48 protein-coding genes and 1 riboswitch (1 of these 49 running past the window's edge) are annotated in these 57,671 nt (G+C 48.3%); of the genes, 35 read left to right on the plus strand and 13 right to left on the minus strand.

Annotated elements, in window-relative coordinates; all coding sequences use genetic code 11:
- Positions 1-56 precede the first annotated feature (56 nt).
- From BM184_RS15695 to BM184_RS05195, 3 genes are all read left to right on the plus strand, one after another.
- Complete coding sequence (locus BM184_RS15695; protein ID WP_409373508.1) at positions 57-146, plus strand: IS3 family transposase; 90 nt, start codon at positions 57-59, stop codon at positions 144-146.
- Between the two features lie 398 nt (positions 147-544).
- Complete coding sequence (rpiA, locus tag BM184_RS05190) at positions 545-1,222, plus strand: ribose-5-phosphate isomerase RpiA (RefSeq protein ID WP_086942457.1); 678 nt, start codon at positions 545-547, stop codon at positions 1,220-1,222.
- A 79-nt stretch (positions 1,223-1,301) separates the two neighbouring features.
- Positions 1,302-2,603 (plus strand): pyrimidine-nucleoside phosphorylase, encoded by a 1,302-nt coding sequence (locus BM184_RS05195; protein WP_086942458.1) that lies wholly within the window; start codon positions 1,302-1,304, stop codon positions 2,601-2,603.
- A 55-nt stretch (positions 2,604-2,658) separates the two neighbouring features.
- Here BM184_RS05195 and BM184_RS05200 read toward each other — a convergent pair whose 3' ends face one another.
- Both BM184_RS05200 and BM184_RS15500 read right to left on the minus strand, forming a co-directional pair.
- Positions 2,659-3,363, minus strand: a complete 705-nt coding sequence (locus tag BM184_RS05200; protein ID WP_086942459.1) for an MgtC/SapB family protein — start codon at positions 3,361-3,363, stop codon at positions 2,659-2,661.
- A 431-nt stretch (positions 3,364-3,794) separates the two neighbouring features.
- A complete protein-coding gene (locus BM184_RS15500; RefSeq protein ID WP_093365060.1) occupies positions 3,795-5,237 on the minus strand; it encodes a DDE-type integrase/transposase/recombinase in 1,443 nt (480 codons plus the stop codon).
- Between the two features lie 182 nt (positions 5,238-5,419).
- On the opposite strand from BM184_RS15500, the gene BM184_RS05215 reads away from it, so the two are divergent.
- The 3 genes from BM184_RS05215 to trpX all read left to right on the plus strand — a co-directional run bounded on the left by BM184_RS05215 (position 5,420) and on the right by trpX (position 7,845).
- Positions 5,420-6,124, plus strand: coding sequence for an AzlC family ABC transporter permease (locus tag BM184_RS05215; protein ID WP_086942461.1), 705 nt, complete (start codon positions 5,420-5,422; stop codon positions 6,122-6,124).
- Positions 6,117-6,440, plus strand: a complete 324-nt coding sequence (locus BM184_RS05220) for an AzlD domain-containing protein (protein ID WP_086942462.1) — start codon at positions 6,117-6,119, stop codon at positions 6,438-6,440. The genes BM184_RS05215 and BM184_RS05220 overlap by 8 nt, the downstream gene beginning before the upstream one ends.
- A gap of 379 nt (positions 6,441-6,819) precedes the next feature.
- A complete protein-coding gene (gene trpX / locus BM184_RS05225; RefSeq protein ID WP_177208548.1) occupies positions 6,820-7,845 on the plus strand; it encodes a tryptophan ABC transporter substrate-binding protein in 1,026 nt (341 codons plus the stop codon).
- 257 nt (positions 7,846-8,102) lie between these two features.
- On the opposite strand, the gene fni is transcribed toward trpX, so the two are convergent.
- From fni to mvk, 4 genes are read right to left on the minus strand one after another with little or no spacing between them, the layout of a single operon-like run.
- Complete coding sequence (fni, locus tag BM184_RS05230) at positions 8,103-9,167, minus strand: type 2 isopentenyl-diphosphate Delta-isomerase (protein WP_086942464.1); 1,065 nt, start codon at positions 9,165-9,167, stop codon at positions 8,103-8,105.
- A complete protein-coding gene (locus BM184_RS05235) occupies positions 9,164-10,279 on the minus strand; it encodes a phosphomevalonate kinase (RefSeq protein WP_086942465.1) in 1,116 nt (371 codons plus the stop codon). The genes fni and BM184_RS05235 overlap by 4 nt, the downstream gene beginning before the upstream one ends.
- A gap of 24 nt (positions 10,280-10,303) precedes the next feature.
- On the minus strand, positions 10,304-11,311 hold the full coding sequence (mvaD, locus tag BM184_RS05240) for a diphosphomevalonate decarboxylase (protein WP_086942466.1): 1,008 nt from the start codon (positions 11,309-11,311) through the stop codon (positions 10,304-10,306).
- Positions 11,304-12,257 carry a mevalonate kinase gene (gene mvk, locus BM184_RS05245; protein ID WP_086942467.1) on the minus strand — a complete coding sequence of 318 codons (954 nt, stop codon included), beginning with the start codon at positions 12,255-12,257 and terminating at the stop codon, positions 11,304-11,306. The genes mvaD and mvk overlap by 8 nt, the downstream gene beginning before the upstream one ends.
- Before the next feature lie 395 nt (positions 12,258-12,652).
- Between mvk and coaA the strand changes: the two genes are divergently transcribed.
- From coaA to BM184_RS05340, 19 genes are all read left to right on the plus strand, one after another.
- Complete coding sequence (coaA, locus tag BM184_RS05250; protein WP_086942468.1) at positions 12,653-13,576, plus strand: type I pantothenate kinase; 924 nt, start codon at positions 12,653-12,655, stop codon at positions 13,574-13,576.
- Positions 13,577-13,597: 21 nt separating this feature from the next.
- Positions 13,598-15,151 carry a glutamine-hydrolyzing GMP synthase gene (gene guaA / locus BM184_RS05255; RefSeq protein WP_086942469.1) on the plus strand — a complete coding sequence of 518 codons (1,554 nt, stop codon included), beginning with the start codon at positions 13,598-13,600 and terminating at the stop codon, positions 15,149-15,151.
- Positions 15,152-15,477: 326 nt separating this feature from the next.
- On the plus strand, positions 15,478-16,227 hold the full coding sequence (locus BM184_RS05260; protein WP_086942714.1) for a metal ABC transporter ATP-binding protein: 750 nt from the start codon (positions 15,478-15,480) through the stop codon (positions 16,225-16,227).
- Positions 16,217-17,065, plus strand: coding sequence for a metal ABC transporter permease (locus BM184_RS05265; RefSeq protein ID WP_086942470.1), 849 nt, complete (start codon positions 16,217-16,219; stop codon positions 17,063-17,065). The genes BM184_RS05260 and BM184_RS05265 overlap by 11 nt, the downstream gene beginning before the upstream one ends.
- Positions 17,059-18,009: a metal ABC transporter substrate-binding protein gene (locus tag BM184_RS05270; protein WP_375152983.1), complete on the plus strand. Its 951-nt coding sequence runs from the start codon at positions 17,059-17,061 to the stop codon at positions 18,007-18,009. The genes BM184_RS05265 and BM184_RS05270 overlap by 7 nt, the downstream gene beginning before the upstream one ends.
- A 129-nt stretch (positions 18,010-18,138) precedes the next feature.
- A complete protein-coding gene (locus BM184_RS05275) occupies positions 18,139-19,080 on the plus strand; it encodes an alpha/beta hydrolase (protein ID WP_086942471.1) in 942 nt (313 codons plus the stop codon).
- Between the two features lie 161 nt (positions 19,081-19,241).
- Complete coding sequence (locus BM184_RS05280) at positions 19,242-19,562, plus strand: PadR family transcriptional regulator (RefSeq protein WP_086942472.1); 321 nt, start codon at positions 19,242-19,244, stop codon at positions 19,560-19,562.
- Positions 19,546-20,055 (plus strand): DUF2812 domain-containing protein, encoded by a 510-nt coding sequence (locus tag BM184_RS05285; RefSeq protein ID WP_177208550.1) that lies wholly within the window; start codon positions 19,546-19,548, stop codon positions 20,053-20,055. The genes BM184_RS05280 and BM184_RS05285 overlap by 17 nt, the downstream gene beginning before the upstream one ends.
- A gap of 159 nt (positions 20,056-20,214) precedes the next feature.
- Positions 20,215-21,768 (plus strand): sodium/proline symporter, encoded by a 1,554-nt coding sequence (locus tag BM184_RS05290; protein WP_086942474.1) that lies wholly within the window; start codon positions 20,215-20,217, stop codon positions 21,766-21,768.
- A 302-nt stretch (positions 21,769-22,070) separates the two neighbouring features.
- Positions 22,071-23,186, plus strand: a complete 1,116-nt coding sequence (locus BM184_RS05295; RefSeq protein ID WP_177208551.1) for an FUSC family protein — start codon at positions 22,071-22,073, stop codon at positions 23,184-23,186.
- 180 nt (positions 23,187-23,366) lie between these two features.
- A riboswitch (SAM riboswitch) is annotated at positions 23,367-23,502 on the plus strand.
- 86 nt (positions 23,503-23,588) lie between these two features.
- Complete coding sequence (locus BM184_RS05300) at positions 23,589-25,130, plus strand: aminotransferase class I/II-fold pyridoxal phosphate-dependent enzyme (RefSeq protein WP_218150982.1); 1,542 nt, start codon at positions 23,589-23,591, stop codon at positions 25,128-25,130.
- A gap of 48 nt (positions 25,131-25,178) precedes the next feature.
- Entirely contained in the window at positions 25,179-26,036 is an 858-nt protein-coding gene (gene speB, locus BM184_RS05305; RefSeq protein ID WP_177208552.1) for an agmatinase, read from the plus strand.
- A 341-nt stretch (positions 26,037-26,377) separates the two neighbouring features.
- Positions 26,378-30,955 carry a glutamate synthase large subunit gene (gene gltB / locus BM184_RS05310; RefSeq protein WP_086942476.1) on the plus strand — a complete coding sequence of 1,526 codons (4,578 nt, stop codon included), beginning with the start codon at positions 26,378-26,380 and terminating at the stop codon, positions 30,953-30,955.
- 14 nt (positions 30,956-30,969) lie between these two features.
- Positions 30,970-32,451, plus strand: a complete 1,482-nt coding sequence (locus BM184_RS05315) for a glutamate synthase subunit beta (protein WP_086942477.1) — start codon at positions 30,970-30,972, stop codon at positions 32,449-32,451.
- Between the two features lie 427 nt (positions 32,452-32,878).
- On the plus strand, positions 32,879-34,456 hold the full coding sequence (locus BM184_RS05320) for a hypothetical protein (RefSeq protein WP_086942478.1): 1,578 nt from the start codon (positions 32,879-32,881) through the stop codon (positions 34,454-34,456).
- A gap of 162 nt (positions 34,457-34,618) precedes the next feature.
- Positions 34,619-35,587 (plus strand): tocopherol cyclase family protein, encoded by a 969-nt coding sequence (locus BM184_RS05325; RefSeq protein ID WP_086942479.1) that lies wholly within the window; start codon positions 34,619-34,621, stop codon positions 35,585-35,587.
- A gap of 34 nt (positions 35,588-35,621) precedes the next feature.
- Positions 35,622-36,062 carry a VOC family protein gene (locus BM184_RS05330; protein ID WP_086942480.1) on the plus strand — a complete coding sequence of 147 codons (441 nt, stop codon included), beginning with the start codon at positions 35,622-35,624 and terminating at the stop codon, positions 36,060-36,062.
- Between the two features lie 51 nt (positions 36,063-36,113).
- Positions 36,114-36,521, plus strand: coding sequence for a secondary thiamine-phosphate synthase enzyme YjbQ (locus tag BM184_RS05335; protein WP_086942481.1), 408 nt, complete (start codon positions 36,114-36,116; stop codon positions 36,519-36,521).
- Positions 36,522-36,607: 86 nt separating this feature from the next.
- Positions 36,608-37,219, plus strand: a complete 612-nt coding sequence (locus BM184_RS05340; RefSeq protein WP_086942482.1) for an NUDIX hydrolase — start codon at positions 36,608-36,610, stop codon at positions 37,217-37,219.
- Positions 37,220-37,425: 206 nt separating this feature from the next.
- Here BM184_RS05340 and BM184_RS05345 read toward each other — a convergent pair whose 3' ends face one another.
- Together BM184_RS05345 and BM184_RS05350 are read right to left on the minus strand one after the other, a co-directional pair.
- Positions 37,426-37,863 (minus strand): acyl-CoA thioesterase, encoded by a 438-nt coding sequence (locus BM184_RS05345; RefSeq protein ID WP_245830644.1) that lies wholly within the window; start codon positions 37,861-37,863, stop codon positions 37,426-37,428.
- A 345-nt stretch (positions 37,864-38,208) separates the two neighbouring features.
- Positions 38,209-41,640 carry a pyruvate carboxylase gene (locus BM184_RS05350; RefSeq protein WP_086942483.1) on the minus strand — a complete coding sequence of 1,144 codons (3,432 nt, stop codon included), beginning with the start codon at positions 41,638-41,640 and terminating at the stop codon, positions 38,209-38,211.
- 453 nt (positions 41,641-42,093) lie between these two features.
- Between BM184_RS05350 and gcvT the strand changes: the two genes are divergently transcribed.
- From gcvT to gcvPB, 4 genes are all read left to right on the plus strand, one after another.
- The gene (gene gcvT, locus BM184_RS05355) at positions 42,094-43,212 is read left to right on the plus strand and encodes a glycine cleavage system aminomethyltransferase GcvT (RefSeq protein WP_245830646.1); all 1,119 of its coding nucleotides are present in this window, start codon (positions 42,094-42,096) and stop codon (positions 43,210-43,212) included.
- A 106-nt stretch (positions 43,213-43,318) separates the two neighbouring features.
- Positions 43,319-43,714: a glycine cleavage system protein GcvH gene (gene gcvH / locus BM184_RS05360; RefSeq protein WP_086942484.1), complete on the plus strand. Its 396-nt coding sequence runs from the start codon at positions 43,319-43,321 to the stop codon at positions 43,712-43,714.
- Position 43,715: 1 nt separating this feature from the next.
- Complete coding sequence (gene gcvPA / locus BM184_RS05365) at positions 43,716-45,071, plus strand: aminomethyl-transferring glycine dehydrogenase subunit GcvPA (protein WP_086942485.1); 1,356 nt, start codon at positions 43,716-43,718, stop codon at positions 45,069-45,071.
- Positions 45,064-46,512 carry an aminomethyl-transferring glycine dehydrogenase subunit GcvPB gene (gene gcvPB, locus BM184_RS05370; protein WP_086942486.1) on the plus strand — a complete coding sequence of 483 codons (1,449 nt, stop codon included), beginning with the start codon at positions 45,064-45,066 and terminating at the stop codon, positions 46,510-46,512. Before gcvPA ends, gcvPB begins: the two co-directional genes overlap by 8 nt.
- Before the next feature lie 78 nt (positions 46,513-46,590).
- Here gcvPB and BM184_RS05375 read toward each other — a convergent pair whose 3' ends face one another.
- Complete coding sequence (locus BM184_RS05375) at positions 46,591-46,920, minus strand: iron-sulfur cluster biosynthesis family protein (protein WP_086942487.1); 330 nt, start codon at positions 46,918-46,920, stop codon at positions 46,591-46,593.
- A 148-nt stretch (positions 46,921-47,068) separates the two neighbouring features.
- Positions 47,069-47,665, minus strand: coding sequence for a DedA family protein (locus BM184_RS05380; protein ID WP_218150984.1), 597 nt, complete (start codon positions 47,663-47,665; stop codon positions 47,069-47,071).
- A 252-nt stretch (positions 47,666-47,917) separates the two neighbouring features.
- On the opposite strand from BM184_RS05380, the gene BM184_RS05385 reads away from it, so the two are divergent.
- From BM184_RS05385 to gorA, 4 genes are all read left to right on the plus strand, one after another.
- Positions 47,918-48,493, plus strand: a complete 576-nt coding sequence (locus tag BM184_RS05385; RefSeq protein ID WP_245830648.1) for a chromate transporter — start codon at positions 47,918-47,920, stop codon at positions 48,491-48,493.
- The gene (locus tag BM184_RS05390) at positions 48,490-49,053 is read left to right on the plus strand and encodes a chromate transporter (protein WP_086942489.1); all 564 of its coding nucleotides are present in this window, start codon (positions 48,490-48,492) and stop codon (positions 49,051-49,053) included. The genes BM184_RS05385 and BM184_RS05390 overlap by 4 nt, the downstream gene beginning before the upstream one ends.
- A gap of 75 nt (positions 49,054-49,128) precedes the next feature.
- A complete protein-coding gene (locus BM184_RS05395) occupies positions 49,129-49,701 on the plus strand; it encodes a dihydrolipoamide dehydrogenase (RefSeq protein ID WP_245830650.1) in 573 nt (190 codons plus the stop codon).
- 33 nt (positions 49,702-49,734) lie between these two features.
- Positions 49,735-51,084, plus strand: coding sequence for a glutathione-disulfide reductase (gene gorA / locus BM184_RS05400; RefSeq protein WP_086942491.1), 1,350 nt, complete (start codon positions 49,735-49,737; stop codon positions 51,082-51,084).
- Positions 51,085-51,173: 89 nt separating this feature from the next.
- Here the strand turns inward: gorA and BM184_RS05405 are convergent, their stop codons facing one another.
- Complete coding sequence (locus BM184_RS05405; protein ID WP_177208553.1) at positions 51,174-51,662, minus strand: SRPBCC family protein; 489 nt, start codon at positions 51,660-51,662, stop codon at positions 51,174-51,176.
- Between the two features lie 208 nt (positions 51,663-51,870).
- On the opposite strand from BM184_RS05405, the gene BM184_RS05410 reads away from it, so the two are divergent.
- Positions 51,871-52,056, plus strand: coding sequence for a hypothetical protein (locus tag BM184_RS05410; RefSeq protein WP_086942493.1), 186 nt, complete (start codon positions 51,871-51,873; stop codon positions 52,054-52,056).
- A gap of 136 nt (positions 52,057-52,192) precedes the next feature.
- Here BM184_RS05410 and BM184_RS05415 read toward each other — a convergent pair whose 3' ends face one another.
- Positions 52,193-54,865: a cation-translocating P-type ATPase gene (locus BM184_RS05415; protein ID WP_086942494.1), complete on the minus strand. Its 2,673-nt coding sequence runs from the start codon at positions 54,863-54,865 to the stop codon at positions 52,193-52,195.
- A gap of 315 nt (positions 54,866-55,180) precedes the next feature.
- The gene (locus tag BM184_RS05420) at positions 55,181-56,644 is read right to left on the minus strand and encodes an NCS2 family permease (protein WP_086942495.1); all 1,464 of its coding nucleotides are present in this window, start codon (positions 56,642-56,644) and stop codon (positions 55,181-55,183) included.
- A gap of 338 nt (positions 56,645-56,982) precedes the next feature.
- Here BM184_RS05420 and BM184_RS05425 point away from each other — a divergent pair, with 338 nt between their 5' ends.
- A protein-coding gene (locus BM184_RS05425; protein ID WP_086942496.1) for a metallophosphoesterase family protein crosses the window boundary here: on the plus strand, positions 56,983-57,671 show its 5' portion. The gene runs 22 nt beyond the window's last position; only the first 689 of its 711 coding nucleotides appear in the window; its start codon is at positions 56,983-56,985; its stop codon lies off the right edge, out of view.

A 57,671-nucleotide genomic window follows, 5' to 3' on the forward strand; every position in this document is an offset into this window, starting at 1 on the left:
ATTACCGTCGTAAATTTACTAGTCGTTCTTCTTTGATTGATATGATTCACAACTATATGGAATATTACAATAATAGACGCATTCAAAGGAAGCTGCATATCATGACTCCAATGGAGTTTCATGATCAGTATTTCGAGGCAGCCTAATGAACCCTCACGTTTTATGAGTGAAGCGTTTTGTGCTTCGCTCATAAAACGTGTGGGCCGCCAAGCGTAAGCGCGGCAGGGTTAAAAACGAAAAAAACTGCCCCCACATTACGGGGAGCAGTCTGTAAAACTGTTTAAATATTTTACTGTCCTATTGACGGGTGGCATACCAATGACAGAAGGCCGACATGCTTTTAAGCAGATTCTAATGGCACGGGCACGAATAGTGAGAAAGCAAATTACGTGAACAATCTGTGCGCGACTTTCTGATTCATCCATAAAATGAAATTTCCATGTGGTATTGCAAAAGCTCTCTCATTATCGGCATTCCAGCATAGTAACGCTTCCTTTTCATATGATATAATGACTTCATCATCCTGAAAGGAACGCGTGAGAAAATGGAACTAAAAGAACTGGTTGGATTAAAAGCTGCAGAATACATCAAAGACGGTATGACAGTAGGTCTGGGAACAGGCTCGACTGCTTATTATTTTGTGAAGGAAATCGGTAGACGTGTGAACGAGGAAGGATTGAAGATCACTGGGGTGACGACTTCGATCCAAACAAAGGAATTGGCTGAATCGTTAGGGATTCCGTTGAAGAGCGTGGATGAAGTGAGTTGCATCGACATCACAGTGGACGGAGCCGACGAAATCAGCGAAGATTTCCAAGGGATCAAGGGCGGCGGCGGCGCTTTGCTGTTCGAAAAAATCGTTGCCGACAATTCCAAGAAAGTCATCTGGATCGTTGATGAAAGCAAAATGGTGAAACATCTGGGAGCCTTCCCGCTGCCAGTGGAAGTCGTCTGCTACGGGTCGATCCAACTGTTCAATAAATTCAATGAAAAAGGCTACAATCCGGAATTCCGCAAGACAGCAACCGGGGACTATTATTTGACTGATGAGAAGAATAACATCATCGATCTCCACTTGGGTGAAATTTTGGATCCGAAGGCGCTGGCCGAGGAATTGATCCATCTGACCGGAGTCGTGGAACATGGTTTGTTCCTGGATTGTGTGGATATCGTTTTGGTCGGGACAAAAGACGGCGTGAAAGTCATCGAAGCGAAAAGATAAGTTGCAACTTAAGGACACAAAAACGTTTTGCGTTGTGCTTGATAGGTGAAAAAGTCGGATTCAAATGGAGGAACAACCTATGAGAATGGTAGATTTAATTATCAAGAAACAAGAAGGCAAAGCATTGACGAAAGAAGAAATCCGTTTTATCATCGATGGCTACACGGACGGGTCGATCCCCGATTATCAGATGAGCGCGTGGGCGATGGCCGTCTTTTTTCAGGATATGACTGATGAGGAACGGATGGAATTGACGATGGCTATGGCTGAATCCGGCGATCAGATCGACCTTTCCGCCATCGAAGGCATCAAAGTCGACAAGCATTCAACGGGCGGCGTCGGCGACACGACGACGCTGGTTTTGGCTCCATTGGTTGCCAGCTGCGGCGTGCCGGTAGCGAAAATGAGCGGACGGGGATTGGGGCATACAGGCGGCACGCTGGATAAGCTGGAATCGATCCCCGGCTTCCATGTCGAGATCGATGAAGCGACATTCGCGTCCATCGTGAACGACAATAAAGTCGCCGTCATCGGACAATCCGGCAATCTCTGCCCTGCGGACAAGAAATTGTATGCGCTGCGGGATGTGACCGGAACCGTGAACTCGTTGCCGCTGATCGCCAGCTCGATCATGTGCAAAAAAATCGCAGCCGGTGCGGATGCAATCGTGCTCGATGTGAAAATTGGCGCAGGTGCCTTCATGAAGACGGAAGAAGACGCGAGGGCACTTGCCCATGCGATGGTCAAAATCGGCAATCTGGCCGGCCGAAAAACGATGGCGATCATTTCCGACATGAGCCAGCCTTTGGGTGTGGCGGTCGGCAATGCTCTGGAAGTTGAAGTGGCGATCGAAACGTTGAAGGGCAACGGGCCGAAAGACCTGGAGGCGCTCTGCATCGAATTGGGAAGCCAGATGGTCTATCTGGGCGGAAAAGCGGCTGATTTGGCTGAAGCCCGTGCACTTGTGACGGAGAACCTCCGTAACGGCAAAGCATTGGATAAATTCAAAGTTTTCGTTGCTTCCCAAGGCGGAAATCCGGCAGTCGTAGATGATTATTCATTGATGCCGCACGCCTCGCGCCAACAGGATGTTTTGGCTGATGCATCGGGCTACGTCACGGAAATTGTTGCGGATGATATCGGCGTCGCTGCTATGCTGCTGGGGGCAGGGCGCGCCACGAAAGAAAGCACAATCGATTTGGCTGCCGGACTGAAGATCCTGAAAAAAGTTGGAGACCCGGTCCAAAAAGGCGAAGCAATCGTCAGGATGTTCGCCAACAAAGCAGATTTCGGTCAGGCCGAAAAGCTGATCCAGGAAGCCTACTCCATAGGTGAAGAAAGAAAAGAAATTACGCTGATACACGGCGTCATCACAGATTGAACACAAAAACATCCGAGCCGCACACGATAAAATGTGTGCAGTTCGGATGTTTTTCTCATTGGTCGAAGGTTACGTTTGTGATGTCCTTGCTCATGTTCAGCAGGTCGTTCACCAGATCCTTTTTCTTGTAGTAATGCGGCAAATCGATCCCATAGATGACGATGTAGTTCGGGTGCTCGGTCTCCGGATTCTCGATCAGAAACTTCATGTCCGAAGTCTCGATATTATTTTCGGAAAGGAACAATTCGATCGCTTTTTTCAAATCCTGATGCCGGTAATGGATTTCCACATGCAGACCGCCTATGGAAGTCCTGAGTTTTTTGATGATATGCAGAACGACATAAAGGATCAGACAGCCGATGAAAGATAGGAAATAATAGCCCATCCCGACGGCAATCCCGAGACCGGCGACCGTCCAAATCGTTGCCGCCGAAGTCAGGCCGGTGACCGTATCCCGTTTGGTGATGAGGATTGTGCCGGCTCCCAAAAATCCGATCCCGCTGACGATCTGGGCGATGATGCGCGTGAAGTCGACCGTGATGCTGGATGCGATATCCGGATTGGCGATTGCCAAGTTCAGACTGTAATAAGCGATTTCGACCTGGATCAAGGTGATGAGGCAGGCTGAAACAGAAACGATGATGTTCGTCCGCAGACCTGCCGCTTGGCGATTTTCTTCGCGTTCATAGCCGATGACGCCACCGACAAATACCGCCGCAAGCAAGCGCATCGTTATTTCCAATGTGCTGATGGAGTACACAGCATTTCCCCCTTTCAAAATAGAGCATTTCTTCTATTCTAATGCACCGGCCGTGTTCTGTAAAAGGAAATGACGATTTTCTGAAAATATGCAGAATCACGCCGATTCTTCCGTCAGCGTATGATAAAATGGAAGATATTATGATTTTTTGATGGTAGTGCCAAAAATTCTATGGAACTGCCCCAAATAACGAGGTGATGTGAAAAACCAAGCCCTGCTATTCAAAGTTAGGTGAAACAAACGCTCTTGACAACCGAGCCAATGGTTTCTTCCTTTGCCGTCAAGGGCGACGGTATACAAAAGGAGCAGCACAAAGTCGCCCTTGGCTTAGAAAATTTTAAACCATTGGCCTTTCGGATTGTCAAGAGTACGCTCCGCCGTTTGTTTAGTTTATTGGTTCTCTCTTTTTTAGAGGGCTCTGGTGCCAAAAGTTAAGGGGTTTGGTCCATCAGCCAATCTTGGGATAAAGAGATTAATTTTGTCCATTTACCTGGCATATTGGGAAGCTTATCCAGCTCAGGAATCAGCACAGGGACCTTCTTTTCTAAGGCGGAGTGCGGTCTCAAAAAGTTGAAATAGACACAAAATAAGGTCACGAAAGAGACTGATCCCTGGTGGGATCCGAACCCGGTGGTCGCTCTGTAATTGCCTTTGAAAGTCCGGTTCAACCGTTCGATGATTTGTTTTAATGGGCGGTATTCCGCTGAAACCGGGTCGTTGTTGGTAAGCCCGATTACTTGTTTTACATCAAACGGAACGCCGTGTTGGGCATAATAGTGTTGGGCCAAAAGGTAAATGGGATTGCCATCGACTATGAAAGTTAGATCCTCAGGCACAGTGCCCATCTTTTTGAATACTTCGCGCAATGCGTAAATGGCGGATTCTGTATCCCGATTTGGAGAAACATAACTCGATAAAATGATTTTCTTTACGGCATCAAAGAAGAAAAATAAGTAATTCCACCGACCGCTTACTCGAATGTAGGTCTCGTCTCCACAAAATTGGTCTGATAACTCGTAAGGATAGTTCTCCAAGAACGGCTTCAGAACAACGGAAGCGCTGGATGCGTAATTGAGAATGGTTTGACCTGTAATTTTAACATTATGTACGTCGTACATAAGTGCCGCTGTTTTCCTGGCGGAAAGACCATAATTCACATGATAAGTAAGTATCAACCCCAACGTGTAAGGGGAACAATGGATATTGGCCAGCTTGACTTTCGGTTGAATGATCGAGTCCTTCGAGATGGGCTCAAAAACAATGTTGAATTGGCGGAATAGATAATGCATCTTAAATTGGTGCGGTTGCTTTTCGAATAAGTCTTTTTCTTCGGCTGTTAGTCCCTGTAGTCTTCTCAAATAATAAGGACAATCCGCTCTTTTACATTTATAGACATCAAATCCGTTGCGGTCCTTCACTTTTTCTAACGGATGCGTACAATGCGGGCATTTTAAAATGGCTTCTTTGGAGAAATGATTTTTAGGGCTGAATAAAGCATCGCAAACTTTACAGTTGCATTGGCCTTTGGGGCCATTATTGGCGTAGAGGTAGTCCGAGGGAGCGTTGCAGCGTGGGCAGGTTGTATTGAGGTCTAGGTTGATTTTAACGCCATTGCGGCGTTGAATAGGCTGGAGAACCTTCCCAGTTTTTTCGAAATGAGTTTGAAGAAGCAGATGATAGTCCAACTTTTCAACTTTTTCGATCAAAGGCAGTTCATCGACTTTGAGTTTCTGGTAATTTAAATTATCCGGAGCAATTAACTGAGGCATACGGGAATTTTGCGTCAACAGGATTACTAGCTTCATTAACGCAAGAATAATCATTCGTTGACGCTTGATAATATCAACTAAATAGGTTAATAATAAAGGTAGCAACTTGTCATCTTCCTTTCTTTTGGGGAAATAGTGCGGTGTCGTTACCATCACTATTAACCAAAAATTGGGGGGTGGCAAGTTGTTTTTGTCGTTAACCCCGTTAAATCAACGAAAAAATACAAAATTGAACGTCTGGCAGAGCTAAACTTTGACAGTACGTTTTTGATTAAAGGAGGGACAATATGTCGAAAAAAGAATGGCTGGCTGGGATGAAAGCCATCTATCCGGTTTGTTTCGGTTACATTCCGATGGGGTTGGCCTGCGGGGTCCTGCTGCAGCAAGCCGGTTATCATTGGTTAGCAGTCATGCTGATGAGCCTGATCATCTACGGGGGTGCTTCGCAGTTCATGATCGCTTCGATGACTGTGGCGGGGGCAGGCCTTCTGGAAATGGTGATCATGATTTTTTTCATCAATCTTAGGCATCTCTTGATGAGTTCCAGCCTGGCCCACAGAATCCGCGAGAAGAGCACGGCTTTCAGCATATTCTTTGCGCAGACGATCACCGATGAATCTTTCGCCGTCAACACACTGTATTTCAAAACCGAGGGCATGTGGAATCCGACGAAAGCGATGGCCGCAAATGTGACGGCCTATTCAACCTGGATTTTGAGCACGGGAATCGGGGCGATGGCCGGAAAGAGCATCGCTTTGTCGCCGGTTGTGATGAATTACATCCTCATTGCGATGTTCATCTTCCTGCTCATTTCCCAAATCGAGAACCGCATCGTGTTCTGGACGGCGGTATTTTCCGGCATCACGGCGGTCCTATTAATGAACTTGCTGCACCATAACATCGCCATCGTCCTGACGTCGATTCTGGCCTCCGGATTTGGGCTGTACCTGCAGAATAAGAAAGACGACAAGGAGGGGATTTTGCGTGGATGATAAAGCATTGTGGCTCATTTTGGGCGGTGGATTGGTGACTTTTTTGCCCAGATGGCTCCCGATCGTTGCTTTGAAGAATGCGCGGATTCCGATCTGGTTCCAGAAATGGATGAGCTTCCTGCCGGTATCGATTTTTGCAGCCTTGATCGCTTCGGATATTTTTTTCTGGGAGGGAACTGTTTCCCTGAATGCATTGGAGAATGCCAAACTGTTGCCGTCGCTTGTGACAGCAGTGGTAGCCTATTATTCAAAAAATATGATTCTCTCTGTCATCGTCGGCATCTTGGGCATCAGCCTGATGGTGTGGGCACTCTGATTTTTCTTGTTTATTTTTAATGTATTAGCCATCAATTTCTCATTATTATGTTGACATGCTTTTGTTTGTTGATTATGATGAATGCATAAAAGAAGAGGAGGCAGTCGCGATGCAAACAATCACACGTGTAACAGCAACGAACAGAAAAAGCTGGCAAAGCCGCATAGTGTAGGTTGATCGTGTGACAGGACTGTCCATAGATGCAACCTCAGATTCAGTCTGGATTAGCGTCTATGCGGATTTTTCCTTCTTTTTTCTTATTCAGGAAACCATCACCGCAAAGACTTTTAGGGTCTCTGCGGTGTTTTTGTATCCAAAAACGCTTTTTATCCGGAATGTGATGTGCAGAAAAATCAAATATAAAAATGGAGGAATAGTGATGATGAAAAATGGGATGAAAAACATGTTGCGATTGAGCTCGGTAGTAGCGATCGGGTTGTTGGCTGCTTGCGGAAACACAGCGTCGGAAAGTGACTCTTCAGCAGCGACGACGGAAAGCGAACAGAAACAGGTCTACATCGGTATCCTGCAGCTGACGACGCATCCGGCCTTGGATCAGATCACGGAAGGCATCCTGGATGAGTTGGCGGCGGCCGGCTATGTCGACGGCGAGAATGCCACCATCGATTTCCAGAATGCGCAGGGGGATCAGGCGAACATGAAATCGATCGCGGAAAGCTTCGTCAGCCATGACGCGGACATCATGATCGGCGTTGCGACGCCTGCCGCGCAAGCGTTGAAGAATGCTTCTGATGAAATTCCGGTGATCCTTGGAGCGGTCCAGGATCCAGTCGGCGCCGGTTTGGTCGAATCCTTGGAAGCTCCCGGCAGCAATGCAACGGGGCTGTCGAACCGGACACCATCAAACGAACAGATGGCATTGATCAAGCAATTCCTGCCGGATGCCACAACGATCGGCGTCATGTACACGACTGCCGAAGACAATGCGATCATCTCAGGCCAACGCGCCGAGCAGGCGGCAGCAGATCTCGGATTTGAAGTCGTGACGAAAACGATCACCACCACGAACGATATCGCCCAAGCAGCGGAAAGTCTTGCCAAAGAAGTGGACGCGATCTATGTACCGAATGACAATGTCATCGCGAGCGGAATGGCAACCTTGGTGGATGCGGCCGATGCGTTCGGCATCCCGGTTTTCCCGGCTGCTGACACGATGGTGAAAGACGGCGGCGTTGCCACCTTCGCGCCTAGCCAATACGGCATGGGTACGCAGATCGGCCAAATCGCGGTCGACATCCTGAAGGGCGCTGATCCGGCGACTTATCCGGTCCAACTGGTCAAAGAGAATTCCGTTTACATCAACCAAGCCAAAGTGGACGAACTGGGCTTGATGATTCCGGAAGAAGTCAAAGCCGATGCGGTGTTTGTGGAATTGGCTGAATAATAACTGTTTAGGGAAGAGGCTCATCCAATTGCGGATGGGCCTCTTTTTTTGGTTTGCGATTGGTAGGGGGTTGCTGAGGTTATCGGATACAGAACAAAGCGGATATGTCGGTCGAACGGATCAAGTGTTGCTGCGAACAGCCGACAACAATCCCGCCTTCATATGATCATAACTTGCCACACCACCAAACAAAAACGCGCCAGCGACCGGTATCATTCTACCGTTCGCTGGCGCGTGCTGTTTCTGTTCATGTCAGGTTACTTCGTTGAACGATTGGCGTACTGTCGGAAATCAATCCCGCGCATCTCGCACCAATCAAGGATATCCCGTTGGAAGAAGAGATCCGTCTGAGCAAGCTCGGCAACCGATTTTTTGCCAAGCATCGCCATTACCGTCGTGATCTGTTCCTTCCAAGCTTCGACCGTTTCCGCAGTCTTTTCAGGACCATCGCTGATGACCATGTGCAGGAATTGGCCGGAAAGGCCGACAGCCTTCGCGCCCAGGCTCAAAGCCTTGACGATGTCCAACGGTGTTTTGATGCCGCCGGATGCAAGGAACTCCGCTTTGCCGCGGTGAACATCGGCTTCCAACAGCGAGATCAAAGTCGATTGGCCCCAGTTTTCCAGGTCATCGTAGGCAATTGCCGTCCGCCTTGCGTTTTCGATCGCCGCAAAGTTCGTGCCGCCTTTGCCGGAGACATCGATCGTCCGGACACCGACGTCAATCAGCTGCCCGATCGTTTCCCGGCTCATGCCGAAGCCTACTTCCTTCACGATGACAGGAATACCGACATGCGTAGTGATTTCCTCGATCTGGCGCAGCCACATCGTGAAATCGCGGTCGCCTTCGGGCATGATCATTTCCTGGGGCGCGTTGATGTGGATCTGCAAAGCATCGGCCTCGAGAATATCCACGGCGCGCTTGGCATTCTCGAGCGAATGGTGCGCTCCGATATTCGCGAATATCTTTCCGTTCGGGTTCACCTTGCGGATGACCGAAAAGCTGTCGCTCACGCTGGGATCCTTCAACGCCGCGCTGACGGAACCGGAAGCCATTGCCAAGCCGGTCATTTTCGCGACCATCGCCAGATCGGCATTGATCTGCTTCGTCCGTTCGCTGCCGCCGGTCATACCGTTGATATAGAAGGGCGCAGCCAAGCTCATCCCGGCAAGCTCCGTCTGCAGGGAAATATCCGCCAATTTCAGATTGGGCAAAGAGTGATGAACAAAGCGCATCTTCCCGAAATCGGACAGATCGGCTGGCTGATATTGCTTTTCGGCCAGATCGACATGTTGGTCTTTTCTGTTTGAATCTAGCGTCATTCGGATGCTCCTTTCCATTCGATGGTGTTGGCAGTGCGCACGTAGCTGAAGACGTGCAGCGGCAAGTTCATGATCCCGACTTTTTCCCATTCCGAAATCAAGGGGATGATGCCCGATTGCCTGTCGATGATGACGATGCCGCAGTCTCCACCACCGGCACCGGATGATTTTGCCGCACCCAGGTTCTTTTCGGCTAAGTCGCATAATTGCGTCAATGGGGGTGTCTCGATGACGACTCCGGTATGCGCAGTCAATTGCTGCAACAGCAAGCGGTTTTCCCGGATGCCTGCCTGAATCGCCTGCAGATCGCCTTTTTCGAAGGCAACGATCATAGCGTTCACGCACGTTTTGCTGGCTTCCAGAAAAGTTTTGTAAAAGTCATCGATGCCTCCGCGGACATCATTGACGCGATCGACGAGATGGGTGGTCGAAGCCGGCGAGCCGGTCCAGCCGATCACCAACCGCAGATTGGTTGGGGGTGTCAATGGCCGGATCATCAATTGCGGCCAGGCTGATTCCAACAGTTCGGTAAGCGTCAGCTCGTTTGCCTTCTGGATTACCCATTCCCTGTCGAAACAGGAATAAGCAATCCAGCCGCCGTATGTGCTTGCGGCAATGTCGCCGAAGGAACCGTTGCTTTTGACGGACAGATGCGCCAAAGCGGCCAGCTTGTAGACCAATTCGAATTCCGGATCGATCGCATAAAATTTCAACAAAGCTTTGATGGTCGCGACCGTCACCGCGCCGCTCGATCCCAGCCCGTATTTTTTCCCGCTGGCATTGTCCAACTCGCTCTTTACGGACAGATGGAAATAGGATAACGGTATCCCGGATTCTTTGATGTAGCGTTCCGTAACCTTGACCGCCTCGGTGATGTAGAGGAAAGGATTTTCGCGTTGGTCGATGACCAGCTGATCCTCTTCGCGGGTCCAAGGTATCGGCAAACCGCCATACTGCGCCGAGCGGATCGTACCGGTCGTATCGGCTTCTTCCAAAGACACTGTGATGAACTGATCCAAGGCGACCAAAATCGACGGATGGCCCGGTGTCACTACCGCATACTCTCCGGCAATGAACAATTTACCCGGAGCACTTGCTTCTGTTACAGTCATGCGTTCAACCCTCTCTATTCCTGATTAATCGTTCCAATTGTAGACAGCGCGTTCGGCTGCAGTCAATTCCCGGATGCCTTTTCCGGGCTTGGTGATGATCAATTTATCCTCTGTGAAATGTTCCAACAACGCTTCCTTTATCGTTTCGGCTTGTGAAAGACGGCAAAGCACCTTCACGTTCGGACCGGCATCCATCGTTACGTAGCAGGGGATGCCTTGTTTGCGCAAAGCCTGTGCGGTCTTGATGGCGACGATGCTGTCCGGCTCCCAATAGGAAAAAGGCGGTTCCGCCCCCAACATCGTTCCGTGCATCTTCATGCCGTTCGCTTCGGTGATCTCGCCCAAGCGGATGAAATCCTTCGTGGCGATGGCTGCTTTGATGTCCAGGATATCTTTTTTCGCCGATTCGACCCAAGCCGGATAGAAGGGCGAAGTCTCAACCGTGCGTTTCATGCCGATGCGGCTGGAGACTTCCTTCGCTTTCTGGTTGACGGCAACGATGACCATGCCGATATCCCAGTTGGCATCGTCGACCGGTACTGCGAAGGAATCGTCGGAACAAGTCCCCATATCCCATTCCACAAAACCGCCGTAGATGCTGCGCGTTGCACTGCCGCTGCCGCGTCTGGCGAAAGTCGACAATCGCTGAGGATCCAAATCAAGACCCAAAGCCAAGTTGGCTGCTCCTGCCAAAGCAGCGAAGGCCGAGGCTGAGGATGCCAAGCCGGCTGCGGTAGGGACATGATTGATGCTTTCAACGCGGGCACGCAGGGCTGTCTTTTTTTCTTCGCGGAACAGATCAATAAATTTGGAGATTTTTTGCGTCTCTTTTTCGCCTTGCTTCTCGCCATTCAAATAGAAAGAATCCTGCGAAAAGGCTTCATCGAAGACGACCATCGTATCTGTGTAGAGTTTGTCCAAGGTCATGGAAAGACTGCTGTTCATTGGAAGAAAATAGGTTTCGTCCCGCTTCCCCCAATATTTGATCAACGCGATGTTGGTATGCGCTCGGACACAAGCTTGATTAGGCATCTTCAGTTCCTCCCATTAGATAGATCCAAGTCCGGATTGCACCGGCTTGGCGTATAGCTTCTTCTATTTTTTCCGCTTCGGAGCGGGTACCGGCCAAAGCGATCATACACCCGCCGCGGCCGCCGCCCGTCAATTTAGCGCCCAGCGCTCCTGCAGACCGGGCCGCTGATATGAGTCTGTCCAGATCGGGACTGGATACATCCAAAAAAGACAATACTTCATGGGCTTGGTTCATCAATAGCCCCAATTGTTGCGGATCATTTGCCTCGATCGCGGATTTTGCTGTTTGAGCGAAACTGCCCAAACGGATGATGGCGTCCCGGTACGGTTGCGGACTTTCCCCATTCAATTTCGCAGCGATGCTTGCTACTGCTTCCTTTGTCTGCCCGGTCACCCCTGTATCCCCTACAATCATGTAGGCCTTCAGGTTCAGCGGGAAAGCTTCGAAAGGCTGGCCTTTGATATAAAAGAGCGGTGCGTCGCCGCTTGCCGTGGCGGCATCGAGACCGCTTGGATTCCCGTGTGCGACCATTTCCGATATGTTGACGAGCCGGAGCAAGGTGGCTTGGTCCAACGGTTTGCCGAAGTAGGCGAAAAGGGCGCGGGTCAAAGCCACAGAAACGGCTGCACTGGAGCCCATGCCTCTTTCGGCCGGGATGGTGCTCGCGAGCGAAATCGCCAGGTTTTCGTCCGAAACCTGCAGTTCGGCTAAGGCTGACTGGATGGCGGTCCGCATGCTTTCCAGGATTTCAGGCATTTCTGCAGCGATGCCGTTATAATATGAACAATCAATGGTCAAAGGACCTTCCGCTTCGCATACGGTCGCGGTCATTTCGACTGCCGGGAAGGGCAGTGCGATGGATGGCTCTCCATGGACGACGGCATGTTCACCCATCAGGATGATTTTGCCGTGTGATTTGCCGGTTGAGCAACGTGTTTTTGTCATATAGTATCGTCCTTTACTGGTTCTGAATCAAGCGGGAAAACTCTTACTATCGCTGATTCTTGCGCGTCTTCTATTATGCTTGCTGTACATGGATTTTGCAAATCGGCATGATTTATTGAAAGCTTTCCGATTTGTGAAGGTGCCGCTTATGAAATTCCGACAAATTCAGCACATATTTTTCGCTATTTTCTTTCATCATTTTCATTGTATCGGAGCAAAAATACAAAGTAAATCAATTCTTTGGGATTTTACGGAAACTTAAAAAGCTATCCCACCGCAGAATGCAAAGATTAGGTTTCAATTAAAATTAAATGTTCGTATTTGATGGGGGTTAAATTTTCAGAAAAGTGTGATACAATTACCAAAAGTTTGATTATTTCCAGAAGGGAAAAGCTATGATAGAAGATAGAAATTACTACGAAATCCATCGTGAAGAATGGCAAACTTTTCATCAAGATTCCATTCCGGCAATCACGGAAGAAGAACTGAAGGAATTGACATCATTGAATGATAGGCTTTCATTGGAAGATGTTAAGGATGTCTATGTGCCATTGGTGCATATGTTCGATATTTACTTGCAGCAGTACCGAAATCTTCAACGGGATAAAAGCAGATTTCTTGGCAGACCCTATGAGCCGTCTCCGCTCATCATCGGCGTAACGGGTAGTGTCGCGGTCGGGAAAAGTACGACAGCACGTGTCCTGCAGAATCTTTTGAAACGGGCCTATCCTACAAAAGCAGTCGAATTGGTGACGACGGATGGTTTCCTGTATCCGAACCGGATATTGAGGGAACGCAACATCATGGACCGCAAAGGATTCCCGGAAAGCTACGATATGGAGAATTTGGTGCAATTCCTGTTGGACGTGAAGACAGGCAAGCCAAATGTCCGGTTTCCGGTCTATTCCCACCGTATCTACGATATTGTCCCTGGCGATTATGAAGAAGTGAATCATCCGGATATCCTGATTGTTGAAGGGATCAACGTGTTGCAGTTGCCAAGCAAACAACAGATTTACGTCAGCGACTTCTTTGATTTTTCCATCTATGTGGATGCAGAGGAAGAGATGATCGAAAAATGGTACATCGAACGTTTCGAAATGCTCATGGACCTGGCGATCGATCAACCGGACAATTATTACTACAACTACGCAATCGGCAAACGCGAGGACGCCATCGAGATGGCCAGAGGCGTCTGGAAAAGGGTCAACCTCAAGAACCTTCGGGAGTATATCTATCCCACGATCACACGAGCAAATTTAGTGATTCACAAAACGACCAATCACTTTATTGATGAATTGTACATAAAAAAATATTAAGGAAATTGGAGAGATTATTAGATGATAGAGCAATTTACCGAGTTGGAAAAAATCGTCGTACTGGATTTCGGCAGTCAATACAACCAATTGATTACACGACGCATCCGCGAATTCGGCGTATTCTCAGAGTTGGTTTCACACCGCACAACTGCTGAAGATATCAAAGCGATGGGGAACGTCAAAGGAGTCATTTTCTCCGGCGGCCCGAACAGCGTCTATGAAGACGATGCTTTCAAAGTCGATCCGGCCATTTTCGCTATGGGTATCCCTGTATTGGGAATCTGCTACGGCATGCAATTGATGACTGACCACTTCGGCGGAAAAGTCATTCCTGCTGAAGAAAGAGAATACGGACGTTCCGACATCCAAATCCTTGATTTGGATACGCCAATGTTCAAAGGCCTTTCCGACATCGAGACTGTTTGGATGAGCCATGGCGACAAAATCACTGAAATCCCTGCTGGCTTTAAAGTGACTGCGACAAACGACAACTGTCCGGTTGCAGCCTTCGCCAATACAGCAGAAAAATTCTACGGCGTCCAATTCCACCCGGAAGTGCAGCATTCTGTACACGGTAACGAAATGCTGAAGAACTTCGCCTTCGAAGTCTGCGGCTGCTCAGGCAACTGGTCGATCGCCAACTTCATCGAAATCGAAACCAAAAAAATCAGAGAAACTGTCGGCGACAAAAAAGTCTTATTGGGACTGTCCGGCGGGGTCGATTCAAGCGTAGTCGGCGTGTTGCTGCACAAAGCAATCGGTTCGCAATTGACTTGTATTTTTGTTGACCACGGCCTGTTGCGCAAAGGCGAAGGCGATCAAGTTATGGAAAGCCTGGTAGGCAAATTCGGCTTGAACATCATCCGCGTTGATGCGAAAAAACGTTTCATGGACAAACTGGCTGGCGTCAGCGATCCGGAACAAAAACGTAAAATCATCGGCAACGAGTTCGTTTACGTATTCGACGATGAAGCTACGAAATTACAAGGCATCGACTTCTTGGCGCAAGGAACGCTTTACACAGACGTGATCGAAAGTGGAACAGAGACTGCCCAAACAATCAAATCCCACCACAACGTAGGCGGACTGCCTGAAGATATGCAATTCAAATTGATCGAGCCATTGAACACGTTGTTCAAAGATGAAGTCCGCGAATTGGGAACACAACTTGGCATGCCTGACAGCATCGTTTGGCGCCAACCGTTCCCAGGCCCTGGTTTGGGTATCCGCGTCATCGGCGAAATCACCGAAGAAAAATTGGAGATCGTCCGCGACTCAGACTATATCCTGCGTGAAGAGATCGCAAATGCCGGTTTGGAACGCGACGTATGGCAATACTTCACTGTCCTTCCAGGATTCCGCAGCGTTGGCGTAATGGGCGATGGCCGTACGTATGATTACACAATCGGTATCCGCGCCGTGACATCCATCGATGGCATGACCTCCGACTGGGCACGCATCCCTTACGAAGTATTGGACAAGATTTCCCGCCGCATCGTAAATGAAGTGAAGCACGTCAACCGCATAGTGTACGACATTACGAGCAAGCCACCATCGACAATCGAGTGGGAGTAAGAATTGAAAACATAACCCTGTAAATATCGAATGAACAGGATTTATGGTGTTTTATAAGAGAAAATCATCTTTTTAAGTTGTTGTATGAATGGATTTCATTCATATATATGACCTAAAAAGGTGATTTTTTTTGCATTCAGCAGGAAGCAACTGCAGAACAAGGTATACAAAAATCCATAATACTTGCTCGTTTACATTAAATAAGTTAAACTTAAATAAAAAATTAGGCATACCTAACGATATGTTTAATTCAACCTTATGAGATACCGGTCACTCAACATAAATTCAGAGACAGGAAAATAAGAACGAGAAGGGATCGACACATGATGGAAAATTTAATAATCCAGAATATGAACATAGCCTATCAAGGGCAGTCTGCAATCAAAAATGCAACGCTTGCGTTTGAGCCGAACAAATTAACAGGGATCGTAGGACCAAATGGAGCCGGTAAATCAACTTTATTGAAAGGGATTATGGGCTTGACGCCGTTAAATACTGGAGCAGTAAGTCTTTACGGCAAACCACTGAAGGAAATGATAAACAAGGTAGCCTATGTCGAACAGAGACAAGAAATCGACCTCTCATTTCCGATAGATGTTTTCGGAACCGTATTATTTGGCACCTACGCCAAATTAGGTTTTTTCCAGAGACCGAAGCAAAAGGAAAAGGATTTGGCGTTGAACGCATTAGAAAAAGTCGGTATGGCAACGTTTAAAGATCGGCATATCAGTGAATTGTCCGGTGGACAGCTCCAACGTGTGTTCATTGCACGAGCATTGGCGCAGGAAGCTGAATGGTTGCTGCTTGACGAACCTTTTGCCGGAATCGATGCTTCCAGCGAGAAAATCATCATTGAGCTGTTGAAACAACTCCGCGATGAAGGCAAATCGATCGTGATTGTGCATCACGATCTGCATAAAGTGCAGTCCTATTTTGATAATATTGTCCTCATCAATATAGAAGTGGTTGCCTTTGGTACGGTATCCGAGGTATTTACTGCCACTAATATGGGAAGGGCCTATGGGGAAGCGATATCCGAAATGATCAGTCTAGGGGGTGGAACAAATGTTAAATGATTTTATACAAGGACTCTTGGATTTCCAATTCCTGCAGAACGCTTTGATCACTTCCGTTATGGTCGGGATATCTGCCGGAATAATCGGTTCCTTCATCATCTTACGGGGGATGTCTTTGATGGGGGATGCCATCTCGCATGCAGTATTACCAGGAGTGGCCATTTCTTATATGCTGGGGAGCAGCTATATCATCGGCGCTACGGTTTTTGGGATGGCGTCGGCCGCTCTCATTGGTTTTGTCACGAAACACAGTCGTTTGAAAAACGATACGGCAATCGGAATCGTCTTCAGCGCATTTTTTGCTCTAGGGATCATCTTGATTTCCTTCGCCAGAAGTTCCACGGATTTGTATCATATCCTTTTCGGGAATGTGCTCGCTGTCCGGGATTCAGACATGTTGTTGACAGCCGCTGTGCTTATTATCGTCTTGATTTCAGTGCCGCTTTTTTATAAACAACTCAAACTGACTTCTTTTGCGCCGACTATTGCAAAATCATATGGTTGGAACGTCAGTGCAATCAACTACGGGTTAATGTTTTTGCTGACACTAGTTGCTGTAACTTCGCTGCAAACAGTCGGGACGATTTTAGTGATCGCAATGCTGATCACACCGGCTGCGACAGCCTACCAACTGACCGATAAACTGATTGTTATGATTGTCCTGTCGACAGCATTTGGAACTCTCAGTTCTATCGTTGGACTTTACTTCAGCTACAGTTACAACTTGCCGTCTGGGGCGACGATTGTCATGGCAGCAGCTGTATTTTTCATTGTGGCATTTATTTTTGCACCGAGGAAGGGCTTTGTTGGTCAATTAAGAAAGGAGAATTCATTATGATGAAGAATAAATTATTGCTGCTTGCGGCAGTGCTATTTGTAGGTGTTTTGGGAGGATGCGGAAATTCTCCGGAAGACGATAAAGGAAGTACGGATGCAACAGACACAACTGAAACCAAGCTTAAAGTGGTTTCCACAAATTCCATTATCGGCGATATGGTAGAAAAAATTGGAGGGAATCTGATCGATGCACACAGTATCGTGCCTGTCGGGACCGATCCGCACGAATACGAACCCTTGCCGGAAGACATTCGAAAAGCCAGCGAAGCTGATGTCGTGTTTTACAACGGCTTGAATTTGGAAACCGGCAATGGCTGGTTTGATAAATTGATGGAAACAGCTGGCAAAGAGGAAAATGAAGACTACTTTGCCGTCAGCAAAGATGTCGAACCAATCAATCTGACAGGAAACAGCTCACAGCAAGATCCGCATGCCTGGCTAGATATTTCTAACGGCATTCTTTACATCACCGAAATCATTCGCGTCATGAGCGAAAAAGATCCTGAAAATAAGGAAGCATATGAAAAAAATGCGGATGCTTACATTGCCGAATTGACGGAACTGGACAGCGAAGCAAAAAAAGAATTTGCTGATATTCCAGAGGAAAAGAAGCTGTTGGTGACCAGCGAAGGAGCTTTCAAGTATTTCTCAAAAGCATATGAATTACAAGCCGCCTATATTTGGGAAATCAATACCGAAGGGCAAGGTACGCCTGACCAGATGAAGCAAATCATTGAAAAAGTCCGCAATTCAGAAGTTCGGGTTCTCTTTGTGGAGACGAGTGTCGATCACAGAAGCATGGAACGATTATCAAATGAGGTGGATCTTCCCGTTTACAGCAATCTGTTTACGGATTCCATCGCGAATGAAGGGGAAGACGGCGACAGCTATTACGAAATGATGAAATGGAATCTAGAAAAGATTCATGAAGGATTGAGTCAGTAGAAGCGTTTTGTTGCCCTTCTGTTGTGGTGCTTGACATTTTGGACTGGTATCTCTAAATTGGAGAAAAGTATAGATTATCAATGCTTGTTAATCTACTTTATAACTTGATGCCAGAAGAGGGAACCACTCATGACAGCAACATCATTCACTTTCCAATCAAGCGACGGGACAGAAATCTTCGCGATGAAATGGTCGTCGGAAGACCCGCAGAAACCGAGAGCAGCCGTCCAGATTGCCCATGGCTACGCAGAACATATCGGACGCTATGATGCTTTTGCACATCGACTGGCGGAAGCGGGAATCGTCGTCTACGGAAACGATCATCGTGGCCATGGCAAAACGAACAGAAATGCCAGCGAAGCGATCTGTTTTTCGGATGAGGCGGGATTCGACAAGGTAGTCGCGGACATGCGGGCGCTGACTGAAATCATCCAAGCAGAAAATCCCGATATTCCGCTGTTCTTGTTTGGCCACAGCATGGGCTCTATGTTGACCCGACGCTACATCCAGTTGTACGGAGACGATCTTGCCGGCGCAATTCTATCCGGTTCTGGAGTGTTTTCGAATGCCTTGCTGAAACTGGGGACAGTCGTGGCAGCGTCAGAAATCAAAGGAAAGGGTCGCGCCCATCCAAGCCGTTTGCTGGACAAACTGGTCTTCCAAAACTTCAACCGGGGCTTCAAGCCCGCTCGGACGGATTTGGATTGGCTCAGCCGTGACGGAGCAGAAGTCGATCGGTTCTTGGCGGATCCATTGCGCGGCAAAATTGGCTCAGCCGGCTATTTCCATGATTTCTTCAGCGGTTTGCTGGCCATGAACGATTCCGCGAATATCCGATCGATACCGAAGGATCTGCCGCTGCATTTCATTTCTGGAACTGCCGATCCGGTCGGGGGTAGGGTCGGAAAAGGCATCATCCAGACATGCAGGGTTTACCAACATGTTGGCCTTCAGGATGTGAGCTACAAACTATATGAGGGTGCCCGTCATGAACTGCTCAATGAGACGAATAAAGATGAAGTAGCGCAAGACATAATCGAGTGGATTTTTGCTCGTTTAGAATCCCTTTGATCGGCATAAAAATTTTAAGCTTGCCTGATTTTTCCGGAATTGGAGAAACCAGGTAAGTTTTTTTGATTTATATGTGTTAGGAGGTAATTCGTTGACAAATACATCGGGAGACGATATATTATATATAACGATACCCGATATATCGGAAGAGGAGATATGTGATGGGAGCACCACTTACGGAATCGATGTTTTATATCCTGCTTTCTCTGCTGCAGCCGAACCATGGTTACGGTATCATGCAGCAGGTTGAGGAGCGGACGAAGGGCAGGGTCGCTCTGGGAGCCGGCACGCTTTATGGCGCATTGAACACGCTATTGGAGAAAAAATGGATTACGCTGCATAGTCAGGATGATACGTCCCGCAAAAAGAAGGAATATCTGATCACGGCACTCGGAAAAGAAGTTCTGAATGAGGAAATCGCCAGACTGGGCGAACTTTTCGAAAACGGCAGAAAGGCGATGGAAAATGATAAAAAAATTTAAGCTCTACTACGACAAAGACAAGGAAGAAGCATTCCTGAATGAGATGTCCGCAAAAGGCTACGCCATGAAACGTTTTTTCTTGGGATTGTATACTTTTGAAAAATGCCGACCCGGTGAATATACTTACAGGGTAGATCTCATCAGCGATAAGACGGTCGAGCAGCGCAATGAATTGTACGATCTGGTGCAGGATTCGGGTGGGGAACTCGTACAGACCTGGGGCATCTGGGCATTCTTCCGAAAAAAAGGCAATTTTGAACTCTATACGGATCCGGAAAGCCAAATCAAACAATTCCGACGCATCAGAAAGAAATTTGCCGGGCTAGCCTTGCTGGAATTTGCAATTGCGATCCCACAATGGTTCAGTTTTGTTGAGATGAGTGAATCAATGTACCTTTATGCGGCATTGCTGTTGACTTTTCTGGGTGGCGTCATTCTGAAGCAAGTCGGGACATGCACAAAGAAAATAACCGAACTTGAAAAATTGAGTTAGGTACTAATTATTTTCACTATAAGAGTATTGTTACTGCTTATCCTGAAAATAAGGTTGCTTACAATTTTACTCTTGTGCTATGATGGCTGAGTGAATTCATTAAATTTTAATTAAATTAGAATGATGAAACATGTCATTATATATTTTTGGAGGTAACTTATGGATAAAGCATTAATTTTTATAGCGATGGCCGGCTATATGTCAATCATCATCGGTATCGGTTTTTATTACTACAAGCGATCAAACGAAAGCTCCGATAATTTCTTCTTGGGCGGACGCAGTCTGGGCCCTTGGGTCGCCGCAATCAGTGCGGGAGCTTCGGACATGAGCGGTTGGCTCTTGATGGGACTTCCGGGCGTAGCTTATTGGTCAGGATTGTCCGACGCATTCTGGACAGCGATTGGGTTGGCACTGGGAACAGCGCTGAACTGGATCATCGTCTCGAAACGGTTGCGTCATTATTCCGAATCAGTAGAAGCAATCACGTTGCCGGAATTCTTCAGCAATCGATTCCATGAGGACAAGCGCGTTATTTTGACGGTATCGTCGACGTTCATTTTCGTCTTCTTTTCTGTCTATGCAGCTAGCTGTTTTGTAACGGTAGGGAAGCTCTTCGCAACCTTGTTCGAAGTGCCTTACATCCCGGTTATGATTGCCGGAGCGGTGTTCGTCGTGTTCTACACATTCATCGGCGGATTTTTGGCTGAGAGTGTTTCTGACTTTATGCAGGGCATCATCATGATTGCGGCTTTGGCTGTTGTTTTGGTCGGAGGCGTCGTGCATGCCGGTGGTCCCGGAGCGGTCATTGATAACCTGAAAGGCATCCCAGGATTTTTGGATTTCTTCGGTATCGCAACACCGACATTGATTGATGGCGTGCAACAGTCAGATGGCGCGTTGGCTGCCTTTGGACCTGCAGGCAAATATGGACTGATCACGATTGCATCAAGCATGGCTTGGGGACTTGGGTACTTCGGTATGCCGCAAGTGCTGTTGCGCTTCATGGCAATCCGTTCGGCCGATGAAATCAAGCAATCACGCCGAATCGGCATCATCTGGTCATCGCTTTCATTGACCGCTGCCGTCCTGATCGGTCTGATCGGACGTTCGATGTTCCCGATGGCATTGACGACTGCTTCCACTTCGGAAACGATCTTTATCGAGATGGCGACTTTATTGTTCCCGCCGCTATTGGCAGGAATCGTCATGTCAGGCATTTTGGCTGCAACAATCAGTTCAGCGGATTCTTATCTGCTGATTGCCGCAAGTGCATTTTCAAAAAATATCTACAAAGGCGTTTTGCGCAAGGATGCTTCCGATCAGCAAGTCATGGCGATGACGCGGATGATTTTGATCGTTTTGGCGATTCTGGGCATCATCATCGCTTTGGATGAGAACTCCGTCATCTTCACGATCGTATCCTTTGCGTGGGCGGGCTTCGGTGCGACCTTCGGACCATTGATGCTGTTCTCCTTGTTCTGGGAAAAAACGACACGTCAAGGCGCTATCGCCGGCATGTTGACAGGCGGAATCGCTGTGTTCGTGTGGAAACTTCTGATCAAACCGATCGGCGGCGTATTCGGCATCTACGAACTTTTGCCGGCATTCATCCTTTCCTGCGTGGCAATCGTGATTTTCTCCCTAATCGGTGAAAAACCGTCCGCTGCGATGGAAGAGGAATTCGAAATGGTCAAAAGCCAGTCGAAAGCCTAAATACTGATTTTCAGCTAATGAAAAAAACAATCCCCAGCGGATTGTTTTTTTTTTGACTTGTTAAATAGCTTGAACCTCGGAATTTTCGGAAAATTGTCACATAATCGATGTGAACGGTCCTCTTAGTTGTGATAAGCTGAAACAGGGACGTTAGGGTAATTTTCTGTAAACAAAAGTCATTTTCGACAAGGCGAACGGAAGTGGCGCTCAAAATATTAATGGGACAGGACCGAAGCAGCGTTTATGTTTAATAAGCCTGTTTTTTTATTTTTCAAAGTTGAATGAAAGAAAAAAATAAAGGAGTGGGAATTATCAAAAGACACATCAAAGAGATGCTGCACATCAGACAAACAGACGATACATTGACGCGGGTGATCGGTTCCGGGCTGAGTACAGCAGTCCCGTTGATCATCGGACTGATGGCGGGGAATATGCGCATCGGGACATTCGGGGCTTTAGGAGCATTCGCCTTCCTTTCTTTTCAGCCGTTTACGCCGACGAAGCTAGCGAAACGCATCCTTAAGGCAGGGCTTGCCATCATGGCTGGATTCTTGGCAGGGGCCATTTCCACATTCATTCCTTGGATGATACCGATCACGATCAGTCTGGTCAGCCTGATCGGATTCTTGGTTGTCCGTGTGTTGCATATCCCGAATCCAGGCGCTTTCTTTGTCGTCATGGTGACGTCCATGGGTGCAGGCGTGAAATTGGACATTCCGGGCATGCTGCAAGCGGTCTCCTTCGTAGGCATTGGGGTAGCGGCATCCATCTTCTGGGCTGTTTTGGCGGTCATCTTCAACAACCGCGTCCTGAACCGTCCCTATCGGAACGACACCCGGAGTTACCAAGAGCACCTTTATGATGCAGTTGAGAATGACTCGGAATTATTGCTTTCCTCCGTGCATCATGCGGGCATCCTGTTCCTTGCGACGTATCTGGCCCATTCTTTAGGGATAGGCAACTTCTATTGGGTTGCCGTCTCCTGCGCAGCGGTACTGCAGGGGCGCGAACTGAAGGTCATTTTCCATCGTCATGTGCAGCGGATAGTCGGCGGAATGGTGGGGCTGGGCATCGGAATATTTCTTTTCAGTCTGCACTTCAGCACGGTTGAAACGGTCGTTGTGTTGATCATTTTGAACTTTTTTGTGGAGTATGCGATGGTGCGCAATTATGGCTTGGCGAACTTCTTTACGAATCCATTGGTTTTGCTGCTTTCTAACCTGTCAAGCAGCGCGTTCGAAATGGATTTGATCGGATTCCGTTTCTACGGATTGGTGCTGGGCAGCATCGTCGGATTTGCCGGGGCAGCATTGATTTCATTCGCAATGGGTATGTATCAAAAAGAATTGAAATTGGCTCATAAGTATCATAAGCGTCAGGAAACGACCTTAGCTTCAAAACAATCAGAACAAGAATAACGCCTGTACGAACGACTTTTGGGCTATGGGACGGTTAATCCGCGGATTATATGAATGTTCATAAACAAATGTCGATACATCGTTCGGGAAAACCGCGTGAAAAAATTTATAATTTTATGTCCAAAATCATTGACATATACGCTATATTTGTATAGAATTTAGCTTGCATAAATTGAATATCTCTTATTAATAGCCGTTGAGACGAGGGGTCGAAGATACGGTGGCAAACCAATCAATCTAATTATTTTGCAGTACAGATTGATATTGGGTGCCCAACCTGAGCGTAGGATTATCCAAGTCCTATGAGCAATAAGAGGAAAAGCAGCTGATAGATATCGAAGCTTTCCTTTGGTTGGAGAGCTTTTTTTATGCCCATTTTTTATATCAAAGGGGGAAATCTATTTGGCTGAAAAGGTTTTATTCAATTCAGACACTTATTTGGAAGGTCATTCTGATAAAATTACTTACCAAATTTCTAACGTTAAACCAAAAAATATTACACATATCAAAATGCCGCTTTTTGAAGCGCTTGTTAAATATGCGAAACAGGACGTTACGCCTTTCGATGTCCCTGGACATAAAATGGGTGTGCAGATGACGCCATTTAAAATGGCAGTCGGTGATATGACGATGCAGATGGATGTCAACTCCATGAAAGAATTGGACTTGTTGAGCCATCCGCAATCCGTCATAAAAGAAGCACAGGAATTGGCTGCAAAAGCATATAATGCCGATCAGGCCTATTTCTTGGTGAACGGTACGACTGTAGGCATCCAAGCGATGATCATGAGCGTGGTGGGGCCGAACGATACGATATTGGTTCCCCGCAACTGCCATAAATCAGTGATGAACGGGTTGATCCTGAGCGGCGCAAAGCCGATCTTCATCCAGCCCGAAATGGATTTAGCCTTCGGAATTTCTCACGGTATCTCCGTGGAACGCATCATCAAAGGCTTGGATGAAAATCCTAAGGCGAAAGCTCTTTTGGTCACTTATCCGACTTATTTCGGTTCTTTGAACGATCTGGAAACGATCTGTGATATCGCGCATGAACGCGGTGTCGTTGTCATCGTCGACAGTGCGCACGGAGCGCATCTGCCGTTCATGCCCGGAAAAATGAAGGATCCTATGAAAGCCGGAGCCGATGCGGTGACTTATTCCATGCACAAAACCGGCGGATCCTTGACGCAGAGTTCCTTGATGGTGATGCAAGGGGATCGCATTTCCGCAACGAAATTACAAAAAGTGCTGAACATGCTGCAATCGACCAGCGCGAATTACCTGTTGATGAGCTCCATCGATGCTGCACGCAGCGAACTGGCGATGTACGGCAAAGACCGCTACAAAAAACTGCGCCCGATCGTCAGCGAAGCCATTGAAGCGATCGAGGCATTCGGCGACTATGAAGTGTTGAAAGCCGACTACATCAAAGATAAATTCGACCAGACTTATGACTGGACCAAAATGGTGATCCGTGTCAACGACATCGGCCTGACGGGCTTCGAAGTCTACACGATCATGAAGGAAGAATACGGCATCCAATTGGAGCTGGCTGAAGGCTACGTCGTGATGGCGGTCATCAGCACAGCCGATACACGCGAATCGATCGGGAGACTGGTCGATGCCTTGCTGGACGTCCGCAGACGCTACAAAAAAGCAAGCCAACATTTCGATGCGCACGTGATGACTTGCAGCATCAACGAATTGGCCTGCAGCCCGCGTGATGCCTTCTATGCCGACAATGAAGTGGTCAGCATCGACGACGCAATCGGCCGCATCAGTGCCGACTCGATCATGATCTACCCGCCAGGAATTCCGTTGATCATCCCTGGTGAAGTGATCTCCGAAGCGGTCGTGCAGCATTACCACTACTACAATGAAACATTAGGCAATGTCCTGACTGAGGAAAAAATGCCTCATCAGATCAAAGTCCTGAAAGATTAAGCAATCGGAACAACAATCAAATAGCATACAGTTGGAGGACGGCAGAAAGTGAAAAATAACATGAACATCCAGACATTTATCGGCTGCGAAGCTTCCTTTGAAGAAGCATCCACCGTATTATTCGGGATCCCATTCGACGGAACAACCAGCTTCAGACCAGGCACGCGCTTTGCGATGCAGGCGATCCGCCAAGATTCATTCGGCTTGGAAAGTTATTCCCCTTATTTGGATCGTGATCTTGAAGAAGAGGCCATCCATGATGGCGGAGATCTGGATCTGCCTTTCGGCAACACAGAGCGCGTTTTGAGCGATATCGCAACCTATACAAAAGAAGTTTTGGATAACGGCAAGAAATTCCTGATGGTCGGCGGCGAGCACCTCGTGAGCCTTCCTACCATCGAAGCAGCTTATGAAAAATACCCGGATCTGCATGTCATCCATATCGATGCCCACACAGATCTGCGTGAAGACTACATGGGCGAATCCTTGTCGCATGCTTCGGTCATCCGCCGTTGCTTCGACTTCCTGGGAGACGGCCGCATTTTCCAATTCGGTATCCGTTCCGGCTTGAAGGAAGAATTCGAATGGGCGAAAGAGCACACTTATATGGAGAAGTTCTCCATCGATACATTGCCGCAGATTGTGCAGCAATTGAAGGATGTTCCCGTTTATGTGACGATCGATCTGGACGTATTGGACCCAGGCACTTTCCCTGGAACCGGCACACCTGAACCAGGCGGCATCACCTATAAGGAATTGTTGGCGGGTATCGCTGCGTTGCAGGACTTGAACCAGATTGTTGCAGCCGATGTCGTTGAACTTTCTCCGCAATATGATCCGTCAGGCGCTTCGACTGCCATGGCCTGCAAGACCATCCGGGAAATGCTTTTGACACTGACTAAATAGAACGAAATCAATTACCCGACCTTCAAAATAATCAAGGTCGGGTATTTTTTAATAAAAATCATCTATTCTCATTCAGAAAGTCATGTTGAATCCATCTTGCATTAAAAAGTCATGAAAACGGTAATTGTTTACATGGTGATGTTATGAAATCTATCACGAATCAGTAATCGGCAAGTATGATGTATAATTGTGTTATATCAAATGTTTTTCCCAAAGTTAATATTGTTACTATCAACAAAAAGATGCAACTAATTGTGAAAAAATGAATGAAAATGGATTGTATTTAAATTAGAGTTTGATTATAATATCAGAATAACATAATAGAAAGTAGGGACGCCGAAATGAATAGTTACACTCCTCCACAAAAACAAGGAATGTATGATCCCGCCTACGAGCATGATGCATGCGGTATGGGATTTGTCGTTGATATCAATGGAAATGGCTCTTATAAATTAGTCTCTGATGCGTTAGATTTATTGGAAAATATGGAGCATAGGGGTGCTTCCGGCGCTGATGCCAAAACAGGTGACGGAGCAGGTATCATGGTGCAGATTCCTCATCATTTTTTCAGCAGGGAGTGCGACGTCCTGGGAATCCATTTGCCTAAAAAAGGCGATTATGGAGTAGGGATGCTCTTTGCCCACAAATATGAGGATCTACGTCACGAACAAATGAGAATGGTGGAAGAGATCATCACTTCCGAAGGTCAAAAAGTGTTGGGTTGGCGTGAGGTTCCGATCGACAGCTCCGAAATCGGTGTGACTGCAAAAGCAGCTATCCCGCGTTTCATCCAGGTCTTTGTCGGTAAAGGAAATCCTGAAATGACTGAAATGGATTTCGAACGCAAATTGTTCGTCATCCGTAAATTAGCAGAAAAACAAATCGTGCCGATGAGTGAAAAAAGAGGCGGCTCGTTCTATTTTGCCAGCTTCTCTTCGAAAACGATCGTCTACAAAGGGATGCTGACTGCAGAGCAATTGCGCAGCTTCTATCTTGATCTGACGGATTTGGACTTCACATCCGCTTTGGCGATGGTCCATTCCCGTTTCAGTACGAATACTTTCCCGAGCTGGGAAAGAGCCCATCCGAACCGTTACTTGATCCACAATGGCGAAATCAACACAATCCGCGGCAACATCAACTGGATGCGCGCCCGTCAAGGCAGCATGTCCCAGGATTTGTTGGATGCCAGCGAAAAAATCTATCCGATCGTCGACGAAACAGGGAGCGACTCTTCCCAATTCGACAACAATCTGGAATTCTTGTATCTGAACGGCCGCTCATTGCCGGAAGCTGTCATGATGATGGTTCCTGAGCCTTGGGAAAAGAACAAAACAATGTCGAAATCCAAAAAAGATTTCTATAACTTCAACAACTTCCTGATGGAACCATGGGATGGCCCTGCAGCAATGGGCTTCACGGATGGCGAAATCGTCGGAGCGGTGTTGGACAGAAACGGTTTGCGTCCGTCGCGTTACTATGTGACGAAAGATGATCGCGTAATCCTTTCATCTGAAGTAGGTGTCGTAAATGTGCTTCCGGAAGATGTAGCCTATAAAGGCCGTCTGGAGCCAGGCAAGATGCTGTTGATCGATACGAAGCAAAAACGTATCATTTCGGATGAAGAAATCAAAGAAACGGTCGCTGCTAAGCAGCCGTACGGTGAATGGGCTGAGAAGCACATTTCAAAAATGAAGGACTTTGCGCCAGCTCCAACGACAGCGACGGTTGCTCCTGAAGAACTGTTGCACCAACAGAAAGCTTTCGGTTATACGTTCGAGGACATCCAGTTATTGATCAAACCGATGGCCGTTACAGGTGGCGATTCAGTCGGAGCAATGGGGATCGATTCTCCGTTGGCAGTCCTATCAGACAAACCACAGATGCTTTATCTGTACTTCAAACAATTATTTGCGCAAGTTACGAACCCTCCGATTGATGGAATCCGTGAGGAAATCGTTACTTCCGATACAATGCTTGTCGGAAATTGCGGTAACCTTTTGGACCCGGACAATGCGGACACGCATGCCATCTACTTGGATAGCCCGATTTTGACGGATTCTGAACTGGCGAAAATCAAAGCACTGCAGGACGACAAATTCAAAACGGTCACTCTTTCCCTTCTTTACCGCATCGAAGAAGATGCGAAAGGGATGGAAAAAGCTTTGGAACGTCTTTTCAGCGCGGCTGACAAAGCCATTGCCTCAGGCGCCAACATTTTGGTCCTTTCCGACCGTGGTGTGAACGCTGAATGGGCAGCCATTCCAGCTTTATTGGCTGTTTCCGGTCTGCACCACCATTTGATCCGCGAAGAAACACGCACGAGCGTCGGCCTTGTGCTGGAATCCGGTGAACCAAGAGAAGTGCATCACTTCTGTACATTGGTCGGATACGGCTGTAACGCGGTCAATCCTTATTTGACTTTTGCAACCATCCGCGAACTTGCGGAAGAAGATCTATTGGACGGACTGGATGCTGAGGCAGCGGAAGCGAACTATATCCACGCTGCTGTCCACGGCATGTCCAAAGTATTGACTAAGATGGGTATTTCAACAATGCGCAGCTATCACGGTGCACAAATTTTTGAAGCACTGGGAGTCAACAGCGAAGTTGTCGCTAAATACTTCACAGGGACGCCTACCCGCATCGAAGGTATCGGTCTGCAGGAAATTGCTACCGAAAACAAAATGCGTCATGACAGTGCCTATAAAGCTACAGCGCCTTACAGCGAAACGCTGGGAGTGGGCGGCCATTTCCAATACTCGGCCATGGGTGAAGAACACTTGTACAATCCGAGCACGATCTACCGTCTGCAGCAAGCGACTCGCCAAGGGGACTATGAGCAATACAAAGAGTTTTCTCGCGAAATCAATGCTGATACAAACGCGTACACATTGCGTCAACTGATGCAATTCAAGCCAAATGCTCAAGATGCGATTCCGATCGAGGAAGTCGAATCTGCTGAAAGCATCGTGAAACGCTTCAAGACCGGAGCGATGTCTTACGGTTCGATCAGTATCGAAGCGCACCAAACGTTGGCGATCGCAATGAACCGTCTGGGCGGCATGAGCAACTCTGGTGAGGGTGGAGAAGATCCGCGCCGCTTCGAGTTGGATGAAAACGGAGATTCCCGCAACAGCGCCATCAAGCAAGTCGCTTCCGGACGTTTCGGCGTAACGAGCCACTACTTGGTGAACGCGAAGGAAATCCAGATCAAGATGGCCCAAGGTGCAAAACCGGGTGAAGGCGGACAATTGCCAGGACCGAAAGTATATCCTGAAATCGCCAAAACACGTGGCTCCATCGCGGGTGTAGGCTTGATTTCACCGCCTCCGCATCACGACATCTACTCCATCGAAGATTTGAAAGAATTGATCTTCGACTTGAAGAATGCCAACCGCGATGCGCGCATCAACGTGAAATTGGTTTCTGAAGCCGGCGTCGGTACGATCGCTGCAGGTGTTGCAAAAGCAAATGCCGATACAATCCTGATCAGCGGTTATGACGGCGGTACAGGTGCAGCACCTAGAACCAGCATCCGCAATACTGGCTTGCCGTGGGAACTGGGCTTGGCTGAAGCGCACCAAACATTGGTGTTGAACAAATTGCGTGACCGCGTCCGCGTCGAAACGGATGGTAAATTATTGACTGGTCGCGATGTTGCGATCGCATGTATGTTGGGTGCCGAAGAATTCGGCTTTGCGACGACACCGCTAGTGGCTATCGGCTGCATCATGATGCGTGTCTGCCACCTGAATACATGTCCAGTGGGTATCGCAACGCAGGATGAAACATTGCGCAAAAACTTCCAAGGCAAACCGGAATACGTCGTGAATTTCATGATGTTCGTTGCCGAAGAATTGCGTGAAATCATGGCTAAATTAGGCTTCCGCACAATCAATGAAATGGTCGGACGCAGCGACAAGCTGAAGATGAAAGAAAATGTGAAGCATTGGAAAGCGAAGACAGTCGATCTGTCCAGCGTATTGTACCAACCATATGCAGCACCGAATGTCGGCAGATACAACATGACGGAGCAAGACCATGAATTAGAGAAAACATTGGATATGCGCCGTCTGTTGAGAATCGTGAAACCGGCCATCGAATCGAAGAAACGCATCGTCGCGAAATCAGCTATCCAAAACATCGACCGCGTTGTCGGAACCATCATCGGCAGCGAAATATCGAAAAAATATGGTGCTGAAGGCTTGCCTGAAGATACGATCCAATTGACCTTCGTTGGTTCGGCAGGACAAAGTTTCGGCGCATTCATTCCGAAAGGGATGACATTGACGCTGGAGGGCGATTCGAATGACTACATCGGTAAAGGTTTGTCCGGTGGTAAAATCATCGTACGCGTACCGAATGAGGCTACATTCGCACCTGAAGAAAACATCATCACCGGTAACGTCGCTTTCTATGGCGCAACCAGTGGTAAAGCATACATCAACGGAATCGCCGGAGAACGTTTCTGCGTCCGTAACAGTGGCGTGGATACTGTTGTTGAAGGAATCGGCGACCACGGTTGTGAGTACATGACTGGCGGAACGGTTCTGATCATCGGAAAAACCGGTCGTAACTTCGCTGCCGGGATGTCGGGCGGGGTAGCTTATATCCTTGATTTCGACGAAAACAACCTGAACATGGAAATGGTCAGCGCAACGACAGATTTGAATGACACAGAGCATGACACAATCAAGCGCATGCTGCAGGAGCATATGATCTTCACTGGAAGTCCAAAAGCGCAAAGCATCTTGGCTAGTTGGGATCAAATGAAATCCCGCTTCACTAAAGTCATCTCCAACGACTACAAGTTCATCCTGGAAAACATCGAAATTGCGAACCAGATGGGCATCACCGGTGAAGACGCAATGCGTTATGCCTTTGATGAGCGCTACAAACCAGTTGTGACAAACTAAGGAGGAGGGATAAGATGGGAAAAATTACTGGATTTAAGGAATATAGCCGTTCCAATTATGAAAAGATTTCTCCGGAAGTCCGCATCAAAAATTGGGGCGAAATGCGTGAAGAAACATCAGAAGAAAAAATTCGGACCCAAGCGGCCCGTTGTATGAGCTGTGGCATTCCGTTCTGTTCAGCAGGCATCATGCTGCCGAACGGAGCGTCCGGTTGCCCGTTGCACAATCTCATCCCTGAATGGAATGACATGGTGTATCGCGGTCAATGGAAAGAAGCTTATGAGCGTTTATCTTTGACCAATCCGTTTCCGGAATTTACAGGACGTGTCTGTCCTGCTCCTTGTGAAGGATCTTGTACATTGGGGCATATCGATGAACCCGTTACGATCAGCAGCATCGAATACGAAATCATCGAACATGCTTTCCAGAACGGTTGGGTTAAACCGGCTAAAGCTCCAGCTACCGGCAAACGCGTTGCGGTTGTCGGCTCCGGTCCTGCCGGTCTCGCGACTGCGCACTACTTGACTTCAGTTGGGCATGCGGTCACTGTCTTCGAAAGAAGCGACCGTCCGGGTGGTTTATTGATGTATGGTATCCCGAACATGAAATTGGACAAGGATATCATCCAAAGAAGACTGGACATCCTGGAAGAAGCTGGCGTGGCATTTGTCTGCAATACAGAAGTCGGTAAAGACATCACTGCACAGGAATTGGTTGACACGTACGATGCAGTCGTTCTTTGCGGCGGCGCAACCCGCGCCCGCGGCATCAATGTCGAAGGCAATGACGCTAAAGGCGTACACATGGCCATGGACTTCCTGACTGCAAACACACAAAATATCCTTGCAGGCGAAACACAGGAAAGCAAAATCAGCGCCAAAGACAAACACGTCATCGTAATCGGTGGCGGGGATACCGGTACAGACTGTGTCGGCACATCCATCCGTCATGGCGCGAAAAGCGTGCATCAATTCGAGATCATGCCGGAAGCTCCGGATAAACGTGACACAAACACGAATCCGTGGCCAGAATGGCCTAAAAAGCTGAAAACGGACTATGGCCAAGAAGAAGCGATCTACTTGACCGGCTCCGATCCGCGCAGCTATGAGATCAACACGACCAAGATCGAAAAGAATGAAGCAGGCGAAGTTACGGCTGTCCATACTGTACAGATCGAATGGAAACGTGATGCGTTAGGCAGAATGAATCCGGTAGCCATCGAAGGAAGCGAAAAAGTCTGGAAAGCGGACCTGGTTCTGCTGGCTATGGGCTTCACCGGTCCTGAAGATACCATTCCGGATGAATTAGCTTTGAAACGCGATTTGCGCAGCAATATTCAAGCGACAGAAACCGACTACAAAACAAACGTGGAAAAAGTCTTTACCTGCGGCGACATGCGCCGCGGACAAAGCTTGGTCGTATGGGCACTACAAGAAGGAAAACTAGCAGCAGGCGAAGTGGACCGTTTCTTATCAGGCGATACTGACATCTACTAATCAATTGAAAAAAACCGAGGCAGCGGGCATTCGCTGCTTCGGTTTTTTTGTCGTTTTTTGGTGTCGTGGGCGAGGGAGCGCCTGCTCCTGTGGGGGATGCGTTTGGCCGGAGGAGGGGATCGGCTAGGAGTACCTAACTCCGTCGAAGCCGTTGCTGCCGGAGGAGGAAGTCGAAAATCTATGCCAACTCAGGTGAGCCTCAGCCTGGCCGGAGCACACGCCCGTCCCGGGGTGCAATCCGCCGGTGAACCCGAATTTTCTGCATTCGCAGGAGCATGGATCAAGCGGTCCAATATTTTCCCGATGGCCTAAATAATCCCATATATTGAAAGTCGAAATATAACTCAAAAAAATGGTATAATACTAGCATCAAATCCTTAAGTGATTTATCAAGGAAGATTCACAGGAAAAGAAAGGGTGCAGAGTTGTGAAAAATTGGAAAAGTGTGGCGATTGCCTATGGCCTGCCGGCAGTCATTCTTTTAGGATATTGGTACTCGGCGTTGACCCCGGTGTCGATCCAGTCGCCGGAGTTTTGGACGAATATGTTTTTGTATTTGGTCGCAAGTGCGGCATTGATGAACATTTTGGATCGGACGAAAGCCGATAAGGTAAACAAAGTTACCGGAGCCATCATCGGAATCAGTATTGTCTTCTTGATTGGTGGGATGCTATTTGGTTCCCAAATTTTCAGGGCCAAGGATTATGCCAGCTTGCTTACGCATACGGAAGGTAATTTTGAGGAGGACCTGACCATCACGGACCCTTCGCAGATACCGACGATCGACCGCGATATGGCGGAGCGTCTGGGAAGCCGTAAGCTTGGCGAAGTCCTCAATTTGGTATCGCAATTCGACGTCAGCACGGAATACACGCAGATCGCTTATAAAGGCGATTCTGTCCGCGTTTCGCCATTGGAATACGTCAGCTTTTTCCGGTGGTTGAACAACCGCGCCGATGGCATTCCGCATTATGTGACCGTCGACATGGTGACGGGGGATTCTGAATTGGTGAATCTTGAGAAGAACATCCATTATTCCCATTCCGGCTATTTCGGGGATGACATCACAAGGCACATCTTTTTCAATTATCCGACTGTGATGTTCGAAAATCCGGTCTTTGAATTGGACGAAGAGGGCAATCCTTATTACATCGCGCCCATCGTTGAAAAGAAATTCAGCTTCATGGGGCCCAAGGAAGTCGTCGGCGTGTTCGTCGTGGATGCTTCTTCCGGCGACATCACGCGCTACAGCGTTGCCGATGTGCCTGATTGGGTCGATCGCGTGTTCCCTGCGAACATGGTGATGACGCAGATCAATTACAACGGGCAATACCAAGGCGGATACCTGAACAGCGTCATCAGCAAGAAGGGTGTCATCCAAAACGCGGATGGCTACAACTACATCGTGCTGAATGACGATCTGTACCTATACACCGGCTTAACTTCCGTAGCGGCGGATGAATCGAATATCGGTTTTGTGCTGGTCAATTCAAGGACCAAGGAATCGAAACGCTACAACATCAGCACTGCGACCGAATGGAGTGCCATGGAAAGCGCGCAGGGGTCGGTGCAGGAAAAAGGCTATATCAGCACATTCCCGCTTCTGTTCAACATGGAAAACAAACCCGTCTATCAATTGTCCTTGAAGGATGATGCCGGGTTAATCAAAATGTACGCCTTTGTAAATGCGACGAACTATCAGAAAGTCGGGACCGGCAATTCCTTGGCTGCTGCTTGGAACGCCTATACCGGCGGCGTCGTTTCCACTACAACCGACGAAGAGGAAGAGGTCGTCGAGACGGAAACCCTCAGCGGTGCCATCACCGCCATGGAATCAGTCGTCATCGACGGTGAAACGACCTATTACTTCATGTTGGAAGGCGATGCAGAAACCATTTATGTCGCTAAAGTATCCATCGACAAGCAGTTGCCGTTCATCAAAGCCGGCGACACTGTGACGATAGAAGTGGACGGCGCTCGCGTCGTATCCATCATCAAACAGTAAAATTTTACAAATGAATCAGGCTGCTCCGGTAAATGACGCTGGAGTGGCTTTTTTGCGTATACCGAGAAAAAATGACTGCGCTGCAAATGCAAAAAATTGACGGAACAATGGGTGTTGTTGCATGATAAAGATAAGAATGCATGCGAAAGGAAGCGCTGCGCCATGGCGAATAAAGTGACCAATTCGATTCTGTTTCAAGGAGACCTGAAAAAGCAAGGCCCTTATTTTGAAGGGTGGTATTTCAAGAGTGTGTCGGCAGATGAAAAGACCGTGCTCAGCCTGATTCCGGGAATATCCCTTACCGATGAAGATCCACATTGTTTCATCCAATATTCCTATGTCCATAGCGGAGAAGCGCTCGAAAAAGAGCTGCGGACCGGCTACATCCGCTACCCATTGTCTGCGTTCATATGCAACCGGAGACCTTTCGTGCTGAAAGTCGGCAACAGCGTCTTTTCGGAAACGCTCGTCAGTGTGCACCTTGAGGATGCTGATTTCCAGATAGAAGGCATCCTGAAGCTGGGACATTTCCAAACGATCAAACGGACACCGGCGTCGCCATCCATCATGGGCTTCTTTGCTTACATCCCGAACATGGAATGCTATCACGGCGTCATCAGCATGAATCATGCTATCGACGGAACTGTGGCGATCGGAACCAAGACCCGTGATTTTACAGGCGGCAAAGGCTACCTTGAAAAGGACTGGGGAACGTCTTTCCCGCAGGAGTATGTCTGGATCCAGTGCAATCATTTCCAGGACGAGGGGACCAGCCTCTTCTTCTCGGTGGCAAAAATCCCTTTTCGCGGATCCTCGTTTGAAGGGTTCATCTGCAGCTTCATCGTGGATGGGATCGAATATCGTTTTGCTACCTATAACCGCAGCAAATTCACTCTGGGCCTGTTGACAGATGACCGTATCGAAATCGAAGTTTCGCATGCATCCGCCTCCCTCACGATCTGTGCGGAAGTGCTCCACGGAGGGGCATTGTTGGCGCCGACCGAGAAAGGGATGAACAAAATCGTTAAAGAAGGACTGTCCGGTATCGTCACGGTCGACTTCACCGACAAAAAAACCGGGAAAAATTATCATGACGTCGGGAACGTGGCCGGCATTGAAGTAGTGCGTTAATTATAAATAATGAAAAATGAAAGAAGGAATCCGTATGTTGACAAGCTTATTCCCTTATCTGAATTTCGACGGCAACGCCAAAGAGGCAATGCATTATTATGTTGAGGCCCTTGATGGCGAACTGCTTGGCATGACAACTTTCGGGGAAGCCCCGAAGGACGATTCAGCCGCGGCTGAAGAATTTTCCTTGCCGCCGGGTGTGGAGGATCTGGTCATGAATGCACAGATCAAATTGAAGAATGGCGCCATGCTGATGATTTCCGATGTTTTCCCTGGCATGCATTTCCAACCGGGCAACCACATCTCGTTGACGCTGACATACGATGATGTGGAGGAAGCACGGACCGTCTTTAATCGCTTGGCTGAGGGAGGATCCATCGGCATGGAGCTCCAACAGACTTTCTGGAGCCCGCTGTACGGTAGCCTGACTGACCGCTACGGCGTCGAGTGGCAGATTTCGGTCGACGCAGTTTGAGTTACTGAGTTTCATGAAACTGTTTGATGTTGCAGAATGGAGGGGAAGAGGATGAGCCAAAATCTGTTTACCTACCGTATCCAGACGAGTGGCAAACAGTCGCTGACGAACATCGATGTCTATCTCGAGGACGCTTTGGCGAAAAGCGGCGTTAAGGACGGCATCATGGTCGTCTTCTGTCCGCACACGACAGCCGCCATCACGATCAATGAAAACGCCGATCCGGATGTTCAGAAGGACCTGAATTGGGGTTATACTGACACGTTTCCGAACAAGGGGAGCTACAGGCACGTCGAAGGCAATTCCGATGCCCACATCAAGTCTTCCTTGACAGGCGTCAGCGAAACGATCATCTTGACGGAAGGAAAGATGCTGTTGGGGACTTGGCAAAGCATATACTTCTGGGATTATGATGGCCCGCGCAACCGCAAATTCCACGTGAAGATCATCGCCGGATAGATTTGAAAAGGATTCGAGCATATTATTTCGAATTCGAGATAATAACGGGTATAATGTAAGAAAAACAAGCGGTAGGTGATGGCATAATGCTGGAGGATATAAAAAAAATATTGGCGGAACACGAACCCGAGCCGATCGGGGAACAGCGCTATTTCTCCGTCCTGCTCCCTTTGATCAGGGTGGACGAGGCGCTTCATGTCCTTTATGAGGTGCGGGGCGAGCATATCTCCCAACCAGGGGATACCTCATTCCCGGGCGGTGCAGTGGAGCCGGGAGAGAGCTTTGAAGAGACGGCAATCCGGGAAACAATGGAAGAGCTGAACATAAAAAGGGACAATATCAATATTTTGGGGGAAATGGACTATATCATGAATGAGCGCGCGATCATCCATTGCTATGTCGGGGAAATCGTCGGCGTGGACAAGGATGATATCCGCTTCAATAAAGAAGTTCAGGAAATTTTCACGGTGCCGCTCCAGTATTTCATGGATAACCGGCCGACTTACTACTCTTCGACGGTCCGGTTGGAGCACCCGGATGATTTCCCGTTCGAACTGATTCCGAACGGCAGGGACTACAAATTCAGGATCGGCGTACATAGCGTCCCGTTCTACCATCTGGAGACCCATCGACTCTGGGGATTCACCGCGAACCTGACCGACCGTTTCGTGAGCATATTGGAACAAACTGAAAATTAGAGTGCAGAATAAAAAGCATGAGCCCATTCATTTGAGGGCTCATGCTTTTTGCGATAGATAAAGGCACCGTGCTTGCCTGTTCGGGTGACGAGTACTTCTAGCACATCCACAACAGTTTTCTCCCTTAAAGGCTACTTTTGCGAAGCTGAGGGGCAGACTGGTGATTTGGTCAGGTTATTTCTTGGCAGAGATCCTATTTCACTAACTCAAACGCTGAAAACATGCTCCCGATAGGTTTCGAAGCTGGCATGCACATGCGGTTGGACTTTCTTCAGTGAAACAGGACGGCCTTCTTCATTCAGGAAGCAATGCTTGCTTTTGCCGGTCGTGCGCAACTCACCAGTTGCGACATCAATGACACGGTAGGTTAGGCCCAATTTCACACCGCTGTACGAATCGATTTCGGTCAGGACATAGACGGAGTCTCCAAAGCGGACCATCGTTTTGTAATGCGCTTCGACGGAAAGGACTGGGCTGATGATGCCGACTTCTTCCAAATTCGCATAATTCGCGCCGATCTGGTCGAGGAAGTCCACGCGGGCTTCCTCAAACCAACGGATGTAATTGGAGTGGTGGATGATCTTCATCTGGTCCGTTTCGTAGTATTGGGCGACGTGGATGTAGGGTTTTAATTCATTTTCCAAAAAAATTTTCCTCCTTGCGGCAGCTCATTACGGATAGGAAAGAGCTATCCCGGAATGAGCTGTCTATCTTCTTGCTAAAAGGTAGTTGGTTGTCCGAATCAATGCGGTTATCGGACAACGCTCGAAGCGTGTGGTTGCTGGATGTCCGATTCGTTGCGGTTATCGGACAACGCTCGAAGCGGTTGGTCACTAGTTGTCCGATTCGTTGCGGTAATCGGACAACGCTCGAAGCGGTTGGTCGCTGGTTGTCCGATTCATTATGGTTATCGGACATTTACTGATATGACTCTGGGGAAAGCGGCACGAAAGGGAGGTCTCCTTTGGAGCCTCCCCTTCTTGTGCTTATTATTTTGCTTCGATCTCGATCAGGAGGTCTCCTGCTTCGATCTGGTCGCCGTCGATGACATAGATCTGGTCAACGACACCGCTGATTGTCGAACGGATCATTGTTTCCATCTTCATCGCTTCAGTGATCACGACTGGATCTCCTTGAGAAACGCGATCGCCGCGTTTGACGAGAACTTCCAATACAGAACCCGGCATTGTTGCGCCGACGTGTTCTTTGTTGGTAGGTTCCGCTTTTTTGCGGATCGCTTTCGTGCTGGTGATGGACATGTCTTTGACTTCAATCTCACGGCCTTGGCCATTCAGGTCGAAGTAAAGGGTACGCATCCCGTCCGAATCAGGTTCACCGATTGAGTTCAACTTGATGATCAAGGTTTTTCCTTTTTCGATCTGGACTTCGATCTGCTCGCCCATACGCATGCCGTGGAAGAAAGTAGGGGTGTCAAGTTTTGTGACGTCGCCGAACTTATCGTAGACTGCGATATAATCCAGGAAGATTTGTGGGTACATCAGGTAGCTGATGACATCTTCATCGCTGGCTGGACGTTGGATTTTTTCCTCCAACTCAGCCTTCAAAGCAACGAAGTCGATTGGCTCGCGCAAGCTGCCCGGTCTTTCCGTGATGGCTTTTTTGCCTTTCAGGATGATTTCCTGCAATCTTTCAGGGAATCCGCCTGTCGGTTGGCCTAAATCGCCTTTGAAGAAGCTGACGACTGATTCAGGGAAGTCGATCGTTTCGCCTTTTGCGTAGACATCTTCTTCGGTCAATTTATTTTGGACCATGTATAGGGCCATATCGCCGACAACTTTTGAGGATGGTGTCACTTTGACGATGTCGCCGAACATTTTGTTCACGTCAGCGTACATTTCTTTGACTTTGTCCCACTCGTCGGTCAAGCCGACAGCGCTCGCCTGTTGTTGCAGGTTCGTGTATTGTCCGCCCGGCATTTGGTGGTCGTAGACTTCTGTTGAAGTCGTCTGGATGCCGCCTTCGAATTCTTCATAGTAATCACGGATATCTTCCCAATAACGGTTGATTTTGTGCACGTTGTGGATGTTGATTTCCGGCGCGTGCTCAGAACCTTCCAATGCGTAGTACAAGCTGCTGATGCTTGGTTGGCTGGTAGTACCGCTCATGGCACTCATGGCTACGTCTACGATGTCGACGCCGGCTTTGATTGCTTCTGAGTACGTGTAGATGCCGTTTCCGCTTGTATCATGCGTATGCAGATGGATCGGCAGATTTACGGTATCCTTCAACTCGCTGATCAGACGGTAAGCCGCTTGCGGTTTCAAAAGACCGGCCATATCCTTGATCGCGATGATGTGTGCTCCCAGTGATTCAAGCTCTTTGGCCATCTCTTTGTAGTATTGGATTGTGTATTTTGTTTGTGTCGGATCATTGATATCGCCTGTGTAGCAGATGGCTGCTTCAGCAATCTTATCGTTGTCGCGCACGTACTGGATGCTTCTTTCCATTTGCTTCGTCCAGTTCAAGCTGTCGAAGATACGGAAGACGTCGATCCCGTTTTTAGCGGCAAGTCTGATGAACTCTTCCAAACCGTTGTCCGGATAGTTTTGGTATCCGACTGCATTCGATCCACGGAACAGCATCTGCAATAAAGTATCCGGCATTTGCGAGCGCAGTTTCTTCAATCGTTTCCAAGGATCTTCGCTCAGGAAGCGGTAGGCAACGTCGAAGGTAGCTCCTCCCCACATTTCGGAAGAGAACAATTGCGGAATTGCTGCTTGCGTTTCGGCTGCGATGGCTTGCATCTCGTTTGTGCGGATACGGGTGGCCAACAAACTTTGGTGCGCGTCACGGAAAGTCGTATCCGTCAAGAGCACGCGGTTCTGGTCTTTGATCCATTCGCTCACGGCTGCAGGGCCTTTTTCATCCAAAATATTTTTGGCAGTAATGATTTTTTGTTCCGGAACGACAATGTCAGTCGGGATTCTAGGCTTATCATAGAATTTCTTGTGGCCTTTTTGGATGCCCGGGAAGCCATTAACGGTAATGTTTCCGATATACTGCATCGTTTTGTTACCACGGTCGCGCGTTTTAGGGAATTCGAACAGTTCCGGCGTCGTATCGATGAAAGTTGTTTTCGCATCGCCTGACACAAAGATTGGGTGCGTAATGACGTTGAACATGAACGGAATGTTCGTTTTCACGCCACGGATACGGAATTCAATCAGGGAACGTTCCATTTTGCGGACAGCTTGATCGAATGTCGAAGCATGTACGCACAATTTAACTAATAAAGAGTCGAAGAACGGTGTTACGACCGTGCCTTGGAATCCGTTACCAGCATCCAATCGGATTCCGAAGCCGCCTGGAGAACGGTAAGTATTGATTTTTCCGGTATCAGGGAAGAAGTTGTTCAACGGATCTTCCGTCGTGATACGGCATTGGATAGCAGCTCCGATCAACGGGATATTTGCCTGTTGCGGGATGCCGATTTCTTTATGCAGATCTTGTCCTTGAGCAATCAGGATCTGTGATTGCACGATATCGATTCCTGTAATCAACTCTGTGATTGTATGCTCCACTTGGACACGCGGATTCACTTCGATGAAGTAGAATTGGTCGCCTTCCAAAAGGAATTCAACAGTTCCGGCATTCACATAGCCGACGTGTTTCATCAATTGAAGAGCAGCGTTACAGATTTCATGGCGGACTTCATCCGACATGGAAACGCAAGGTGCCACTTCGACTACTTTTTGATGGCGGCGTTGCACGGAGCAGTCACGTTCGTAAAGGTGAACGATGTTGCCATGCTCATCCCCTAAAATCTGAATTTCGATGTGTTTAGGATCTTGGATGTATTTTTCGACATAAATTTCATCGCTGCCGAATGCGGCCAAAGCTTCACTACGGGCTCTTTCGAAACCTTCGCGGGCTTCTTGTTCGTTGAAGGCCATGCGCATGCCGCGTCCGCCGCCGCCTAAAGCCGCTTTGATCATGATCGGGTAGTTGTAGGTTTCCGCAAACTCAATGACTTCGTCGATGTTTGCGACTGGACCGTCCGAACCAGGGATTGATTGGATGCCGGCTTCCACAGCTGCAACTTTTGCTTTGATTTTATCGCCAAAAATGTCCAGATGTTCCAAAGAAGGGCCGATGAATTTGATGCCTTCTTCTTGGCAACGTCTAGCGAAGTCGATATTTTCAGATAAGAAACCATATCCAGGATGAATGCCGTCTGCACCGGAATCTTTAGCGATGCGGATCAGGTCTTCGATGTCCAGATAGGCGTCGATAGGCTTTTTGCCTTTTCCGACCAAATAGGCTTCATCTGCTTTAAAACGGTGCACAGAACCTTCATCCTCTTGCGCATAGACGCCAACAGTAGGGATTCCCAGTTCAGTCAGTGCACGAAATACACGTATCGCGATTTCGCCGCGATTTGCAACCAAAACTTTTTTCAATATTTCCACCTCGCCAATTTATTAAATTCAGAAACATTTCTTATACAATGATTAAAAATGATTCGTGATTTCCGCCAAAGATGAAAATTTGGCGAGAGAAATCAATTATATCTTTTTAATTATTCATTTTACACATTATTCAGCTTGTTTACAACTATCTTTTTAAGAATCTGTTAATAATTGAGTGAAATGTCATTTTTGGATAAAATCCGAACGTTCGAAAAACATATTCCACATAACGTAAGCATATTTTTCGTGATATAAAATCAAACGTGCTATTATGAGGATGGTTTTGCGTTTAATGCGAACAATCTTTCGTGAGAGTGTTTTACTCATTTTCTATGCTAAAATAGATAACAAAGGGAAGTGAAACGGTTACACGTTAATGTGACGAGAAGTCGAAAAACAGTCGTAAAAAATGCGGAATCCAGGAAAGAAAAGGGGGATTTGTACGTGAGTGAACCAATGATAGGCAAACGCACGCCATTATTTGAATATTATAAAGCGAACGGCGTGAAGCTGATTGATTTCGGCGGCTGGGAGATGCCGATCCAATTTTCCGGTATCCTTGCCGAGCATGAGGCTGTCCGTGAACGCGCGGGACTTTTCGATTGTTCGCATATGGGAGAAATCGAAATATCCGGAAATGAATCGGAAAGCTACCTGAACGGGCTGCTGACGAATGATGTCAGCGTGATGACGATTGGCCAAGCCCAATACAACATCATGTGTTATCCGAATGGCGGGGCAGTGGATGATGTCATCCTTTTCAAATTGGACAAAGAAAGTTACCTTTTGGTCTGCAATGCATCCAACACGGATAAAGTCTACGCATGGATGGAAAAGAACAATGAACCGGAAGCGATCCTCAAAAATATTTCCGACAGCATCGGCCTGCTTGCCCTGCAGGGACCGGCAGCCATCAAGATCCTGAAGGAACTGACGGGCGCCGATCTGGATGCCATCGGAAATTACCATTTCGTCGAGGACCAGGTAGTGGCGGGCATTCCCCATGTCCTGATTTCAAGGACGGGCTATACCGGTGAAGACGGTTTTGAATTGTATGTGGCAAGCGGGCAGACCGCTTCCTTGTGGGAAAAACTGTTGGCAGCCGGGGAAGACTATGGGTTGTTGCCTTGCGGACTCGGTTCCCGGGATACGCTGCGCCTGGAAGCGGGGATGCCGCTCTATGGGCATGAATTGTCGGAGGAAATCACTCCGTTGGCTGCCGGTTTGGGATTTGCGGTCAAAACGAATAAAACGAGCGATTTTATCGGCAAAGCAGCCTTGACGGCAATCCGCGAAAACGGAGCAACCGAAAAGATCGTCGGTTTCGAAGCCACCGAAAGAGGGATCCCGCGCGAAGGTTACAAAGTCTTTTCCTCAGATGGAGCGGAAATCGGTGTTGTCACTTCAGGAACGCAGTCTCCGACTTTGAAGAAAAGCATCGGCATGGCCCTGGTGAAGTCGGAAGCGGCCACCATCGGCACGGAGATCCAAATCGAAATACGCAATAAGCGCATCCAAGCGACGATCATTCCCAAACCATTTTATAAAAGAACGAAAAGCTGAACGGGTTCGTTCAGCCATGAAAGCTAGCCATAATTATTGAATAAATAAAAGTTTTATAATTCTCTATAATAATAAACCAGCGCAGTGCGCGGAAGGATGAATTGAAATGGCAGACCACAAAAATTTTTATTACACAAAAGAGCACGAATGGGTAGAAAAAATCACGGATGAAACGGTTCGCATCGGCATTACGGAGCATGCAGCGGAACAATTGGGCGACATCGTGTTCGTGGATTTCGTGGCTGATCTGGATGCGGAACTGGCCAAAGGAGACGAGGCTGTGACGGTCGAATCCGTAAAATCCGTCTCGGAAGTGTATGCGCCGGTTTCCGGAACAGTGACGAAACAGAATGAAGCTTTGGCTGATGCACCTGAAACCGTCAACGCAGAACCGTTTGCAGGCGGCTGGATGTACGAAATGAGCTTGAGCGATGCCGGAGAATTGGATGAGTTGTTGAGCTACGATGAATACGAAGCATTCGTGGCCGAGGAGGAAGCATAAGATGACTGAGGAGCAATTCCGTTATTTACCGGATACAGCCGAAGACGAAAAAGAAATGCTGGCTGTCATCGGGGTTGAGAGCATGGAGGACCTGTTTACGGACATCCCTGAAGGAATCCGTCTGAAGGAAGAACTGGCGATTCCGGCTGCCGTCTCTGAATCCGAACTTTTGAAGCAAATGAAGTCTATAGCCGAAAAAAACGTCAGCGCCGGTCAGATGCCGATTTTCATGGGCGCCGGCACCTACGATCATTACATCCCGAGCGTGGTCGATGCGGTGATTTCGCGGTCCGAATTCTATACAGCCTATACGCCTTATCAGGCGGAAGCCAGTCAAGGGGAACTGCAGGCGATTTTTGAATTCCAATCGATGATCAGTGAATTGACGGGGATGGAAGCGACAAACTCTTCCTTATATGACGGGTTCGCTTCCTTGAGCGAAGCTGTCGGTTTGGCCGCGGCAGTCACAAAACGGAATGAAATCGTCCTTTCGCAGGCGGTCCATCCGAACGCCCGAGCTGTTATCCACGCCGCTGCAAAAGGCCGTGGACTGGATGTCATCGAAGTGCTGATGGAGAAGGACGTCACCAACTTCAATGTGACGCGATGCCTGACGACACCCGATACCGCGGCAATCGTTGTCCAGTATCCGAATTTCTTCGGATCGGTCGAAGATTTGGCTGTCGTCAAAAAGATCGCCGAAGACAAAGGCGCGCTGTTGATCGTGATGGCCAATCCGTTGGCGCTGGGGATCCTTGAAGCGCCCGGCAACTTGGGTGCGGATATCGTTGTCGGCGACACGCAGCCGTTCGGTTTGCCGATGTCATTCGGCGGCCCGCACTGCGGTTATTTCTCCGTGAATCAAAAACATATCCGCAAAGTTCCCGGCAGGATCGTCGGGGAAACGCTGGATGCCGATGGCGAGCGCGCTTTTGTACTGACCCTCCAGAGCAGGGAACAGCATATCCGCCGCGAAAAAGCGACTTCCTACATGAGTTCGAACCAAGCCTTGAATGCGTTGGCTTCTGCCGTCTGCATGGCGGCCCTCGGGAAGCAGGGGGTCCAGGAAATGGCCCAACTCAACGTCGACAAAGCGGCTTATTTTGCCCAAGCTTTGCAGGATAAAGGCTTCGCGATCCTGAATCAATCGCCATTCTTCAATGAGTTCGTCATCGATCTGCCTTTCCCGGCCGAAGAAGCGAACCGGGCTCTGCTGGAGGCGGGCATCATCGGCGGCTACAGCCTGGCGGAGACTTATCATAAACCGAATCAGCTGTTGGTTTGTGCCACCGAAAAACGCCCGAAGGAAGAAATCGACCGATTCATTGCGGTATTGGAGGGTATTAAGCATGCGTAAAACGAAAAATGTGATCTTTGAATTAAGCCGTCCGGGTCGTGTCGGCTACAGCCTGCCGAAAAGCGATGTCCCCAAAACGGACTTCAAAGCCAAACTGCCGGAGCATCTTGACCGCAAACAGCCTGCCGAACTGCCGGAAATCAGCGAACTGCAGTTGATGCGCCATTACACCAACCTTTCCCAGGATAATTTCGGCGTGGAAAACGGCTTCTATCCGCTGGGATCCTGCACAATGAAATACAACCCGAAAATCAATGAAGTAACCGCCTGTTTGGACGGTTTCGCCAACATCCACCCGTATCAGCCAGTAGAGACCGTCCAAGGCGCGCTGCAATTGATGCATGAACTGCAGGAAGATTTGGCGGTCATCACCGGTATGGACGGCGTTTCTTTGCAGCCGGCAGCCGGAGCGCACGGCGAATGGACTGGATTGATGATGGTGCGGGCCTACCATGAAAAGAATGGCGATCTCCAGCGCACGAAAGTTTTCGTTCCGGACAGCGCCCATGGCACCAATCCATCCAGCGCGCATATCGCGGGCTTCGATGTGGTAAGCATCCCGTCGACCGCTGAAGGTTTGGTCGATCTCGAAGCTTTGCGCAATGCAGTCGATGACCAGACTGCCGCCCTGATGCTGACGAATCCGAATACGCTGGGGCTGTTTGAGCGCGATATCGTCCAGATCGCCGAAATCATCCATGGAGCCGGCGGATTGCTGTATTACGACGGAGCGAATCTGAACGCGATCCTCAGCAAAACGACGCCGGGCACGATGGGCTTCGATATCGTCCACCTGAACCTGCACAAGACTTTCAGCACGCCGCATGGCGGCGGCGGACCAGGTGCCGGTCCGGTCGGCGTAAGAGCACATCTCAGGGAGTTCCTGCCGATCCCGAGAGTGGAGAAGACGGAAGAAGGCTATGTGCTGAACAGCGATCATCCCGCTTCCATCGGCCCTGTAAAAGGCTATTACGGCAACTTCGGCGTCCTTGTCAGAGCCTATACCTATATCCGCACAATGGGCCCGGTCGGCTTGCGCAAAGTTTCCGAGAGCGCCGTATTGCATGCCAATTACTTGCGCAAACTTCTCGAAAATGATTTTGATACGCCGTACCCGGTCATCTGCAAGCACGAATTCGTCCTCTCAGGAAACCGCCAGAAGAAAGGCGGCGTAAGGACTTTAGATATGGCCAAACGCTTGTTGGATTACGGCTATTACGCTCCGACCGTCTATTTCCCGCTGATCGTCGAAGAGGCCTTGATGATCGAACCGACGGAAACCGAAAGCAAGGAAACGCTCGATGACTTCGCGGATGCATTGATTGCGATTGCGCGCGAAGCCGCCGAAACGCCGGAAACCGTCACACAAGCCCCGCATCATACATCGGTCAGAAGACTGGATGAAGTGCGCGCCGCTAGGGTGATCAAGGTGAAATACTGATCTGGTTAAATCAAAAGAACAGCCTCCGCCGGTCCATATTGTATGGATTGGCGGAGGCTGTTTGTTGTATTGTGCTGCTTATTGCGCGACAGTCTGTTCCAGCAACAGGTTCATGTTCAGGAAGCCGCGCTCGCTCTTCAGTTGGAAGGCGCGCAGGCGTTCATTAAAATCGACGACATTGTCGCTGTCGAGGAAAACCAAAGCCCATTTTTGGGCAGGCACGGGTCCGATGTTCGTTTCGATCACGGCATCGTATTCCGCCATTCCGGCATCATTGACTTTCAGCATGAAAATGCCGGTGGTCGGGCAGCCGCAATCCTCGCCGACCGCATAGAACAGGCTGATGTCCTTGAGGTCGTAGCGTTTTTGGATTTCCGCGATGGCAGAATCGGTAAAAGTGAATTTCATGATTTAATCCCTTTCTTTCTGTATATTAACCGCAAGCGACTGTTCGGGGAAACTGCCTATCCGGTTCTGCTTTCTTACTATAAGTATACGATAATTCTGCAGAAAAACAAGAAAAGCCATCTTCCGGATTGGATGATGGCCAGGCTTATCAGTCTGCTTTTACGGTCTGTTTTCGTTTGCGGATATACCAAATGATGACGGCGATTCCGATAATGCCAAGGATGACGTAGGCGATGTTGGAATAGATGTCCATATAATGGACAATGGTTTCCCATTGCGAGCCGACCGCCGCGCCCAGGTAAATCAGGACTGTGTTCCAGATGACGGTACCGATCGTAGTGAACAGAAGGAAAAGTCCGAAGTTCATGTTCGCCATTCCGGCTGGCAAAGAAATCAGGCTGCGGATCAACGGCACAAAGCGGCAGAAGAAGACCGTCCAGAAGCCGTAGCGATCGAACCAGGAATCCGCTTTGTGGATATCAGCATGCGTGATGCGCAGAATGTTGCCGTACTTGTCGACGATCTTATCCAGTCTCTCGACATCCAAAAGGGTACCCAGACCATAAAGAATCGCGGCACCGACTACGGCACCGATTGTTGCGGCGACGATCATCAAGGGGATGTTCAGTTCCGTAGTGGTTGTCATAAAGCCGCCAAAAGTCAAAATGACTTCAGAAGGGATCGGCGGAAAAAGATTTTCGATCATAATCAAAAATGCTACACCGAAGTAGCCAAATTGCTCCATAATGCTTTGAATCCAAGCTTCGATAGTGATTCACTCCTCAAAAATTAGTTCTATATTATTCCAATGCTCTTATCTAACTATACACGAAGCACCGGCATTTTCAATTTATTTTGAACATTCTTAAGAAAATCCTATGAGAGGGAAGATTGCTTAACCTCATCTGTCGAATCGTTCTTTTTACATAAACAGGCAACTTTGGTAGAATCAAAGGTATATGGGTTGAAAATAATCAAGAGGTGGGGAGAAGCTTTGGTGAATAAAGAAAAGTCAGGCCGATTGTTTTGGATGCTGTTCAAATCAACGTTTGTGCTGAGCGCATTCACTTTCGGCGGCGGGTATGTCATCGTGCCGTTGATGCAAAAGAAATTCGTGGAAGAACTCAAGTGGATCGAGGCAGATGAAATGTTGGACCTGGTGGCCTTGGGGCAGTCCGCGCCGGGCGCAATCGCCGTCAACACGTCCATTTTGGTCGGCTACCGGATGGCGGGATTGTTGGGGGCATTAGTGACTGTCTTCGGTACGGTTGCGCCGCCGCTTGCCATCATTACGATCATTTCCTATTTCTACATGAATTTTCGCGAAAATCCGATTGTGGACGCTTTGATGATCGGGATGCAGGCGGGCGTGGCGGCAGTCATCGTCAATGTCGTCATCGGCATGGTCAGCGGTGTCGTCAAACAACGGGACATTATTAACACACTTTTGTTGCTTGCAGCATTCATAGCTTCTTACTTTTTCGATGTGCATGTCGTCCTGATCATTTTCCTGGCAGGTCTGGTCGGTTTCATCAATCTGAGCTACCGCGCGAAGATGGGGGTGGGCAAATGATCTATCTGCAATTATTCTGGTCTTTTTTCCAGATCGGCTTATTCACAATCGGCGGGGGCTATGCTTCTTTGCCGCTGATCCGGGATGAAATCGTCACGAATAAGGGCTGGCTGACGATGCAGGAGTACACGGACATCATCACGATTTCGCAGATCACCCCGGGACCGATCGCCATCAATTCGGCGACTTTCGTCGGCACAAAAGTGGGTGGTTTTGGGGGAGCAATCATAGCGACGCTCGGTACGGTCACGCCTTCGATCATCCTCTCATTGATTTTGGCATGGGCCTACTATAAATACCGCGACATCAAAATCATGCAGGGGATTCTCGGCGGGCTCCGTCCGGCAGTCGTGGCTTTGATTGCGGCTGCAGGACTGGCGCTCTTTGTGGCTGCCCTGTTCCAATCCGGCGGGACAGCAATCGGCGGGATCACCATCAATTTCCTCGCGGTGGCGATCTTCCTTGCGGCACTCTATGCGCTCCGGACCACGAAAATCGACTCGATTTGGCTGATTTTGGTATCGGGGGCCGTGAGCATCCTCTTCCATCTAATCAGCTGACAGGGTGTATAATGGGAAGATGGCCCATTCGCTTCATTTAGTTTCATGCAGCTTCATTTTAGAAAGGAACTTGTCATGACGTCAAATCACAAAGATAGAGAGCTTCAGTCCAAAAAGAATTTGCCGAAAAAGTGGCACGGTCTCAAGCCATCACGCTTCGCAAAGTACCGCAGCTGGATCAACAGCGGCAGCCCGGGAATCTGCGGAACCTACTGCAGCGCCGTGCTGGTGCATGATGCGGTTCTGCATAAATACAAGCATTCCCTGGATAAAGATACGTTGTTGGCGGGCTTGTTGACGGTCGTTGACGAATTTCTGCCCTACAAAGGGACCTTCTTCTGGGATGTGCAGCACGGCCTGAAAGTTTTGCTGGCGGATATTCCGGATTGGGCCGTAAAATCGGGACTCATCACGGAAAAAATTGTTACGGCGTTGTTGGATCGTCCGGACCCGGTACCTGTCATTGTCGGAACGACGCGGCTGTTCAACAGCAAGTACAAGAACCATTGGGTGGTCGTCTACGCCTACGGCTACAACGAAGACGGCAAGCTTTTCTATAAAGCTTACGATAACCACGGCCGCTATCAGGCCATTCTGCCGGCATCGCAGACGATCGGGTGCGTCTGGTTGGAAGAAAGAAAAAAATAATTAGAATACATAGCTATTATTGGGAGGAACATGATGAGGGAATATGATTTTATCGCCATCGGAGGAGGCAGCGGCGGCATCGCAACGATGAACCGTGCGTCAGAATATGGTGCCAAAACAGCTGTTATTGAAGGGAAGTTATTGGGGGGAACCTGCGTGAACATCGGTTGCGTACCGAAAAAAATCATGTGGTATGCGTCCCAAATATCCGAGGCAATCCACAAATACGGACCGGATTATGGGTTCGCTACAGGCGCGCACAAAATCGACTTCCCGACCTTATTGAAGAACCGGGATGCCTATGTCGAGCGCTCCCGCAACTCCTATCAAGCCGGCTTCGAACGCCGCAATGTCGATGTGATCGAAGGCTTCGCCAAATTCGTCGACAACCATACCGTTGAAGTGAACGGGGAGCTGATCCGCTCCAAGCATATCCTGATCGCGACCGGCGCAAAACCGATCCGTCCGCGGATTCCTGGCGCAAAACTCGGCGACGTTTCCGACACGTTCTTCGAATGGACTGAATTGCCGGAGAAAGTCGCTGTCGTCGGCGCGGGCTACATCGCCATCGAATTGGCCGGCGTGCTGCACAATCTGGGCGTGGATACGCATCTCTATGTCCGCTATGACACGCCATTGCGCAAATACGATGACATCATTATTGAAGGCCTGATGCAGGAAATCGAAAAGGACGGTCCGATGTTGCACACACATGCTGTCTCAAAAGCTGTCGAAAAGAATGAAGACGGCACTTTGACGCTGCATCTCGAGGACGGCAGATCGGAAGTCTTCGACAAAATCATCTGGGCGATCGGACGGACCGCCAATATCGACGGCCTCAACATCGAAGCGACGGATGTGAAAGTCAGCGACAAAAAGTTCATCATCGTCGATGAGTACGAGAACAGTTCCGTTGACGGCATTTATGCAGTCGGGGACGTAACCGGCAAGAACATGCTGACGCCGGTAGCGATCGCGGCCGGCCGCAGACTTTCGGAGCGCCTGTTCAACAACAAACCGAACGAGAAATTGAACTACGACAACATCCCGACCGTGATCTTCAGCCACCCGCCAATCGGCAGCGTCGGATTGAGCGAAAAAGACGCCATAGAGAAGTTTGGCGCCGATCAGGTGAAAGTATACAAGTCCACTTTTGCATCGATGTACACGGCCGTTACAGCCCATCGCCAGCTTGTTAAGATGAAACTGGTCTGTGCAGGAGAAGAGGAAAAAGTCATCGGCCTCCACGGCATCGGCTACGGCGTCGATGAAATGATCCAAGGCTTCGCGGTAGCCATCAAAATGGGCGCAACCAAAGCCGACTTCGACAACACCGTAGCCATCCATCCGACCGGCGCGGAAGAATTTGTGACTATGAGGTAGAGAGCGTGATGATTCGCGTTTAAGATAGAGAAAGTAAGAAACCAGCTGATCGGCCCTGTTGTGGTGGGCTAATCAGCTGGTTTCTTTTTCTACTCTTCAGCCAATATTTCGAATTCATTTTCGTAGTACTGATAAAGTTCGTCCCAATTTTCCGCAGGACCGGGCCTAACGGGATATCCATCCAGAATAGCAATGATATTTTCCAGGCAAGCGTGCCAGCCGGCGATATCCCGGGGTGTATGCGGGGTAACCTCGACGATGTCTTCGCTGAGCTTCAGATCAGCTTGACCATCGGCAGTCCCGGACAATTCAAAACGCATAATGTTTGTGTCCCATGTAAAGGTGAAGCTTGATGGTTCGGAAACTTTAAGTATCGTCATCTCTTCGTAGGACCCGTTTCCGAAGTCGAATCTGATTTTCCCTTCGGGTCGCAACTGTTCGATTTCCAGTTGTGGGAACCATTTTTGCAGCTGCTCGTTTACCGTAAGCATCCGCCAGACAGATTCGATCGGATAGGGGACGGTTCTGTTGAATTCGGCGATTGTTGGTCCGTTTTGTTTTTTGATTGTTGCGTACATTCTTCCAGTCCTTTCCGGAGGTGTGGCTTGTATATTCATTTTAACTGATACCAGACTGAGGCGCCTACTCTCAGCTCTTGATTTTGCCTGCAATGTGGATATTCAGGTGAAAAAATAAATCCGGATTGTTCAAAGTTCAAGAATGCGAAAAGCAATCACAGAGTCTGCGCGCATATTATCTTTGAAAACTAATATGGAGCTGATCATTATGGCGTACAAAGAGCGGACGAAACCGAAGCTTTTGAAAACTTATGAAGTATTGTCTTTACGGATGGATTTGACAAGCGAAGATTACGATTATTTTCTCGAGCTAAAAAACGAATACGAAGGGAAAAAGCGATTTGATGAATTGATTGAAAAGTTCAATACTGCGGGCACTACGGAACAAGAGTAATGTAAAAACCGCAATCAAAACCAGCATTTCGGATTTCCGTTTGTTGTTTCCGAATGAACCAATAATCTCGTCCCGCGTCAAAAAGAAAACCCCGCCACGACCATAAGTCGCGACGGGGTTTTCAAACATTCAGTTATTATTCTTTGATTTGATTTACTTTTTTGTCGTATCCGACAGCGCGCAAGATTGCTTTTACAATCTCTACGAATGGGATTACTGACAATGCAGCTGCGACAACGATCATCCATTGCTGGCCAGTCATGTCGTAGATGCCAAAGATTGTGTTCAATCCAGGCGTGAATGCCACCATCAGCATCAATGCTAACGAAAGCAGGATTGCGTAGTTGAACATTTTGTTGCCGAACGGGTTGACCGAGAACAATGATTTGAAGACTGATTTACAGTTGAAGGCATGCGACAATTGGATGAATCCTAATGTCAAGAAGGCCATTGCTTCACCGATATGCAGTTCAAAGCCATAGTAGCCAGTTGCCAACCAGAATACGAATAAGGTAATACTACCTTCGTAGATACCTTGGTAGATCATGCTGGTGAATACGCCGTTCGAGAAGAAGTTGGAAGAACGGCCACGAGGTGCTTGCTCCATAACATCTTTCTCAGCTTCTTCCAAACCTAAAGCAATAGCAGGGAATACGTCCGTAACCAAGTTGATCCACAGCAAGTGGATTGGTTCAAGGATCTGCCATCCCAAAACAGTAGCGATGAACAATGTCAATACTTCACCCAAGTTAGCGGAAAGCAAGTATTGAACCGCTTTTTGAATGTTTGCGAAAACTTTACGTCCTTCTTCAACCGCGTGAACGATCGTTGCGAAGTTGTCATCAGCCAATACCATATCAGAAGCGCCTTTGGATACTTCCGTACCTGTGATACCCATACCGATACCGATGTCAGCTTGTTTCAATGAAGGCGCATCGTTTACGCCGTCACCAGTCATGGCAACCACTTTACCTTGGTCTTGCCAAGCTTTAACGATACGTACTTTGTGTTCAGGAGAAACACGAGCGTATACAGAGTAGTTCTGAACTGTGCGCAAGAAATCATCATCAGAGATATCATTCAACTCAGCACCAGTGATGACTGCTTTAGCAGAAGAGTTCTCATCCAAAATACCCAAACGCGTTGCGATTGCAGAAGCAGTGTCTCTGTGGTCACCCGTGATCATGACAGTACGGATACCAGCTTTTTGGGCTTGAGCGATCGCTTGTTTAGCTTCCGGACGCTCAGGGTCGATCATACCGATCAGACCGGCAAAGACCAAGTCCGTTTCGACTGCTTCAGTCGTCATTTTAGCAGGTACAGCAGCGACGTTTTTGAATGCCATCGCCAATACGCGCAATGCTTGGATAGCCAAGCTGTGGTTTGTGTCCAGGATTTCTTTTCTGTCAGCGTCTGTGATTGGAGAAATGACGCCAGCTTTGATGATGTGCGTGCAGCGTTTCAACAATTCATCAGGAGCACCTTTTGTAGCGACCATGAATTGGTTGCCTTCAGGATGGATCGTGGACATCAATTTGCGGTCTGATTCAAAAGGAACTTCAGCAATACGCGGCATGTCGACCAATTTAGCGGACAAGTCGAAACCTTTTTCCAAACCATATTGAACCATTGCTGTTTCAGTAGGGTCACCGATCAACGATTTGTCGTTGGCGATTTTTGTGTCATTTGCCAAGTTCATGATCTTCATGACAGGCAATTCCAAGTCGATGTTTTCATCAGCATCGTGGACTTGACCATCGTAGTAAACTTTTTCGATCGTCATTTTGTTTTGAGTCAATGTACCGGTTTTGTCGGAACAGATAACTTCAGTACCACCCAATGTTTCAACAGCAGGCAACTTGCGGACAAGCGCATTTCTGCTGGCCATTTTTTGCGTACCCAATGCCAAGATGATTGTTGTGATGGCAGGCAAACCTTCAGGAATAGCGGCAACGGCAACGGAGATGGAAACCATCAACATATCCAACCAAGGACGGCCATTGAAGCCGAAGCCAATGATGAACATCAATACAGCGATGACCAAAATCAGAATCGTCAAAGATTTACCCATTTGATCTTGGTTGATCTGCAATGGTGTTTTCTTTTCTTCAGCGTTTTGCAGCATGTTAGCGATATGTCCGACTTCAGTGTTCATCCCTGTAAGGACGACGACACCTTCCGCGCGGCCATAAGTAACGTTTGTGCTAGAGAATGCCATGTTCTTGCGGTCACCCAAAGCAGCGTCAGTTTCAACGTCGCGCAAGTCTTTTTCAACCGGTACAGATTCACCAGTCAGGGCAGCTTCTTCGACTTTAAGTGAATTTACATCGTAAAGGCGGATATCTGCAGGAACAACATCTCCGGCTTCCAAAACGATGATGTCACCAGGCACAAGTAATTCGGACTTGACTTGGATGACTTCTCCGCCGCGTTTTACGTTTGCAAGTGGTGAAGCCATTTTTTTCAAAGCTTCGATTGCTTCTTCGGCCTTGTTCTCTTGGAAGACACCTAAGAATGCGTTGATGATAACAACAGCCAAGATGATGATAGCATCAGCGATTTCATGACCGATAGTACCAGAAATGATAGCTGCAGCTAATAGAACGAGAATCATGAAATCCTTGAATTGATCCAAGAATTTTTGCAAAGTGGTGCGTTTTTCACCTGCTTCCAGTATGTTCTCGCCATACTCAGCCAATCTCTTCGCGGCTTCCTCTTTGGTAAGTCCATCTCTAGTCGAGTTAAGTTCAGCTAAGACTTCCTCTTCCGTTTGCGCGAAGAACGCTTTATTCAGTTGTTCTTTTGACACAGTATTTCCCCTCTCTTAACCTGAATGTAGTAGTGTTAAAATGAAAAGAGACCTATGCATAAAATTGTCTTTCAGACAACACTGTATGCATAAGTCTCACTATTTAAGGTAACACCAGCAGATAGGATTACTCTACTTATTGTTGACGTTACCACAGCCTTGTACTGCTAGTTACTCCCCTATGGAGATATTCAGTTTAACACTCGAACTTATTATATCGACAAAATCATGTAATCGCAACAATTTATTGCCGAAAACGAAAACAATTAAAAAAACGGACACAATTCCGATTAATCGGAATTGTGTCCAGTTGTATTAAAGCAATGCCAGGATGATGAAGTTGGCCAGGAATAAAGCCGAAGAGAACCACACGATCGGGTGGATTTCATACGCTTTTCCTCTGACGACTTTCACGATGCAGTAGAAGAAGAAACCAGCCGCGATACCGTAGGAAATGCTGTAAGAAAGACCCATGAAGATGGATGCGAAGAAAGCAGGGACAGCATCTTCCAGATCATGCCAATTGATTTCCGAGAAGGAACCCATCATCAAAATGCCGACGATGATCAAAGCAGGAGCCGTTGCGGCAGCAGGAACGACACCGATCAGAGGGGCGAAGAACGCGCTGATGATGAACATGCCGGCAACAACAACCGCAGTCAACCCTGTACGTCCGCCAGCACCGATACCGGCAGCACTTTCTACGTAAGTAGTTGTATTGGAAGTACCGAAGATCGAACCGATGACCGTACCGACTGAATCGGCGAACAAGGCTTTGTCCATTTTCGAACTGAATCCGGAACTTTCTTCAAGCGCTTTTTCATCTTCAGCAGAGAAGATGCCAGTGCGACGGCCCGTTCCGATGAACGTACCGATTGTGTCGAAAGTATCGGAAAGGCTGAATGCGAAGATAGTCATCAATACCAAAGGCAATTGGGAAGCATCTGAGAAAAGGGACAACAGGCCTTCGGAACCGAAAGCGGCACCGAATGTGACGCCCAATTCCGAAATGGCAGTCGCAAGCGAGTTTGCTTGCAGGCTTGCTGTGGAAATATCAACAACACCCATCGGGATGCCCAACAAAGTCGTAGCAACGATACCGACCAAAATCGCGCCGCGGACATTTTTGACCATCAGTACAGCCGTAATGACCAAACCAATCAAAGCCAATAATGCAGGCATTTGCGTGAAATTAACCAAGGCAGGGACGATGCCGCCGCCAGTTATGACTGATCCTACTCCGCCAGTGAAAATCTCAGCTGTTGCGTCATAAGGAGCGCCGTTGATTGCAGTGATGGAGCCAGCGTCGGAAGTGAATTCCAAGAAGCCGGCGTTTTTGATCCCGATATAAGCGATGAAGATGCCGATACCGCCGCTGATTGCGTGCTGCAGGCTTTCAGGGATCGATTTGATGATCATTTTTCTGATTTTTGTTACTGTGATCAGAACGTTGACCATCCCACAGATGAATACCATGGCCAAAGCTTGTTGCCAAGTGAAACCAAGTGAGAAGACGACAGTGAAAGTGAAGAAGGCGTTCAAGCCCATACCCGGTGCCAAAGCATAAGGTACGTTTGCGAAAAGGCCCATCACCAAAGTGCTGACTGCAGCGGAAATGATTGTTGCCAAGAAGACTGCTTGGCTAGGCATCCCAGATAAAGAAAGGATTGCCGGATTGACGAAAATGATATACGACATTGCGAAGAAAGTTGTGATCCCCGCAACAACTTCTGTGGAAACTGTTGTTCCGTGTTCTTTGAGTTTAAAGAAATTTTCCATTTTGAAAAGATCTCCCATCTGAATTTTTTTCGGCAGCGACAGGAAACAGTAACAATAAATGATTTCATATGCTTTCCTTGCTTACCACTCGACTATTATAACCAATCACACAAAAGCTTGCAATAAATAAGTGAATGATTTAATCAATTTATCACTTTAATGTTCGTGATTTGCTTGAATCGATAATGAAAGCGCATCAAAAATGCCGTCCCTACAACTTAACGTTAGCATTTCAGGAAATTAGGTCCTTTTTTTGGTGAATCTGCCTGAGCAGGAAAGTGGGTGATATGCTAAAATGATAAGGAGCGAAATAGTCTGAAAGTTAGAAGGTGATGATTGTGAAAGACGAAGTGTTTGTGGTGGGCGATGTCCATGGGGAGATCACCTCACTGAAGAAATTATTGGAAAAGTGGGACCGGGAGAAGCAACAGTTGATTTTTATCGGTGATTTGGGGGACCGCGGCGAAAATTCGAAAGCTTGTTTTCTGCTGGCGAAGGAGCTTGTGGAAAAACAAGGTGCGATCTATCTGAAGGGCAATCATGAGGGCATCCTGCTGAATTTCATCGCAAAGCCGGAGGAATTCGCAGGCAATTATTTCCTGAACGGCGGGTTGGGTTCCTTGGAAAGTTTCCTGCATGAGCACATCAACGAGGAGTATTCGCCTACCGAAATCGCGCTGATGATGAAACACTATTACAAGGATCTGCTCGCTTTTTTGACCGAGCTTCCTTTGTACTACGAATGGGAACAGTACGTTTTTGTCCATGCCGGTGTTGATCTGAGCAAAAAAGATTGGCACGACAGCACCGAGGAGGACTTTCTCTGGATCCGCGAACCATTCCACAAAAAGAAGAACCGCACCGGCAAAACGATCGTGTTCGGGCATACCCCGACCTTTTACCTGCACGGCGACAACGACCGTTCGGATCTCTGGATTTCGGACGGCAAGATCGGCATCGATGGCGGGGCCGTCTACGGCGGCTCGCTGCACGGCGTCGTGTTCGACAAAAACGGCATGAAAGAAGA

Source organism: Trichococcus pasteurii, from assembly GCF_900112935.1.
GTDB classification, from domain to species: Bacteria; Bacillota; Bacilli; order Lactobacillales; family Aerococcaceae; genus Trichococcus; species Trichococcus pasteurii.

Coding starts and splice junctions, on each gene's coding strand:
- BM184_RS15695 (WP_409373508.1), top strand. CDS start 57: ATGGAATATTACAATAATAGACGCATTCAAAGGAAGCTGCATATCATG.
- rpiA (WP_086942457.1), top strand. CDS start 545: ATGGAACTAAAAGAACTGGTTGGATTAAAAGCTGCAGAATACATCAAA.
- BM184_RS05195 (WP_086942458.1), top strand. CDS start 1,302: ATGAGAATGGTAGATTTAATTATCAAGAAACAAGAAGGCAAAGCATTG.
- BM184_RS05215 (WP_086942461.1), top strand. CDS start 5,420: ATGTCGAAAAAAGAATGGCTGGCTGGGATGAAAGCCATCTATCCGGTT.
- trpX (WP_177208548.1), top strand. CDS start 6,820: ATGATGAAAAATGGGATGAAAAACATGTTGCGATTGAGCTCGGTAGTA.
- fni (WP_086942464.1), bottom strand. CDS start 9,167: ATGACGCTAGATTCAAACAGAAAAGACCAACATGTCGATCTGGCCGAA.
- BM184_RS05235 (WP_086942465.1), bottom strand. CDS start 10,279: ATGACTGTAACAGAAGCAAGTGCTCCGGGTAAATTGTTCATTGCCGGA.
- mvaD (WP_086942466.1), bottom strand. CDS start 11,311: ATGCCTAATCAAGCTTGTGTCCGAGCGCATACCAACATCGCGTTGATC.
- mvk (WP_086942467.1), bottom strand. CDS start 12,257: ATGACAAAAACACGTTGCTCAACCGGCAAATCACACGGCAAAATCATC.
- coaA (WP_086942468.1), top strand. CDS start 12,653: ATGATAGAAGATAGAAATTACTACGAAATCCATCGTGAAGAATGGCAA.
- guaA (WP_086942469.1), top strand. CDS start 13,598: ATGATAGAGCAATTTACCGAGTTGGAAAAAATCGTCGTACTGGATTTC.
- BM184_RS05260 (WP_086942714.1), top strand. CDS start 15,478: ATGGAAAATTTAATAATCCAGAATATGAACATAGCCTATCAAGGGCAG.
- BM184_RS05265 (WP_086942470.1), top strand. CDS start 16,217: ATGTTAAATGATTTTATACAAGGACTCTTGGATTTCCAATTCCTGCAG.
- BM184_RS05275 (WP_086942471.1), top strand. CDS start 18,139: ATGACAGCAACATCATTCACTTTCCAATCAAGCGACGGGACAGAAATC.
- BM184_RS05280 (WP_086942472.1), top strand. CDS start 19,242: ATGGGAGCACCACTTACGGAATCGATGTTTTATATCCTGCTTTCTCTG.
- BM184_RS05285 (WP_177208550.1), top strand. CDS start 19,546: ATGATAAAAAAATTTAAGCTCTACTACGACAAAGACAAGGAAGAAGCA.
- BM184_RS05290 (WP_086942474.1), top strand. CDS start 20,215: ATGGATAAAGCATTAATTTTTATAGCGATGGCCGGCTATATGTCAATC.
- gltB (WP_086942476.1), top strand. CDS start 26,378: ATGAATAGTTACACTCCTCCACAAAAACAAGGAATGTATGATCCCGCC.
- BM184_RS05315 (WP_086942477.1), top strand. CDS start 30,970: ATGGGAAAAATTACTGGATTTAAGGAATATAGCCGTTCCAATTATGAA.
- BM184_RS05325 (WP_086942479.1), top strand. CDS start 34,619: ATGGCGAATAAAGTGACCAATTCGATTCTGTTTCAAGGAGACCTGAAA.
- BM184_RS05330 (WP_086942480.1), top strand. CDS start 35,622: ATGTTGACAAGCTTATTCCCTTATCTGAATTTCGACGGCAACGCCAAA.
- BM184_RS05335 (WP_086942481.1), top strand. CDS start 36,114: ATGAGCCAAAATCTGTTTACCTACCGTATCCAGACGAGTGGCAAACAG.
- BM184_RS05340 (WP_086942482.1), top strand. CDS start 36,608: ATGCTGGAGGATATAAAAAAAATATTGGCGGAACACGAACCCGAGCCG.
- gcvH (WP_086942484.1), top strand. CDS start 43,319: ATGGCAGACCACAAAAATTTTTATTACACAAAAGAGCACGAATGGGTA.
- gcvPA (WP_086942485.1), top strand. CDS start 43,716: ATGACTGAGGAGCAATTCCGTTATTTACCGGATACAGCCGAAGACGAA.
- gcvPB (WP_086942486.1), top strand. CDS start 45,064: ATGCGTAAAACGAAAAATGTGATCTTTGAATTAAGCCGTCCGGGTCGT.
- BM184_RS05375 (WP_086942487.1), bottom strand. CDS start 46,920: ATGAAATTCACTTTTACCGATTCTGCCATCGCGGAAATCCAAAAACGC.
- BM184_RS05380 (WP_218150984.1), bottom strand. CDS start 47,665: ATGGAGCAATTTGGCTACTTCGGTGTAGCATTTTTGATTATGATCGAA.
- BM184_RS05390 (WP_086942489.1), top strand. CDS start 48,490: ATGATCTATCTGCAATTATTCTGGTCTTTTTTCCAGATCGGCTTATTC.
- BM184_RS05395 (WP_245830650.1), top strand. CDS start 49,129: ATGACGTCAAATCACAAAGATAGAGAGCTTCAGTCCAAAAAGAATTTG.
- gorA (WP_086942491.1), top strand. CDS start 49,735: ATGAGGGAATATGATTTTATCGCCATCGGAGGAGGCAGCGGCGGCATC.
- BM184_RS05405 (WP_177208553.1), bottom strand. CDS start 51,662: ATGTACGCAACAATCAAAAAACAAAACGGACCAACAATCGCCGAATTC.
- BM184_RS05410 (WP_086942493.1), top strand. CDS start 51,871: ATGGCGTACAAAGAGCGGACGAAACCGAAGCTTTTGAAAACTTATGAA.
- BM184_RS05420 (WP_086942495.1), bottom strand. CDS start 56,644: ATGGAAAATTTCTTTAAACTCAAAGAACACGGAACAACAGTTTCCACA.